This is a genomic window from Paenibacillus sp. NPDC056722, assembly GCF_042790635.1.
In the GTDB taxonomy this organism is placed as follows: Bacteria; Bacillota; Bacilli; order Paenibacillales; family Paenibacillaceae; genus Paenibacillus_AQ; species Paenibacillus_AQ agri.
On record NZ_JBHTYV010000011.1, the window covers coordinates 1 to 57,671 of the forward strand.

At 45.0% G+C, this 57,671-nt stretch carries 54 protein-coding genes and 2 pseudogenes (1 of these 56 running past the window's edge); 17 read left to right on the forward strand and 39 right to left on the reverse strand.

Annotation, left to right across the window (positions count from 1 at the left end):
- Positions 1–34: 34 nt before the first annotated feature.
- Positions 35–2,164 carry an alpha-galactosidase gene (locus ACFRAM_RS21905; RefSeq protein ID WP_379468056.1) on the forward strand — a complete coding sequence of 710 codons (2,130 nt, stop codon included), beginning with the start codon at positions 35–37 and terminating at the stop codon, positions 2,162–2,164.
- Between the two features lie 201 nt (positions 2,165–2,365).
- On the opposite strand, the gene gndA is transcribed toward ACFRAM_RS21905, so the two are convergent.
- Genes gndA through zwf form a run of 4 tightly spaced genes read right to left on the reverse strand, consistent with a single transcriptional unit; the run spans position 2,366 to position 7,415 of the window.
- Positions 2,366–3,784, reverse strand: coding sequence for an NADP-dependent phosphogluconate dehydrogenase (gndA, locus tag ACFRAM_RS21910; protein WP_379468058.1), 1,419 nt, complete (start codon positions 3,782–3,784; stop codon positions 2,366–2,368).
- Positions 3,785–3,803: 19 nt separating this feature from the next.
- Positions 3,804–5,162, reverse strand: a complete 1,359-nt coding sequence (locus ACFRAM_RS21915) for a glucose-6-phosphate isomerase (protein ID WP_379468060.1) — start codon at positions 5,160–5,162, stop codon at positions 3,804–3,806.
- Positions 5,163–5,180: 18 nt separating this feature from the next.
- On the reverse strand, positions 5,181–5,846 hold the full coding sequence (fsa, locus tag ACFRAM_RS21920) for a fructose-6-phosphate aldolase (RefSeq protein WP_066364787.1): 666 nt from the start codon (positions 5,844–5,846) through the stop codon (positions 5,181–5,183).
- A gap of 48 nt (positions 5,847–5,894) precedes the next feature.
- Positions 5,895–7,415 (reverse strand): glucose-6-phosphate dehydrogenase, encoded by a 1,521-nt coding sequence (gene zwf / locus ACFRAM_RS21925; RefSeq protein ID WP_379468062.1) that lies wholly within the window; start codon positions 7,413–7,415, stop codon positions 5,895–5,897.
- A 179-nt stretch (positions 7,416–7,594) separates the two neighbouring features.
- Here zwf and ACFRAM_RS21930 point away from each other — a divergent pair, with 179 nt between their 5' ends.
- Positions 7,595–8,473 carry a LysR family transcriptional regulator gene (locus tag ACFRAM_RS21930; RefSeq protein ID WP_379468309.1) on the forward strand — a complete coding sequence of 293 codons (879 nt, stop codon included), beginning with the start codon at positions 7,595–7,597 and terminating at the stop codon, positions 8,471–8,473.
- Between the two features lie 184 nt (positions 8,474–8,657).
- Here ACFRAM_RS21930 and ACFRAM_RS21935 read toward each other — a convergent pair whose 3' ends face one another.
- A complete protein-coding gene (locus ACFRAM_RS21935; RefSeq protein ID WP_379468064.1) occupies positions 8,658–9,356 on the reverse strand; it encodes an SDR family oxidoreductase in 699 nt (232 codons plus the stop codon).
- Positions 9,357–9,582: 226 nt separating this feature from the next.
- Here ACFRAM_RS21935 and ACFRAM_RS21940 point away from each other — a divergent pair, with 226 nt between their 5' ends.
- Together ACFRAM_RS21940 and ACFRAM_RS21945 are read left to right on the forward strand one after the other, a co-directional pair.
- Positions 9,583–10,149, forward strand: coding sequence for a TetR/AcrR family transcriptional regulator (locus ACFRAM_RS21940; protein WP_379468066.1), 567 nt, complete (start codon positions 9,583–9,585; stop codon positions 10,147–10,149).
- Positions 10,150–10,183: 34 nt separating this feature from the next.
- Positions 10,184–11,689, forward strand: coding sequence for an IMP dehydrogenase (locus ACFRAM_RS21945; RefSeq protein WP_379468068.1), 1,506 nt, complete (start codon positions 10,184–10,186; stop codon positions 11,687–11,689).
- Positions 11,690–11,799: 110 nt separating this feature from the next.
- Here the strand turns inward: ACFRAM_RS21945 and ACFRAM_RS21950 are convergent, their stop codons facing one another.
- On the reverse strand, positions 11,800–12,651 hold the full coding sequence (locus tag ACFRAM_RS21950) for an alpha/beta fold hydrolase (RefSeq protein ID WP_379468070.1): 852 nt from the start codon (positions 12,649–12,651) through the stop codon (positions 11,800–11,802).
- Positions 12,652–12,952: 301 nt separating this feature from the next.
- Between ACFRAM_RS21950 and ACFRAM_RS21955 the strand changes: the two are divergent.
- Positions 12,953–13,318 (forward strand): annotated as a pseudogene (locus ACFRAM_RS21955) (DUF4062 domain-containing protein); the annotation flags it as partial.
- A 139-nt stretch (positions 13,319–13,457) separates the two neighbouring features.
- Positions 13,458–13,733 carry a HesB/YadR/YfhF family protein gene (locus ACFRAM_RS21960; RefSeq protein ID WP_379468072.1) on the forward strand — a complete coding sequence of 92 codons (276 nt, stop codon included), beginning with the start codon at positions 13,458–13,460 and terminating at the stop codon, positions 13,731–13,733.
- A gap of 68 nt (positions 13,734–13,801) precedes the next feature.
- Here ACFRAM_RS21960 and ACFRAM_RS21965 read toward each other — a convergent pair whose 3' ends face one another.
- Positions 13,802–14,041, reverse strand: a complete 240-nt coding sequence (locus tag ACFRAM_RS21965) for a ferredoxin family protein (protein ID WP_379468074.1) — start codon at positions 14,039–14,041, stop codon at positions 13,802–13,804.
- Positions 14,042–14,257: 216 nt separating this feature from the next.
- Here ACFRAM_RS21965 and ACFRAM_RS21970 point away from each other — a divergent pair, with 216 nt between their 5' ends.
- Positions 14,258–14,908, forward strand: a complete 651-nt coding sequence (locus ACFRAM_RS21970) for a helix-turn-helix transcriptional regulator (protein WP_379468076.1) — start codon at positions 14,258–14,260, stop codon at positions 14,906–14,908.
- Positions 14,909–14,917: 9 nt separating this feature from the next.
- Positions 14,918–15,172, forward strand: a complete 255-nt coding sequence (locus ACFRAM_RS21975) for a DUF1450 domain-containing protein (RefSeq protein ID WP_066364815.1) — start codon at positions 14,918–14,920, stop codon at positions 15,170–15,172.
- A 128-nt stretch (positions 15,173–15,300) separates the two neighbouring features.
- On the opposite strand, the gene ACFRAM_RS21980 is transcribed toward ACFRAM_RS21975, so the two are convergent.
- The 3 genes and pseudogenes from ACFRAM_RS21980 to ACFRAM_RS21990 all read right to left on the reverse strand — a co-directional run.
- Positions 15,301–15,657, reverse strand: a complete 357-nt coding sequence (locus ACFRAM_RS21980) for a HesB/IscA family protein (RefSeq protein ID WP_379468078.1) — start codon at positions 15,655–15,657, stop codon at positions 15,301–15,303.
- A gap of 13 nt (positions 15,658–15,670) precedes the next feature.
- On the reverse strand, positions 15,671–16,636 hold the full coding sequence (locus ACFRAM_RS21985; protein ID WP_379468311.1) for an NAD(P)/FAD-dependent oxidoreductase: 966 nt from the start codon (positions 16,634–16,636) through the stop codon (positions 15,671–15,673).
- A gap of 687 nt (positions 16,637–17,323) precedes the next feature.
- Positions 17,324–17,446: pseudogene (locus ACFRAM_RS21990) on the reverse strand (pentapeptide repeat-containing protein); the annotation flags it as partial.
- Between the two features lie 323 nt (positions 17,447–17,769).
- Here ACFRAM_RS21990 and ACFRAM_RS21995 point away from each other — a divergent pair.
- The gene (locus tag ACFRAM_RS21995) at positions 17,770–17,868 is read left to right on the forward strand and encodes a BBE domain-containing protein (RefSeq protein ID WP_379468313.1); all 99 of its coding nucleotides are present in this window, start codon (positions 17,770–17,772) and stop codon (positions 17,866–17,868) included.
- A 243-nt stretch (positions 17,869–18,111) separates the two neighbouring features.
- On the opposite strand, the gene ACFRAM_RS22000 is transcribed toward ACFRAM_RS21995, so the two are convergent.
- The 4 genes from ACFRAM_RS22000 to ACFRAM_RS22015 all read right to left on the reverse strand — a co-directional run bounded on the left by ACFRAM_RS22000 (position 18,112) and on the right by ACFRAM_RS22015 (position 23,850).
- Positions 18,112–21,219 (reverse strand): MMPL family transporter, encoded by a 3,108-nt coding sequence (locus ACFRAM_RS22000; protein WP_379468080.1) that lies wholly within the window; start codon positions 21,217–21,219, stop codon positions 18,112–18,114.
- A gap of 19 nt (positions 21,220–21,238) precedes the next feature.
- On the reverse strand, positions 21,239–22,240 hold the full coding sequence (locus tag ACFRAM_RS22005; protein WP_379468315.1) for an NADP-dependent oxidoreductase: 1,002 nt from the start codon (positions 22,238–22,240) through the stop codon (positions 21,239–21,241).
- A gap of 228 nt (positions 22,241–22,468) precedes the next feature.
- On the reverse strand, positions 22,469–22,795 hold the full coding sequence (locus tag ACFRAM_RS22010) for an ArsR/SmtB family transcription factor (protein WP_175372357.1): 327 nt from the start codon (positions 22,793–22,795) through the stop codon (positions 22,469–22,471).
- Positions 22,796–23,493: 698 nt separating this feature from the next.
- Positions 23,494–23,850 (reverse strand): winged helix-turn-helix transcriptional regulator, encoded by a 357-nt coding sequence (locus ACFRAM_RS22015; RefSeq protein WP_379468081.1) that lies wholly within the window; start codon positions 23,848–23,850, stop codon positions 23,494–23,496.
- A gap of 171 nt (positions 23,851–24,021) precedes the next feature.
- Between ACFRAM_RS22015 and ACFRAM_RS22020 the strand changes: the two genes are divergently transcribed.
- The 3 genes from ACFRAM_RS22020 (at position 24,022) to ACFRAM_RS22030 (ending at position 26,454) form a co-directional block, all read left to right on the forward strand.
- Entirely contained in the window at positions 24,022–25,026 is a 1,005-nt protein-coding gene (locus tag ACFRAM_RS22020) for an LLM class flavin-dependent oxidoreductase (protein ID WP_379468082.1), read from the forward strand.
- Between the two features lie 24 nt (positions 25,027–25,050).
- The gene (locus ACFRAM_RS22025; RefSeq protein WP_379468083.1) at positions 25,051–25,656 is read left to right on the forward strand and encodes an NAD(P)H oxidoreductase; all 606 of its coding nucleotides are present in this window, start codon (positions 25,051–25,053) and stop codon (positions 25,654–25,656) included.
- A gap of 150 nt (positions 25,657–25,806) precedes the next feature.
- Positions 25,807–26,454, forward strand: coding sequence for an SGNH/GDSL hydrolase family protein (locus tag ACFRAM_RS22030; protein WP_379468085.1), 648 nt, complete (start codon positions 25,807–25,809; stop codon positions 26,452–26,454).
- A gap of 101 nt (positions 26,455–26,555) precedes the next feature.
- On the opposite strand, the gene ACFRAM_RS22035 is transcribed toward ACFRAM_RS22030, so the two are convergent.
- The 12 genes from ACFRAM_RS22035 to hutH form a co-directional block, all read right to left on the reverse strand.
- Positions 26,556–27,035: a DUF6530 family protein gene (locus ACFRAM_RS22035; RefSeq protein ID WP_066364853.1), complete on the reverse strand. Its 480-nt coding sequence runs from the start codon at positions 27,033–27,035 to the stop codon at positions 26,556–26,558.
- Between the two features lie 171 nt (positions 27,036–27,206).
- Positions 27,207–27,566, reverse strand: coding sequence for a GIY-YIG nuclease family protein (locus ACFRAM_RS22040; RefSeq protein ID WP_379468087.1), 360 nt, complete (start codon positions 27,564–27,566; stop codon positions 27,207–27,209).
- 289 nt (positions 27,567–27,855) lie between these two features.
- A complete protein-coding gene (locus ACFRAM_RS22045; RefSeq protein WP_379468089.1) occupies positions 27,856–28,815 on the reverse strand; it encodes a vWA domain-containing protein in 960 nt (319 codons plus the stop codon).
- Positions 28,816–28,952: 137 nt separating this feature from the next.
- Positions 28,953–30,080 carry an AAA family ATPase gene (locus ACFRAM_RS22050; RefSeq protein WP_379468091.1) on the reverse strand — a complete coding sequence of 376 codons (1,128 nt, stop codon included), beginning with the start codon at positions 30,078–30,080 and terminating at the stop codon, positions 28,953–28,955.
- A gap of 23 nt (positions 30,081–30,103) precedes the next feature.
- A complete protein-coding gene (locus tag ACFRAM_RS22055) occupies positions 30,104–31,312 on the reverse strand; it encodes an MFS transporter (protein ID WP_379468093.1) in 1,209 nt (402 codons plus the stop codon).
- A gap of 2 nt (positions 31,313–31,314) precedes the next feature.
- Complete coding sequence (locus ACFRAM_RS22060) at positions 31,315–31,794, reverse strand: DUF6530 family protein (protein WP_175372366.1); 480 nt, start codon at positions 31,792–31,794, stop codon at positions 31,315–31,317.
- 235 nt (positions 31,795–32,029) lie between these two features.
- Positions 32,030–33,157 carry an N-methyl-L-tryptophan oxidase gene (solA, locus tag ACFRAM_RS22065; RefSeq protein WP_379468096.1) on the reverse strand — a complete coding sequence of 376 codons (1,128 nt, stop codon included), beginning with the start codon at positions 33,155–33,157 and terminating at the stop codon, positions 32,030–32,032.
- 50 nt (positions 33,158–33,207) lie between these two features.
- The gene (locus ACFRAM_RS22070) at positions 33,208–33,996 is read right to left on the reverse strand and encodes an IclR family transcriptional regulator (RefSeq protein WP_379468101.1); all 789 of its coding nucleotides are present in this window, start codon (positions 33,994–33,996) and stop codon (positions 33,208–33,210) included.
- A 16-nt stretch (positions 33,997–34,012) separates the two neighbouring features.
- Positions 34,013–34,735 carry an amino acid ABC transporter ATP-binding protein gene (locus ACFRAM_RS22075; RefSeq protein WP_379468103.1) on the reverse strand — a complete coding sequence of 241 codons (723 nt, stop codon included), beginning with the start codon at positions 34,733–34,735 and terminating at the stop codon, positions 34,013–34,015.
- Positions 34,722–35,399: an amino acid ABC transporter permease gene (locus tag ACFRAM_RS22080; protein ID WP_379468105.1), complete on the reverse strand. Its 678-nt coding sequence runs from the start codon at positions 35,397–35,399 to the stop codon at positions 34,722–34,724. Before ACFRAM_RS22080 ends, ACFRAM_RS22075 begins: the two co-directional genes overlap by 14 nt.
- Positions 35,400–35,457: 58 nt before the next feature.
- Positions 35,458–36,300, reverse strand: coding sequence for a transporter substrate-binding domain-containing protein (locus tag ACFRAM_RS22085; protein WP_175372372.1), 843 nt, complete (start codon positions 36,298–36,300; stop codon positions 35,458–35,460).
- Positions 36,301–36,347: 47 nt separating this feature from the next.
- Complete coding sequence (hutH, locus tag ACFRAM_RS22090) at positions 36,348–37,961, reverse strand: histidine ammonia-lyase (protein WP_379468108.1); 1,614 nt, start codon at positions 37,959–37,961, stop codon at positions 36,348–36,350.
- A gap of 224 nt (positions 37,962–38,185) precedes the next feature.
- Between hutH and ACFRAM_RS22095 the strand changes: the two genes are divergently transcribed.
- Entirely contained in the window at positions 38,186–38,548 is a 363-nt protein-coding gene (locus ACFRAM_RS22095; protein WP_379468110.1) for a hypothetical protein, read from the forward strand.
- Between the two features lie 324 nt (positions 38,549–38,872).
- Here ACFRAM_RS22095 and ACFRAM_RS22100 read toward each other — a convergent pair whose 3' ends face one another.
- The 8 genes from ACFRAM_RS22100 to ACFRAM_RS22135 all read right to left on the reverse strand — a co-directional run bounded on the left by ACFRAM_RS22100 (position 38,873) and on the right by ACFRAM_RS22135 (position 47,983).
- A complete protein-coding gene (locus ACFRAM_RS22100) occupies positions 38,873–39,622 on the reverse strand; it encodes a gamma-glutamyl-gamma-aminobutyrate hydrolase family protein (RefSeq protein ID WP_379468112.1) in 750 nt (249 codons plus the stop codon).
- Between the two features lie 53 nt (positions 39,623–39,675).
- Complete coding sequence (opp4C, locus tag ACFRAM_RS22105) at positions 39,676–40,557, reverse strand: oligopeptide ABC transporter permease (protein WP_379468317.1); 882 nt, start codon at positions 40,555–40,557, stop codon at positions 39,676–39,678.
- A gap of 51 nt (positions 40,558–40,608) precedes the next feature.
- On the reverse strand, positions 40,609–41,559 hold the full coding sequence (locus ACFRAM_RS22110; protein ID WP_379468319.1) for an ABC transporter permease: 951 nt from the start codon (positions 41,557–41,559) through the stop codon (positions 40,609–40,611).
- A gap of 29 nt (positions 41,560–41,588) precedes the next feature.
- The gene (locus ACFRAM_RS22115) at positions 41,589–42,566 is read right to left on the reverse strand and encodes an ABC transporter ATP-binding protein (protein WP_379468114.1); all 978 of its coding nucleotides are present in this window, start codon (positions 42,564–42,566) and stop codon (positions 41,589–41,591) included.
- Positions 42,563–43,585, reverse strand: a complete 1,023-nt coding sequence (locus tag ACFRAM_RS22120; protein ID WP_379468322.1) for an ABC transporter ATP-binding protein — start codon at positions 43,583–43,585, stop codon at positions 42,563–42,565. Before ACFRAM_RS22120 ends, ACFRAM_RS22115 begins: the two co-directional genes overlap by 4 nt.
- Before the next feature lie 48 nt (positions 43,586–43,633).
- Positions 43,634–45,043 carry an amidohydrolase gene (locus tag ACFRAM_RS22125; protein WP_379468116.1) on the reverse strand — a complete coding sequence of 470 codons (1,410 nt, stop codon included), beginning with the start codon at positions 45,041–45,043 and terminating at the stop codon, positions 43,634–43,636.
- 12 nt (positions 45,044–45,055) lie between these two features.
- Positions 45,056–46,720 carry an ABC transporter substrate-binding protein gene (locus ACFRAM_RS22130; protein ID WP_379468118.1) on the reverse strand — a complete coding sequence of 555 codons (1,665 nt, stop codon included), beginning with the start codon at positions 46,718–46,720 and terminating at the stop codon, positions 45,056–45,058.
- A gap of 291 nt (positions 46,721–47,011) precedes the next feature.
- Positions 47,012–47,983, reverse strand: a complete 972-nt coding sequence (locus tag ACFRAM_RS22135) for an alpha-L-fucosidase (RefSeq protein ID WP_379468120.1) — start codon at positions 47,981–47,983, stop codon at positions 47,012–47,014.
- 242 nt (positions 47,984–48,225) lie between these two features.
- Between ACFRAM_RS22135 and ACFRAM_RS22140 the strand changes: the two genes are divergently transcribed.
- Positions 48,226–48,804 carry a TetR/AcrR family transcriptional regulator gene (locus ACFRAM_RS22140; RefSeq protein ID WP_175372380.1) on the forward strand — a complete coding sequence of 193 codons (579 nt, stop codon included), beginning with the start codon at positions 48,226–48,228 and terminating at the stop codon, positions 48,802–48,804.
- Between the two features lie 106 nt (positions 48,805–48,910).
- Here ACFRAM_RS22140 and ACFRAM_RS22145 read toward each other — a convergent pair whose 3' ends face one another.
- Entirely contained in the window at positions 48,911–49,369 is a 459-nt protein-coding gene (locus ACFRAM_RS22145; RefSeq protein WP_379468123.1) for a tautomerase family protein, read from the reverse strand.
- A gap of 247 nt (positions 49,370–49,616) precedes the next feature.
- Between ACFRAM_RS22145 and ACFRAM_RS22150 the strand changes: the two genes are divergently transcribed.
- The gene (locus ACFRAM_RS22150) at positions 49,617–50,072 is read left to right on the forward strand and encodes an Lrp/AsnC family transcriptional regulator (RefSeq protein WP_379468125.1); all 456 of its coding nucleotides are present in this window, start codon (positions 49,617–49,619) and stop codon (positions 50,070–50,072) included.
- A 100-nt stretch (positions 50,073–50,172) separates the two neighbouring features.
- Here ACFRAM_RS22150 and ACFRAM_RS22155 read toward each other — a convergent pair whose 3' ends face one another.
- The 3 genes from ACFRAM_RS22155 to ACFRAM_RS22165 all read right to left on the reverse strand — a co-directional run bounded on the left by ACFRAM_RS22155 (position 50,173) and on the right by ACFRAM_RS22165 (position 54,734).
- Positions 50,173–51,381, reverse strand: a complete 1,209-nt coding sequence (locus ACFRAM_RS22155; protein ID WP_379468128.1) for an MFS transporter — start codon at positions 51,379–51,381, stop codon at positions 50,173–50,175.
- A gap of 827 nt (positions 51,382–52,208) precedes the next feature.
- The gene (locus ACFRAM_RS22160) at positions 52,209–54,548 is read right to left on the reverse strand and encodes a M13-type metalloendopeptidase (RefSeq protein ID WP_379468130.1); all 2,340 of its coding nucleotides are present in this window, start codon (positions 54,546–54,548) and stop codon (positions 52,209–52,211) included.
- 54 nt (positions 54,549–54,602) lie between these two features.
- Positions 54,603–54,734: a hypothetical protein gene (locus tag ACFRAM_RS22165; protein ID WP_379468132.1), complete on the reverse strand. Its 132-nt coding sequence runs from the start codon at positions 54,732–54,734 to the stop codon at positions 54,603–54,605.
- Positions 54,735–54,918: 184 nt separating this feature from the next.
- On the opposite strand from ACFRAM_RS22165, the gene ACFRAM_RS22170 reads away from it, so the two are divergent.
- Positions 54,919–55,653, forward strand: a complete 735-nt coding sequence (locus ACFRAM_RS22170; RefSeq protein ID WP_379468324.1) for a response regulator transcription factor — start codon at positions 54,919–54,921, stop codon at positions 55,651–55,653.
- A complete protein-coding gene (locus ACFRAM_RS22175) occupies positions 55,650–57,386 on the forward strand; it encodes a sensor histidine kinase (protein WP_379468134.1) in 1,737 nt (578 codons plus the stop codon). Before ACFRAM_RS22170 ends, ACFRAM_RS22175 begins: the two co-directional genes overlap by 4 nt.
- Positions 57,387–57,594: 208 nt before the next feature.
- On the opposite strand, the gene ACFRAM_RS22180 is transcribed toward ACFRAM_RS22175, so the two are convergent.
- A protein-coding gene (locus ACFRAM_RS22180; protein WP_379468137.1) for a CPBP family intramembrane glutamic endopeptidase crosses the window boundary here: on the reverse strand, positions 57,595–57,671 show its 3' portion. The gene runs 736 nt beyond the window's last position; 77 of the gene's 813 nt are visible here — the last part of the coding sequence; its start codon lies off the right edge, out of view — the gene reads right to left on this strand; its stop codon occupies positions 57,595–57,597.

The following is a 57,671-nucleotide window of genomic DNA, read 5'->3' on the forward strand; positions in this document are numbered from 1 at the left end:
AGTAAATATTCACTGAAGAGAAGAGGCGATTATATTGGCATTGTTATTTGACAAAGAAACATCACGTTGGCTCCTTCAAGGAACCAACTTATCGTACGGTCTGGGCGTTCATGAGAACGGCACTTTGCAGCATCTTTACTATGGCCCTAAGCTGCCTTACCTTTCTGACCTCCCGGCTTCTGATAAATCAATCGTTCGCCATTCTTCCTTCGAGCCATCCGAAGGGATTCTTCAGCAGGAATTCCCGGCTTGGGGCGGGATGTACTATTATGAGCCTTGTTTGAAAGCGACTTTCCCGGATCAGGTACGGGACACTAAGCTGGTCTACAAAGATCATGAGATTATCCTTGGCGATGAACACGAAGAACTAATCATCGTACTGAAAGATACCGTCTATCCGCTGCTTGTGCATCTGCACTACCGTCTCTATCCAAAGCATGATATTCTCGAGCGTTATGCTGTAATTGAAAATACCGGTGAAGAAGCCATTACACTGGACCAATCTCTCTCCGCTACATGGCATGCGCCAAGAGGCGACCGTTATCGTCTGACCCATCTGGCTGGCAAATGGATCGAAGAGACCCAAATCTATCAGGACGAGATCACTCCTGGGAAGAAAACGCTGGAGAGCAGACGCGGGAATACAAGCTGTCAGGCGAACCCATGGTTTGCCATTGACCGTGGAACAGCGACCGAAGACCATGGTGATGTATGGTTCGGGGCGCTTGCATGGAGCGGCAACTGGAAAATCACAGTAGAATATAGCCCATTCAAGCTGCTGCAAGTTAGCGGCGGCGTGCATGACTTCGATTTCTCCTGGCATTTGGCTGGCGGCACGAAGTTCCAAACTCCTGCTTTTGTCGGCGGTTATACTCGCGAAGGCTTCGGCCAAGCAAGCCGCAACTTCCATCGCTATCAGCGTGAGCATGTACTGCCTAAGCCACTTTCAAAAGAATTGCGCCCTGTACTGTACAATTCATGGGAAGCAACTTACTTCGATGTTAACGAAGAAGGACAAACGAAGCTGGCGGAAAAAGCGGCTGCGATGGGCGTGGAGCTGTTTGTTATTGACGATGGCTGGTTCGGCGAGCGCAATCATGACCGTGCAGGACTCGGCGACTGGACAGTCAACCCGGAGAAATTCCCGAACGGCCTGAAGCCGCTTATCGATAAGGTCGAGGCACTGGGGATGAAATTCGGCATCTGGGTGGAGCCAGAGATGGTCAATCCGGACAGCAACCTGTACAGAACTCATCCGGATTGGGTGTATCATTTCCCTAATCGTCCACGTACCGAGAGCAGAAATCAGCTGGTACTCAATGTAGCGAACCCAGAAGTGCAGGCTTTTATTTTCGAGATGATGGACAATTTGCTGAGCGAGAACAATATCGCTTTTGTAAAATGGGATATGAACCGTTCGCTCAGCGAAGTCGGCTGGCTCGACGCGCCGCAAGAGCAGCACAAGGAAGTATGGGTGCGTCACGTACAAGGGCTGTATGACATTTTCGCTCGTCTGCGCGCCAATCATCCAAATGTTGCCTTCGAAGCTTGCTCCGGCGGTGGTGCACGGATCGATCTGGGCATTATGCAGTTGACCGATGAGGTCTGGACCAGCGACAACACCGATCCTTATGAGCGTCTCTTCATCCAAGAAGGTTACTCCCTTGCTTACAACGCGCAGTCTATGATGTGCTGGGTAGCCGACGCCGGAAAATGGATGAAGAACCGGCCAGCTTCTGTCGCGTACCGGTTCCATTCCTCGATGATGGGATCGCTTGGCATTGGCGGCAACCTGCTGAACTGGTCTGAGGAAGAGCTGGAAGAGTCCCGCAAATGGGTTGAGGTATATAAAGGTATTCGACACATCGTGCAAAAGGGTGACCAGTATCGTCTGCTTTCGCCAAGAGAAGGTAGCACGACTGCTGTGCAGTATGTAACAACGGACCAGCGTGAATCTGTGCTCTTCGCACTGATGCATCCGCAAAAATTCCAAAATCACTCCCCTCGCATTTATCTGCGCGGTCTGAAGAGTGAGGCGCTATATCAGGTTGACGGCTTTGAACAGCCTCTAAGCGGCAGCGCGCTGATGAACCGCGGGCTTGATCTGGACCTGTGGGGCGATATGTCCAGTAAGATGGTCAAGATTACGGAAATCTCCGCCTAAACATAAACCCACAAGAAGATAATCTATTAAGATCATTCTTCTTGTGGGTTATTTTTATCACTATTGATTTTGTCAGGGTCCCACAGGAAACTTATCCATGAAAAATCCCCTCTGGCGACAGTGGTTAGCACAACTTACCGTGTGCTCGTTCTTCACTGTCACCCTGAGGGGATTTTACTATTTACAACCGTCAACTATATCTTATTCGTTGTTGTCCATCCATTGGAAGTGGAAGCTTCCTTCTTTATCTACACGTTCAAAGGTATGGGCACCGAAGTAATCACGTTGCGCCTGCAGCAGGTTTGCCGGAAGTCTTTCCGTACGGTAGCTATCATAGTATGCCAACGCTGAAGTAAAGGCTGGAACCGGAATTCCGCGGGTAACAGCAACACTGATAACCTCTCTCCAAGCCTGTTGATAGTTTTGCACGATCTCAGCGAAGTATTCGTCGAGCAGCAGGTTTTTGAGTGCCGGATCACGATCATACGCATCCTTGATATTTTGCAGGAATCTTGCGCGGATGATACAGCCCCCGCGGAAAATCATCGCAATGCTGCCATAGTTGAGGTTCCAGTTGTATTCCTCGGAAGCGGCACGCATTTGGGCAAAGCCTTGCGCATACGAGGCGATTTTGCTGGCATACAATGCCTTACGAACAGCTTCAATGAATTGATCTTTATCACCAGTGAAGCCTGCTGCCGAAGGGCCGCTTAGCTTCTGGCTTGCTGCGACGCGCTCTTCCTTCATGGCAGAGATAAAGCGTGCAAATACGGATTCCGTAATGATGGACAAGGGTACGCCAAGATCCAAGGAGCTTTGGCTGGTCCATTTGCCGGTACCTTTTTGACCTGCGGAGTCCAGAATGACATCCACCATCGGTTTGCCGGTCTCAGGGTCCTTCTTAGCGAAAATATCTGCCGTAATCTCGATGAGATAGCTGTCCAGCTCGCCTTTATTCCATTCTGAGAAAATGGTGTGCAATTCTTCTGCACTCAAGTTCAGCACATCTTTTAACAAATGATACGCTTCGCCAATAAGCTGCATATCGCCGTATTCGATCCCGTTGTGTACCATCTTCACATAGTGGCCTGCACCATCTTCACCAATGTAAGTGGAACACGGATCACCGTTTACTTTAGCAGAGATTGCAGTCAGAATCGGTTCCACCAATTCATACGCACTCTTTTGTCCGCCTGGCATAATTGCAGGACCTTTCAACGCGCCTTCTTCCCCGCCGGATACGCCAGCGCCGATGAAGCGGAAGCCTTGGGCTTGCAGCTCTTTATTTCTTCTCTGAGTGTCAGGGAAATAAGCATTCCCGCCGTCGATCAGAATATCCCCTTGATCCAGGTAAGGAAGCAGTTGATTAATTGTGCTGTCTGTAGCTTCGCCTGCTTTGACCATGATCAGAATTTTGCGAGGTGTCTCCAGAGCCTGTACGAACTCTTCAACACTATACGTACCGACAAAATCTTTGCCTGGCGCTTCTGCAAGCAGCTCTTTTGTTTTGTCTGCCGAGCGGTTAAACAATGCCACAGAGAATCCTTTGCTTTCGATATTAAGTGCCAAGTTTTTCCCCATTACTGCCAAACCGATTACACCAATCTGTTGTTTTTTCATGTTCACTTCTCCCCTTATGTTACTTCTGCTCTGATGCAGAACCTGCTGATAATCGTTTGTTCAGCGCCTCTTTTTGTTCTTCAAACCCCGGTTTGCCAAGCAGGGCAAACATATTTACTTTGTACGCCTCCACACCTGGCTGATCGAACGGGTTCACGCCAAGCAGCAGACCGCTGATGCCACAGGCCTTTTCGAAGAAATACACCATTTCTCCGTAAGTGTACTCATTCAATTCATCCAGCTCGACGATAAGATTCGGTACGCCGCCGTCGACATGTGCAAGGCGTGTGCCTACTGCTGCTTTTTTGTTCACGTCATCCATGGTCATTCCAGACAGGAAATTCAAGCCGTCCAAATTATCGGCATCCTCCGGAATCGCCAGCTCGATCCGTGCCTTGTTCACCGTTACAACAGTCTCAATGAGATCACGGCGTCCTTCTTGCACATATTGACCCATAGAGTGCAGATCCGTCGTAAAATCAACGGAAGCCGGATACAATCCCTTCTGGTCTTTCCCTTCACTCTCCCCAAAGAGTTGCTTCCACCATTCAGACACATAATGCAGGGAAGGCTCAAAGTTCACTAGCAGCTCAATGGTTTTTCCTTTGCGATAGAGTGCATTGCGAACAGCCGCATATTGATAGCTCTCATTGGTTGCCAGATCAGGATTGTTATATTTCTGAGCGGCTGCTGCTGCGCCCGCCATCATCTGATCAATATCCAGTCCTGCTGCAGCAATTGGCAACAGCCCTACAGCCGTAAGCACAGAGTACCGTCCGCCTACGTCATCCGGAATGACAAACGTTTCATAACCCTCTTCATCCGCCAAGGTCTTGAGCGCACCCTTCGAGGCGTCAGTCGTTGCAAAGATACGTTGTCTAGCTTCCTCTTTACCGTATTTCTTCTCCATATAATCCCGCAGGATACGGAAAGCGATGGCAGGCTCAGTAGTTGTACCTGATTTCGAAATCACATTCAGAGAGATATCTTTGTCCTTGATCAGCTCAAGCAGATGCGACAGATACGTGGAGCTGATATTTTGTCCGGCAAAATAGACCTGTGTAGTTCCGCTCATCTGATTGTGGAACGTATGCGACAGCGATTCAATCGCGGATCTGGCTCCAAGGTAGGAGCCACCGATTCCAATTACAATCAGCGCATCAGAATGGCTGCGAATACGCTTAGCTGCTTCTTTGATGCGGGCAAATTCTGCTGTGTCATATTCCAAAGGCAGGTTCACCCAGCCCAAGAAATCTGAACCCGGCCCCTTCTTCTCATGCAACATCCGGTGAGCCGTGCCGACGAACTCACTAAAGTAATCGACTTCATGCTGGTTCATAAAAGATAGTGCGTTAGAATAATCAAATTTAATACTCATTTTGTGACTCACTCCTTCTTATTGAACAGATTTCTTCCAGTCTGCAGCAAACTTCTCCAGCCCTTGATCGGTCAACGGGTGTTTGGAAAGCTGTTCAATAACTGCAAATGGAATCGTCGCAATATGTGCGCCGGCCATCGCTACACGTGTAACGTGGTCAGGGTGACGTACAGAAGCTGCAATAATTTGAGCATCCAACTGATGAATGCGGAACAATTCGGCAATCTTCACAATCAATTGCACACCATCTTCAGAAATATCGTCCAAGCGGCCCAGGAACGGCGATACATACGTCGCACCAGCACGAGCAGCGAGCAGCGCTTGGTTCACGGTGAAGATCAGCGTAACGTTGGTTTTCACACCTTTTTTGGTGAGGTAGCGGCAAGCTTCCAGTCCTTCAAGGGTCATTGGCAGCTTAATGGTAATGTTCTTATCATTGTTATTGATCTTGATCAGTTCATTCGCTTGCGCAATCATCTCTTCAGCAGTGACCGCATCAGGGGTAACTTCTGCGGATACTGATTCGACCTCAGGCACAGTACGCAGGATCTCTGCGATACGATCTTCGAATTTTACGCCTTCTTTGGCAACCAAAGAGGGGTTAGTCGTTACGCCAGAAAGAACACCGATTTTGTAGGCCTTTTTAATATCTTCCACATTTGCTGTATCGATAAAAAATTTCATTTGAATAACCTCCGTTTTGGGTTGTAGTGTGTTAAATCGAATGCACCTTTATACCAGTGTCTTCTCTTTCAATGTCGTACTCTCTTGCTTCGCGCTATCATCAAACCACCAATGGAATCCATCCTTGGCCAATAAGGCATCCGATTCAGCCGGACCACAGCTTCCTGCGGCATACAGTTGAAGAGGAACCATGTTCTCTTCGTAGGCATCAAGAATCGGCTGTACCCACTCCCAGGACAATTCAACTTCATCCCAATGGGCGAAAAATGTAGGATCTCCCTGCAAGGCATCGTGAATCAGATTCTCATAGGCTTCGCGGCCGTCACCGCGGCCTTCCGGCAATTCTACTTGAATTGGGCTAAACTCCCCTGCAGGTTCAAAAGTTGGCCCTTTAAATTGCAGAGTAATCCCTTCACCAGGACTCATCTCAAGCACCAGCAGGTTTGGAGCTTTGCTCTTCTCAGCCGTTGCAGTCAATTGCGTAGCTTCCTCTTTGAACTCCACTACGATTCTCGTAGATTTGTCCATCATTCGTTTACCGGTGCGGATATAGAAAGGTACACCCTCCCAGTCGCTATCATTTATCTGCAATCTCGCAGCGATGAACGTATCATTCATAGACTCCGGCGAAATGCCTGGCTCTGACGTGTAACCGGCAACCGGCTTGCCTTGAATGCTGCCTTCCTTATATTGCCCCCGGATGATACCAGCAGCAGCACTGTGCTTGTGCAGCGGCTCCAGGGATTTCATTACCCGTTTCTTATGAAGATGTACCTCATTTACCTCATCGGCGCTCACCTTATCCGGAAGATGGATGGCAACCATCATGAGCAGCTGGAGCATGTGGTTCTGGAACATATCTCTGACCGCGCCGACATGATCGTAATAACCCGCTCTCTCTTCAACGCCTACCGTCTCGCTTGCCGTAATCTGTACATTGGCCACTTTCCGATTGCTCCATAGCGCCTTAATCTCCGGATTTGCTTGATGTAGCGCTTCTAGCTTCTGCACGACCGGCTTGCCCAGATAATGATCGATTCTGAAAATTTCAGATTCAGCAAAAGCAACACTTAATTTCTCATTCAATACTCTAGCGGACTTCAAATCGTGACCAAAAGGCTTCTCAATCACGAGACGCTTCCAGCCCTCATCCGAGCCAAGCCCGTTGTCCTGAATTTGAGCAGCAATGGTTTCGAAATATTCAGGTCCGACCGACAGATAAAAGAGACGATTCGGCTCAAGTCCAAGTTCCGCTTCACGATGCTCGATTAACTTCAGCAGCTTCTGATAGTCTTCTTTTTTACCGATATCCAGTGTGCAGTAACGGAAGGCTTCCAGAAAAGCTTGCAAGGCTTCCTCATCTTGAGGGGCTCTTCTAGAAAAATCCCTGAGCGACTGCTCTACATTCTTCTTAAAGGTCTCATCCGACCACTCTCTTCTTCCCAGACCAATCACCGACAATGGTAACGCCAGCTTTCGATCGATAAATAAATTAAAAAGGGCCGGGTATATTTTTCTCTTGGCTAAATCGCCTGTTGCTCCAAATAAAACAAGGGTATGTGAATCCATGTCATCTCTCCTTCCAATAGCGCCACTGCATATCTGGGATATGTCAGTGGAACCGCAACTGCACTTTGAATCATTCTGACAACTTTTAAGCAGTGGTTTCTCTTCTATAGTTCCACTATAATACTTTTAGGAGCTATACATGTAATCAATAAATTTCACAGGAGCTATAAATGGCATCTATGACTAATAATTATGAGTTATATAAAGTTTTTTATTGGGCCGCAAAGACGGGAAGTTTGACACAAGCAGCCAAAGCATTATATCTTACCCAACCCAGCGTCAGTCATGCGATTAAGCAGCTGGAGCAGAATTTCGGGATTACTCTTTTTTACCGTAACTCCAAGGGTGTCGCTCTAACTCAGGAAGGCACGATTCTGTATTCCTATATTGAGCAGTCCCAGGTGCTGATCACCATGGCCGAAGAAAAGATGGCTGCGCTGAAAAATCTGGATAATGGCGAACTGCGAATCGGCGGAAGCGATTCCTTATTCAAGCATTATTTGCTCCCTTATCTGGAAGACTTCCATAAGAACTATCCGGGGATCAAGCTGCACCTGAACCATGGAACAACGCCGGAGGTTATGACACTTTTAAAAGACGGCACGATCGACCTTGGCGTCGTCCGCCTCCCTATTGTTGATTCCCAGCTTGAAGCCAGGGAGACCATCCAACTGCAAGATTGCTTTGTCGCCGGAGCACAATATGCCATTTTAAAGGATACCGTTCTGTCCGTAGAAGTACTGCTGCAATATCCGGTGATTCTCTTCTCACGTAATAGCCGGGCACGAATGGCAATTACGGAGTTATTCCAGAGCTACGGCTATACGCTAAAGCCCGAGATTGAGGTCGGAAGTGTGGATCTGCTCATTGAGTTTGCACGCAGGGGACTTGGCATTTCCTATGTGACCAGAGAATTTGTAGCGAAGGAACTGGAGGAAGGCTCTCTGTTCGAAATCCAATTGGATATTACGCTCCCGCCAACTCATGTCGGAATCATGACCATGCGTAACATGCCGTTAACCCATGCAGCCAGCAAATTCATCAAACAGGTCAAATAACCGTCTGCACATAAAAAACTGCGCCTTAAAGCTAGTTATTCACTCTAACTTTAGGGCGCAGCTTAAGATTATTACTACTGAAACGAAACTGACAATTTGGGACTTATCGTTCTAGAAAAGGGCGCAGGTTGTTACGGAATCACAGCGTGAAAACAGCCCTGAGTCGTCTTTATGGAAATAATCCTTATTTAAATTGCGGATACAGCCCCGAGAGTTCACCCGAGAGTCCGGCCTTCACCTGTTTGCTGATATCGTCAGCAACGATCTCATAGAGTCCCGCTTCAACCCCGTCAATAGCAATCTTCGCAATATCTTTCGGATCGGCCTTGGGTGCATTAATGCCAGCAGTCATATCTGTATCCATAAAGCCGACATGCAGGCCAGCTACTCTAATGTTCTTGTCCGCCAAGCTCAGACGAAGCGCATTAGTCATTCCCCACTCGGCTGATTTCGCCGAAGAATACGCACCATCAGCTCCAATGCTAAACCAGGATAATACCGATAGAATATTCAGAATCGTACCGCCGCCATTCCCTTCAATAACTGGTGCAAAGGCGCGAATCATGGAGAGATTGCCGAAGAAATGCGTATTAAATTCCAGATTAATATCTTCGAGTGGCCCTGTCAGCAGATCTGTCTTAGTGGAAATTCCTGCGTTATTGATCAGCAGTGTCACATCTCCTGCCGCTTTTGCTGCAGCAGCCACCGACTCTGGGTTGGTAATATCAAGCTGAACCGGGATAACCCCAGGGTAATCAATTGTTTCCGGATTACGGGCACCTGCATATACCTTGGCTCCTCTGTCCAGCAGTTCCAATGCCAGCTTCTTGCCGAGTCCCCGGTTAGCACCACTGATCAGTGCGACTTGTTGTGAGATATTCATTGTAGCTTGCTCCTTTAGCATTTATTTATTTTTAATCATTGCCTGTTATTCTGAATCCATTCAATTGATGTATTATCCCTCCTTTTAAATATTGTGATCATAATATATTTTACCCATCATATTTGTCAATCCCTATATCTGAGAATATCCTGATCTCAAATTTCATTTGACATCTTTAATTATGATCAGTATAATTCTTTAAAATTTCAACGAAGGACTGACCGCCATGCCTTACCCTGAAGGACATAAAGAAAGGGTTCGCAAAGAGATTATAGAAAGTGCAGGGATTGCCTTTCGTGTAAACGGAATACAGGCTACCAGCCTTCCTATTATTATGAAAGGGGCGGGACTGACACATGGCGGATTCTATGCGCACTTCAGCAGTAAAGAGCAGTTGCTCTCAGAAGCTTGCCATCATGTTGTAAGTGAAACACTGGAGCTTCTGGGACAGATTGCCGACAAGGAAACTCACGGATACAAAATCGATGCGGTTATCGACTATTATTTAAGTACATTTCACCGGGATGATGCGAAGACAGGCTGCCTCTTCCCCATTCTCACCAGTGAAATAACGAGGTCTTCGCAAGAGATTCGCTTGATCTATAACCGTGAGCTGAACCGCTTTATTGACTTTATTGCTAATGTGTCTGGAAAAAACACATCAGCAAGCAGTGCGCTTCTTAGTACAATGGTCGGCACTCTTATGTTGGCCCGCTCGGTTGTTAATCTTAGCGAGAGTGACAAAGTTCTTGAGGCCGGTAGACAGCATGCCAAAGCCATGGTAATGAATTAAATTTACTTTTAAAACCAGAGAGGGGATTTAACAAGTGGCCTATTATTATTCAGAACCATCGCGTACATTCAGTGAGTATTTGCTTGTCCCGAACTTGACTACAAAAGACTGTACACCTGACAAAGTGGATCTAACTACGCCAATCGCCAAGTTCAAGCGTGGAGAGAAGTCGCCTCTGGAGATTAAGATTCCTTTCTCTTCTGCTGTTATGCAAGCAGTGTCCGATGACCGGCTAGCGGTTGCGCTGGCCCAAAATGGCGGGATCTCCTTCTTGTTCGGTTCCCAGTCTATCAGTAGCCAAGCGGAAATGGTGAAGAAAGTGAAGGCATTCAAAGCAGGCTTCGTCATCAGCCGCTCTAACCTCAAGCCTCAGCACACGCTTAAAGATGTACTCGAGCTTAAGGAGCTGCATGGTCACTCCACCATTGCTGTAACGGAAGATGGATCGGCAACCGGTAAATTACTAGGAATCGTTACAGCAAGAGATTACCGGATTTCGCGTGATCCGCTCGACAAGCCAGTAAGTGAATTCATGACACCATTTGAAGCATTGATCTGCGGCAAAGTCGGTATGTCCTTGAAAGAAGCCAATGACCTGATCTGGGAACACAAGCTCAATTCATTACCGCTCATCGATGACAATCAGAATCTGGTCTACCTGGTCTTCCGCAAGGACTATGACAGAAACAAGGAGTTTCCGAACGAGCTGCTGGACAGCGAAAAAAGCTATATTGTCGGCGCAGGCATTAACTCCCGCGACTATAAAGAACGGGTTCCCGCTTTGGTTGAAGCTGGCGTAGATGCGCTTGTTATAGATTCTTCAGACGGCTATACAGAGTGGCAGGCAGAGACCGTTCAATATGTAAAAGAGAACTTTGATGTCGTCATCGGTGCCGGCAACGTGGTGGATCGCGAAGGATTCCGTTACCTGGTTGGAGCCGGTGCTGATTTCATCAAGGTAGGTATTGGCGGCGGCTCCATCTGCATTACGCGCGAGCAGAAAGGTATTGGACGGGGACAAGCCTCTGCTGTACAGGAAGTTGCCCAAGCCAGAGACGAATATTACGCGGAAACTGGTATTTATGTTCCGATCTGCTCAGACGGCGGGATTGTGCATGATTACCATATTACACTTGCCCTTGCCATGGGTGCAGACTTTGTGATGCTGGGCAGATACTTTGCCCGCTTTGATGAAAGCCCTACGAAGAAAGTGAAGATTGGCGGCAACTTCGTTAAAGAGTACTGGGGAGAAGGATCGAATCGGGCACGTAACTGGGAAAGATACGATACCGGTGGCAAAACTACACTATTATTCGAAGAAGGTGTAGATTCTTATGTTCCTTATGCAGGTACCCTACGCGAAAACTTGGACAAATCACTGGGAATCATCAAATCGACCTTCTGTAATTGCGGCGCCTTATCTGTCCACGATCTGCAAGAGAAAGCACGCATTACCCTCGTATCTGCAACGAGTCTCGTAGAAGGCGGAGCGCATGATGTCATCCTGAAAGAGAACACTTCTACCTTTCATGTGGATTGATTGAGAATTGTAAAAAAGCATAATCGTTTGCTAAAAAAAGCAGAGGCTTCTATCGCTTTCACCGATAGGAGCCTCTGCTCTTTTTTTAGTTTATTTGCTTCGCTTATATCTTACTTCGAGTTACCTGACAAGAACGGCAATATCCGGAGTGTCTGCCGGATCAGAACATGACCGTATTCTGGAAGCAGCTGAATATTAGCATGAGGCAGCAGGCTGGATAGCCGGGCTGCGGTCTTTTGCGAATGAAGCATAACATCCTTTTCCCCGGCAATTAAGAGAACAGGCATGTTCAAACGACTAAGCTCCTGATCTGTGAAGATCGGTATCGTCTCTGAGCGAAAACGAAAATGGCGGGCGATAATCTTCGTATTTTGCATGGACTGTTCCGGAAGCTCCACAATACCATTTACGAGACGAGAGACTTTGTCCCTCCCCTTCTCACCCATGAGTAAGAATGGCATGGCCTTGAAAAGGAACGACACCCGCTGAGGGCCAATGCCTGAAGGCGACATCAACACCAGCTTATCCACCTTCTCCGGATGCTTCACGGCATAATTCACTGCCATCCAAGCCCCTAGAGAAATCCCGATCAGTGTTGCTTGTTCAAGATGTAATGCGCGAAGCACATCATTCATCCATTCGGCATATGCATCGTTCTTCAGCGGATGACGTATATCCTCGCTCTTCCCGGGATCACCTGGGATGTCTACAGCGTAGACTCTATAGCTTTGGGAATAGTGTGATATATCCCCCACCCACATGGTGGCATTGGAACCTGACCCATGCAACAGGATCAGTGGCGGCGACGTTATCGATCCGCTTGCGATGACATAAGTTTTTCCATAACGTGTATTCAACAATAATTCCTCATAAGGAACCGTGATCTTGTTCAGCAATTGATGATAGATCTCCAAAACAGCAGCTTTCCCTGCTTCACTTTTATATAAAGACTGTTGATCCATGATATTTCCACCCCGATTAGAGTTAGTACAGGTAGAGAACAAGCCGATTGATTTTATAATCCTATGTTGTTATCATTACCCTATGTTAATAGTAACATATGATATTTGTAATGTAAATGAAGCTAGAAAGACATTGCCCATAACTACAACTGCTCACTTAGAAGATTCAGATAGATATCTTTACCTTCCATAAGTCATTCCATTGACGAATAAAGTCATCCAATGCTACGATTTATACTAAATTTTATGAAATATAGGTGGACTATGACCAAAAAACTGCAAGTCTTCATTTCATCTACTTTCCCACTGGGAATATGAGTATGCCGGAGAACTCGGTAAGCCAAGATTTGCTTTTGTCCTTACGGATGATGCCTTAAGACAGAAGCCATACGATTTTGTCATGATGGAGAACTATCCGAAATTTCAGGCCTTTAAGGAATCCGTGGTTGAGCAAGTTCCTGTCTTTCATGTTGAATTCGGACAGCACATTCATATAGTGATTCAGGACAAGCTGCCAGAGTATGCAAGAAGAGAGGACTTGCCTGGCTGGGTATCGGGTGCAGCCATCCCGGATGTACAGAGACTATTGGACGAGAAGGCAGAATTATTGAGAGAGAATGCGAGATTACATGCTGAACTAGAGAAACACAAAAGGGAGGATCGATGAGCTATCACCTCCCATAAGGCTCTCCTTCCCCTTTTCACACATTGACAAAACGGTACCTTTTCATCATAATTTATATACATATATATTTAATATATTTAAAAATACATGAGAGAAATAATACACAAGGAGGGGCCATTACATGAAGCTTACGGTTACAAAGGCGGCAGTGCGTTGCTTTACGACGGAATGGGATTTCCAACAAGGGGATTTTATACGGATTTTCGTACGGTATAGCGGGGGCGGAGAAGATGCCTTTGCTTTTGGAATTATGAAGGCAGACCCTCAAGAAATGAGTATCAGCTATGAGTCGGGTGGAATTACCTTTTTTATGGTTGACAATGATACTTGGTATTTGGACGGGAAGGAACTGGCCATTGATAGCATTAATGATGAAATTACGTTTATCCGGAACTGAATAGGAACAGCGATAAAAAAAGGCCGGGGCATCATGCTCCGGCCTTTTTTAGTATAACGACTACCCGTTTACTTGGTTCTGAAAAACTCCGCTGTCTTATCGATATATTTTAAATAGTGCTCTGGTAAATCTTCCTCATAGAAAACAGCACTCACCGGACACTCCACTTCGCACGCGCCGCAGTCAATACATACATCAGGATTAATGAAGAATTGGTCATCTCCTTCTACGATACAATCGACAGGACACACATTCACACAATCTGCCGCCTTTTCATTAATACACGCTTCTGTTATTACAAATGGCATCTAGCTCGCTCCTCCCTGCTTTTTTATGTAATGCTACATTAAGAATATACTCCCCTTTGAATACTTTTTCAATATATATGTATAATAAGTTTAATATGTACTGTTAGTCCTTCTCTACCCCAATCATGCTTAATTAGACATACTAAACAAATTAGCATATAATATTTTGGATATAGTATTTACAAGTACACACTACGTTACGGAAGGTGATCATAGATGACTACCCCAGATGTGATACAACAGCTTCCGACTAGGGAAATCATACTCCATCTTCTTAAAACCAAAGGAGACATGAGTACCAAGGATCTCACCGATGAGCTCGGAATAACCATTATGGCGGTTCGCAGGCATATACAATCACTTGAGCGTGATAATCTTATATCTTCAAGAATGCTCCGGCAAACATTAGGCAGGCCAACCACTGTGTACCATTTAACCGAACAAGCAGGTGGGTTCTTTCCCAAGAACTATCACACACTGACTGTTGAGCTGCTGACTGAACTGGAGGAGCATTTTGGACCAGAGGCCGTTGAGAAGCTTTTTGACAGCCGCAAGAATAAATTGATTGATAAATATGGCGAGACCATGAAGGAAAAAGATATCGCTGAACGCGTAGAGACATTAGCCCATATTCAAAATGAAAATGGCTATATGGTTGAGCTGGAGAAGGTCAGCGAGGATGAATTCTTGTTGACGGAACATAATTGCCCGATCGAACATGTTGCTACCAAATTCAAAAACGTCTGCCATTGTGAATTAAAAATGTTCCAGTCTTTGCTCGGCGATGCCGAAATTAAAAGATTGGAATGCTTGGGAGATGGCGGTCAACGTTGCACGTATTCTATTAAAAAGCAAAGCTTACAGTAGGTGAATATAATGTCATTAGGACTTGTTGTAGTTGAAGTATGCACCCGTAATTCCATCGCTGCGCTTCCCTTAGAGGATTTGGAGGAAGAATTTCCTGAAGTTGCAGTTATGAGAACGGATTGTTTGACGATGTGCAATATGTGCCGGGCTGTCCCCTATGTGATGGTCGGCAATAAAAGAGTGTACGCGAAGACACAAGATCAGTGCCTTGAACTAGCTAAGGAAGCTATTGCTGAAGAGATAAAGGCTTTCTGGGAAGCATAAGCAGCTATTTCTATCGGATACTTGAAAATAAAGAGTGGAAATTAATAAGTCCCCTTAGCAGTCTTTTTAGCTTAAGGGGACTTGTCTTTTATATAAATACCTCTGGCTTCACTCACAGGATGCCATCGTTAATCACACTTCTGACTTTTGCCTCTATAAGTCGCTGTTCTAAAACTTGCGCCACAGCCGCATGTCGTTCTGGCATTAGGATTATCAATCGTAAAACCGCCAACCATGCCTTGATTTGTATAATCAATCTTAATGCCTTCCAAAAATTCGATGCTCCGTTTATCCCATGCGACGTTAAAGCTCTCATATTGCAGTACTTCATCTTCATCACTCAATTCATCGTCTAGCTTAAGACTGTAAGACAATCCGCTGCATCCGCCATCCTCAATACCTACTCGGAGAAAAAGATTGGAGCCTTCATTCTCCTGGATCATCTGTTGAATAGCCAATTGCGCTTCTTCACTAACTTCGATCATCTTAATCACTCTCCTATAATTTTAAATTACTGCTATGGCCCGGCGATAATCTCGCGGTTGGATCAATGTATACTTTGGCATTATTGACAGCGGTAGGTGCTTCACCAAAGCCCACAGCGATCAACTTCACTTTTCCTGGATAAGTGGTAATATCCCCTGCAGCGAAAATCCCCGGTATGCTTGTTTCCATACGGGTGTCGACAACAATGGAGCCTTTCTGCACGTCCAACCCCCACTCGGCAATCGGTCCAATGGAGGACACAAAACCAAAGTTAACGATAAGGGCGTCGCATGAAATGGTTAGCGTTTCCCCTGTTTTGCTCAAGTGAACTGCAATCTCCTCAATTCGCTCTTCCCCATGCAATTCGGTAATGTCTGCTGAAGTGATAACATTGACCTTGGAGGCCATCAGCTTCGTTACACTATGTTCGTGCGCCCGAAACTTGTCTCGTCTATGTATAAGAGTGACCTCTTGGGCAATCGGCTCAAGCATCAGCGCCCAATCCACTGCCGAATCTCCACCTCCATTGATGATGACGTGCTTGTTAGCAAATTGCTGGAGATCCTTCACAAAATAATACAAGTTCGTGCCTTCATACCGCTCAGCATTCAACAAATCCAAACGACGCGGCTCGAACGCTCCAACGCCTGCAGTCACAATAACAGACATGCTATAGTGAGTGGATTTATCCGTAATAATCTCAAAATGGCGTTCATCCCTCTTGATAACTTGCTGCACCTTCTCTTCCAGACAGATCTCTACAGGGAACATACTCATCTGTTCCTCTAAGTTTTGTGTGAGCTGTGCTGCCGTTGTTTTAGGAAAACCAGCAATATCATATATAAATTTCTCTGGATAAAGTGCGATCGGCTGGCCCCCCAATTGAGGCATGCTATCAATGATTTTCACACTAGCTTGACGCATCCCTGCATAAAAAGCTGCGAACATCCCTGCCGGCCCTCCGCCAATGATTGTCATGTCTGTGGTTGTTTTGGCTTCTGCTTCTGCGGCTTGTGCGGCTTGTGCGGCTTGTGCCGGTTCTATGGTTGCTGCGACTTCTGCGGTTTCTGTGGCTTCTGAGATTTCTGTGATTTCTGAGGCCTCTGCGGCTTCTGAGATTTCTGCGATTTCTGAGGCCTCTGCGACTTCTGATAGTTCCGTTTTATCGTTTAACAAGTTGTTCTCCTCTTTCTTTTACGATATTCATGATACTTTTTATATTATAATATATAAAAAGTATAAATACTACATAGACTATTTAGACTTAGGTTCTTATAACTAGTCCCCACATAGGACATTTGCTATATTGAGGACTTGAAAGATGCTCCTGATGTAGATAATCGGGGATTAACTTTAAATATTTTTACTCATATTATGTGAACTTAAGATTTAAATATAAGACCCTACGACACTAACGGGGGCAAACCCCTGAGTGACGTTGAAGCCTTCTTTCGCTGTTGCTCTAGTCTTTTTAAAGACGATAAATGGCACTCTATTCGCAAATAAGAGCATTTTTGCACCTTATATTTCTCTTTTTGAGGATAATAAGGAAAATAAGAGCATTATTGTACCTTATTTTCCGAAAAATAAGCTATATGGCGCGAACCTGAAGAATTAAGGTACAAAAATGACCTTAATCTAATCCAAACCTCTATTTCATCCAAATTAAGGTACAAAAATGCCTTTATTTACGTTTTGGAGATTCATATGTTGTGGATATGCATCTTGGAGATTCACATTTTGGAGATATGCATCTTGGAGATACGCATATTGGAGATACGCATATTGGAGATATGTATCTTGCCATTAATATCTTGGAAATTTACATTTTGGAGATTTACGTTTTAGTAATTTGCATCTTGGAGATTCTATCGTACTTTTTTTAAAAAATAATCCCCTAACGTTCAAAGCACAGCACAGTGCCAGTAGCTAGCCGAAATGAAACTCAATAAGGGAACATTGAATCCAAGAAGGCGAATATTAAATTCAATAAGAACAAATTAAATCTAGTCCAAGAAGAGTAAGCAAAAACCCGCAATACACCTTGCAACATCAAGGTTTATGCGGGTTAAACTAAATACAGTCTGAATACAGTCAAGAATGATCGGCAGATCACTAAAGATACATGTAGGAACAATTACTGTATTTTGTCTGCGATTGAGCAAGAATACGACCCAACCAACTTTTTTCGTCATACTCATAAAATTTAACCACAGACATTGTACCGTCCTAATGAAGTAGGAGGGAGCAGCGAGCCCCCGTCCACACACTACTGTACATACGGTTCCGCATATGGCGGTTAGAGTAAATTTAGCTAGTTTTATTGATTTAGCTAGCTTTATTGGTTCAGCCAGTTATTATTGATCAGTCTTTTTATTAATCAGTCTTTTTATTGATCAGTCTTTTTATTGTTCAGTCTTTTTATTGATCAGTCTTTTTATTGATCAGTTTTTTTATTGATCAGTCTTTTTCTTAAAGAATGACGCTGTAGAAAGGCTAATAAACGCTGGTAAGAACAGAGGCAGAAGCAACACGGCCAGCAAAGCCAAAGCAATAATGACTGCTGTAGCCAACTGCACCAAGGTTAATACGCCTGATGGAATCATAGCGGCAAACGTACCTGAAAGAATAAGAACCGCCGAGAGGATTACCCCACCTGTATGCTTCATGGCTTCATAGATTGCTTGACGCGGATTTCGATCCTTGTACTCCAGATATCGCATGATCAGGAAGATACTATAATCTACTCCCAAAGCGATGATCATAATGAACGAGAAGAACGGAATCGTCCATGTCAGATCCTTATGACTTGTGAAAGTACCGAAGATCCATTCTGTTGCTGCCAATGCCGTAAGATACGCCAGTACCAACGAAATGATCGCCCCAAGTGGAATCCAAAAGGAGCGCGTGATAATCACCAAGAAGATGAATATTCCAATGAGCATAATCACTGCTGTCTTCGTAAAATCTCCCGTGGACATCGTATTAAGATCCTGGTTCTGCGAGGATATTCCCCCAATCCCGTATTCAGCCTTGGCAAATTTGGACTGCTGAAGCAATTGGTCAAATCTGTCCTGAATTTGCTTTACAGTCTCCATCGCATGCGAGGAGTAAGGATCGTCCTTCAGAAGAATAGTCCACTGGGCTTCATGTCTGTCTGAAGACATATACGTATCCAACGACTTGGTGAATGCTGCTCCCGTACGCACCTCTTCTGGAATAAAGAAGGTTTCGGAGGCGCCTGTTCGTACAACTTCGTTCAAGTAATTGGTTGTGCTCGTCAATCCATCAGAGATCTTCTGCAATCCGTTTACACTATCCCCTAGCCCATTTTTCAGCTGAGGAAGGTTGCTTGCTAAATTGCTCAGTCCTTTATTTAGCTCCAATTGTCCCTTTACGATGCTGCTCATTCCTTCTGCTAGAGCAGGCATCTTCGTTGTAACCTGTTTCTGACCCGCACTGCCTTGAGCAAGTCCATCCTGCAGTTTGGCAGCACCAGCCTCCAACTGTGTAGAGCCTTGTCTGATCTTATCCTGCCCAAGCTGAATTTGCTGCATGCCCTGCTGAACAGTAACCAATTGACCGTTCACGGCATTGAACTGTTGGTTTAACTGGTTCATCCCTTGGCTTAACTTAGCCAATTGTTCAATAAGCGCTGCCGACGTACTTTTCAATACTACAAAGTCAGAGCTGTTCTTTAATTCACTATTGGACGCTTCCAAGCGTCCTATCGTATCGTTCATACTTTTGGAAGCTGCTATGATGCTATCCAGTGACTTCTTGATATTGTCATACTGTGTGTAGAGTGTATTATATCCCTCTGTAATTTTGGGGAGACCTGAGCTTATCTTGGCTGTCGACTCATTCAGTTTTACTAAATTTCCATTCAGACTGTGTAAGCCCTGTTTCAATTCCCCTGCGCCAGCCGTCCCTTTGTCCAGCCCGGCAGAAATCTTGTTCAGTGCTGTAATAGATTGATTAATTCCCTCTTGTACCTTCTTAGTCCCAGTAACCAAATCATTTACTTTACTGAATTGATCCAACGGAACAGTTGCCAGCTTATCCACTGCTCCTGATAATCCATCCTTAATCGTGCCAATTCCATCATTCGCTTTTCCAATACCTTCACTTAGCGAGGCGGATTGGTCAGTGGTATATAGTTCTTTGATTTTTTCGCCATGAGGCCGGGTCGCGCTAAATACCTTATCTACACCATCAATAGAAGTTAATTGCTCGGTAACCCTGTCGATAAAGACCAAATTGTCTGAAGAATCGAGGCTCTCTCCTGCCTTCATGACCACCGTTGTAGGGGATGCTTGTCCCGCCGGAAAATGATCATAAACTATATTAATGCCTTTGACGGACGGGTATGAATCCTGGATCTCGTCCAGCGAGTTGTAGCTCAAATGCCCGGAGTAGAAAAGAGAGATGGGCACCGCAATCACGATCGTAATGAGAATCCCCCAAATGGGGCGTTTTACAGCAAATCCTGTGATACCAGAGATCAGCTTGTTTCCGTTATGTTCACCGGCCGCTTTGGAAGGCCAGAAGCTTAGACGACCGAGAAGTCCCATAAGGATCGGTACAATCGTGAACAAGGCCAAGAGCAGGATCCCCACTCCGATGCCGACTGCTGACGCGGATTTGAACAATTGGAATTCAGCCAGTCCCAAGCTGCTAAAACCGATCAGCACCGCCACTCCGCTATATAATACGGTCCGCCCAGCGGTTTTGTAGGTATGAATAATCGCTTCCAGTGTGGATTCCTGCCGGGACAACTCTTCTTTGAACCGCATAAATAGCAAAATGATATAATCTGTGCCAATCCCGAAAAGGACCAGGATCAAGAAAATTTGTGTAAATCCGGAGAATGGAAAATTGAGCTTGTCGACTAACTGAGTTACGATACCTAACGAGATTAGAAATGTTATTCCCACGGTAACAAGCGATATGATCGGGGTCACCGGTGAGCGGAAGATTAAGATCAAGACAACGATAATGAAAACGACCGCAACACCTTCTGTTTTCTTAACACCGGCTTGGGTGGTCTTGACGAAATCCTCCATAATCAGATCAGATCCGGTTAGATAATGCTCCACCTCTACTTGTTCCAATTTGTCCATCAGAAGATTTCTGATTTCTTCTTTCGAGCGGTCGCCTATATCTACTGTAACCACAGCAAGAGCTGTAGTTCCGTCTTTAGAGCGAAGCTGCTCTTTCATATCCTCATTGTCTGGGGACAAAATGGAACGAATGCCTAAGTCCGCTTTCTGCTGCTCCAGCGTTTGAATTCCTGACCCAATCTGATCCATCTGCTTTGTATTCAGCTTATCCTTACTATGAAAAACTGCGACGACCGACATTTCATTCGCATTCTCTGCTTTTCCACTCAACTCGTGAATCAACCGTTCCGCTTGCCTCGAAGAGTATCTCTCTGGAACACCGGCCTGACCTTTTTCACGAACAAGCTGCTCCATATCCGGCATAAAATGAATTAACAAGGCTGCAGCGACAATCCAAATCGCCACAATGGGCCATTTCCATTTCAATATCAGTTTCATTTAAAGTCTCCCTTTGTGATCACTTTATTTTGACGACAACTTTTCCTTTGGCACTTCCACCCTCCAGATATTTCAAGGCTTGCGCGGCATTTTTAAAATCAAACACCTTATCAATCACCGGCTTAATGTGGCCTTCTTCAATAAATTTCTTAATGATCTTTAATTGCGCACCGCTTGGTTTCATAAAAAGAAAATGATAACTACTCTGCGTTTTCTTCTCGAGCGCGGTAAGCTTATGACTGGCGATGGATAAAAGGGTCGTCTTCAACCAGCCTAGCTGCGCTTCTTTTCCAAATCTTGCGTTAGGCAGACCGGAGACGGAAACTATTTTCCCATGTGGCTTCAGAATCTGGAATGATTTCTCCAAGGCTTCGCCGCCCAAGGTGTCATACACAGCATCGTATCCTGTGAGCAGCTCTTCAAAATTCTCTTTCTTATAATTGATAATCTGATCGGCACCCATCAATTTAACCAATTCATATCCCTTATCACTGGCTGTGGTGGCGACAAAAGCACCCATTAATTTAGCTAGTTGGATGGCAAAGGTACCTACACCGCCTGCTCCAGCATGGATCAAGATTTTCTGCCCTTTTTGCAGCTTCAAAACATCATGAAAAGCTTGATACGTCGTAAGTCCGACCAGTGGTATAGAGGCTGCTTCTACAAAATTCAGGTTCCGCGGCTTTGGTGAAATATCGTCTTGGTGAACCGCAATATATTCAGCTAATGTCCCAATTCTGCCTTTGCGCGGTCTCCCGTACACCTCATCTCCGGGTTTATAGTCTTTCACTCGGCCGCCAACTTTAGTGATCACACCTGCAAAATCATTTCCCAAAATTAAAGGCATGTCATACTTGAGCAGGAATTTTGCTTTCCCCTCTTTTACTTTAAAGTCGATAGGATTCAGGCTGGCTGCGTGAATTTCAACCAGTACATCATCTTCTCCAATCTCAGGCATAGGTCTGTCTTTCATCAACAAAGGTACATCTTTACCGTATTTCTCAATCAACATAGCTTTCATTTCTATCACTCCCATTAAGATCATTAGTTTAAACAAACGAACGGATAGTACATCAAATATTGTTTTGGCAACGGCGTTTTGCTGTATGCTATATACGCTCCCCCCTAACTAACGGTCTACTGCTTTTTATATAAAAATGATCATGACTTTCCGTTATGTCATCAGTTTATGATCATTAGTTTAAACATATGGACCTATTATGCAAGAAAAACACACTTAAATCAATAACTAATTATTAAGGTGTGCGCACTGGGTTTCAATAGCCTCAATTAATGATTTGAGTTGCTCTAATGGTTTGCGGACAGTCAGGATATAGTGATTTTCGACACTCTTTTTCTCAAAGCTAACATAGCCAGACTGCTTCAACACCTTCAAATGATGGGAAACGGCAGGTCTGGACAAATTGATATGCTCCGCTATAGTGTTAACATTAAGCCCCATTTTATGCTGTGCAAGCAGTAAAATGATTGCCTGACGCTTCTCATCTGTCAGCACATCCAGCAAAGGAATACATTCTTTAAACTGTTCCACAATATGCTCAGTCTCCTGGCACATACCGCTCCCTCCCTTTCGTTTATCCGTTTAATTACATAAACATATTATAAACATCTCTTAGATAAAATCAAGCGCAAACTTGACGTGGAAAGACGCTCACTGTTACCTTCGGAGAATATAAAATAAAAAAGAGATAATAAATTTTTCATTTAAAAAAAGTCTTCACAACAGAAAAACCAAATAAAAATGGAATGAGAGAATACCCATTGTAATTAAATAACACATTATAAAATGGCACCACTGGTACTCCGAAATAAAAGATAAGGAACGGATAGATTGTTGCTATAAAACTTATTATAAGTACAACTAATTGAGATGAATTCACTGTAACCGATTTAGGGAAACCCTTATACAAAGCAAAATAAATACCAATTAAAATCGGAATTGTTCCCCAAGGCAACAAATTGTAGGACAGATTAAATGTGTGTTTATATTTAATATCAAAGTAAAGGAAAGATCTATTCGCTAAATAGAGCAGAAGAAGAAACCCTACAGTCCAGAAAAAAGAATATGAATAGCGTTTTAGCATCAGAACACCTCCGCATCCAAAACATACGAAACCATAAAATATGGGAAAATCATATCTATAATTTACCATAAATTCCGCTTGCCGTGAAATCAACTTTGGCGACCACGGTTTTAGTATCCACTGAGAGAAACATCAAACGCCCGTTTCCCAGGAAAACAGGCGTAACGATTCAATATTCCCATTGCTCAAGCAAATCTTTATTTCCATGGATATGTTCTAAATGATTCTCCCCCCACAAACAGAAGTGATCCAAGATCGTCTTCAAACTCAAGCCGTATTCAGTAAGCTCGTATTCTACCCGAAGCGGAATTTCGTTGTACATATGACGATTAATCACTTTGTCCCGTTCCAATTCCCGCAGCTGTTTGGTTAGCATTCTTTGCGTGATTTCAGGCATTAAACTCCGTAATTCATTCGTCCGTTTCTTCCCATTGGTTAAATGATACAGGATAACCCCCTTCCACTTCCCCCCAATTACTTCCAGAGTAACCTCCACGCCAATCATATATTTCTTTTGCTTATTCATATCTAAATCCTCCTAATTTGCATCAAAATTAAATAATAATTAAAGGTTCAAAAAGCCTATAGATACCTTTTATGTTCCTATAGAACAATATAGTGCCTACTTCCTATTTTAACATCCATACTACATAATAGCATTCAGACAAGGATTAACAAATAGAAAGGAGGGCACAACTTGATTCAATTAAGTATTCTTGATCAATCGCCCGTTGCTGAACAACAAACACAAGCAGAGGCCTTGCAAAATACAATCAAGCTTGCCCAAGAAGCTGACAAACTTGGCTATACCCGATTCTGGGTATCTGAGCATCATAATACACCCAGCCTGACCGGTTCTTCTCCTGAAGTTCTCGTTTCCCACCTGGCGGCCAAGACAGAGCGGATTAGAATCGGCTCCGGCGGAATTATGCTGCCTCACTATAGCGCTTATAAAGTGGCAGAAAATTTCAATGTACTGGAAGCACTTGCTCCAGGAAGAATTGATATGGGTATCGGCAGAGCACCTGGAGGGGCACCACTATCTACGCTCGCATTGCAAGACGGCCAAGCTCGAAATAACAGCCGATTCCCCGTGCAAGTGGACGAATTACTGGCTTATACGCATGGAGAGCTGCCGGAAGGGCATCGACTCCAGGGATTACATGCCACGCCGAGATTAACAAGCCATCCGCACATTTGGATGCTAGGCTCAAGTAGCTATACTGCCAAACTTGCCGCTGAAAAAGGCCTCCCCTTTTCTTTCGCACATTTTATTAATGCTTATGACGGAAAAGCTGCGGTCAAATACTATATGGATCATTTTAGGCCCTCTCTTTATTACCCAAAGCCGAAAGTCGTCGTAAGCATACAAGCCGTGACAGCAGCGACCGATGAACAGGCAGAAGAGATTGCCCAAAGTACAGATTGGGCGGTGATCCTGATCGAATCGGGTGTGGCTCTTCAAGGTATTCCAAGTGTAGCCACTGCGAGTCAATTACCCAAGGAGCCTGGCCTTCTGGAGCGAATCCGGGAGAATAGAAATCGAATTCTGGTAGGCTCCCCAGCAACGGTCAAAGCACAACTCGAAGAACTGCAAGCCACCTATTCCGTAGACGAATTTATGCTTGTATCTTTGACGCCTGATTACGAACAAAAAATCGAAGGTTACCGGTTACTGGCTGAGGCCTTTAATCTCAACTAACTTACAAAATGGAGGAATTATATAATGAAGGTACTAGTGGTAGTAACGCATCCAAGACAAGATTCATTAACGGGAAGTGTTACGAAACAATTAATAAAGGGACTAACGGAAGCAGGGCATGAATACGAAATTGCGGATTTGTATGCCGAGGGCTTTGACCCTCTCCTTCATCCAGCAGATGAGCCGGTCTGGGACAATCCGAATAAAATATATTCGGAAGAAGTAATGCGGGAAATGAAGCGCGTCCGAAACAATGATGCCATTCTATTCGTCTTCCCATTGTGGTGGTTTGGCGTACCTGCCATGCTGAAGGGCTATATCGACCGGGTATGGAATAATGGATTTGCCTACGGACAGGATAGTGTTACAGGCGAAAGGTACCGTTTACCGGTAGAAAAAATAGGTTGGGTGTCATTAGTTGGAGGAACACAGCCGCATTTCGAGAAACACGGACATAATGTTGCAATAAATAGAGAATTGACCTACTTGGTGGATTACGTTGGAGTTAAAGAAGCAGCTGTTCACTACTTGTATGAGACCATTGAGAAATTCCCTGACGATTCCGAAAAAGAGAAAAGACATTACGACGCTATCTTAAATGAAGCTTATCGTATTGGCCAACAATTTTAACATGCTAAGTCCGTTAGAGTATTTCCTCTAACGGGCTATTTGTTTATCATTATGGCACCTCCAAGCTCCTCATTATTATAGAGACAAGTAGTTAATGTCGTTATATACTACAGATTAAGATGCGAATACCTATTATTTTTGGAGGAATGGATGATGACAACGATACTGTTCCAAGGCGATTCCATTACAGACGGATCAAGAGGCCGCAGTGATGATCCGAATCATATTTTGGGACATAGCTACGTGTATCTGATTGGTTCTAAGCTTGGTTATGATCTGGCTGAGAAACAGCCTTTAATTATCAATCGTGGAATCAGCGGCAACCGTGTTTCGGATTTATATGCTCGCTGGAATGAGGATGCCATAGCACTACAGCCTGATGTGATTAGCATTTTAATTGGGGCCAATGATGCTTGGAGATCGATGGATGGTGAACCTAGTGGAGTCACGGACCGTTTTGGTCGCGCTTACAAGATCCTTCTTGAAGAAACCAGAGACGTGCTCCCGGACACCAAATTAATTTTGCTAGAACCATTTATATTAAAAACAGGTGCAACAGAAGATCGTTGGGATCAATGGCAAGAGCGAATCCAGCTGTATCAAAAGATAACAAAGGAATTAGCAGCAGAGTTCGGTGCAATATTTGTGCCTTTGCAAGCTGCATTTAATGACGCATGCCGGCGCGCTGAAGCTGATTATTGGATTTGGGATGGCGTCCATCCAACGAGTGCCGGTCAGCAGATCATTGCAGAGCAATGGCTATCTACCGTTCAGAAGAGCAAATTAGCTCTCCTCTAATCGATGAAAATAATGAAGACCCGAAGATTACTCTTCGGGTCTTCATTACCTCATGGAGTCAGGACTCCATGATTTCCGATATACGGTGGGCAGGGGATATTTTAATATCCCATATCCTTTAATATTTTGGATAACGTACTCAGACGCTCGCCGATCATCTCATCGTCATCACTTAGCGCTTGACTGAACAGCTTAATATCTTCATTAATTCGTTCATTGTCCGTACATACCGATACCGTCATGGCATCCCCTTGCAGGCCAACCCGGTCAATCACGGGCTGCTCTGGGTCATACAAATTCTCATACCGATAGGCTTCACGAAAATGTTCCAAAGACCGGCAGATCAGAATGGACAAATCAAGAACGCGGTGCAGCGGCAGTTCTTCCGATTGTCTGGACCATTTTTCGCCGGTATATCTCCATACCTTAGCCGAAATATCGACCTTTCCTCTATCGTTCCACTGGGCCAGTCCCAGGGAAAGACCTTTCGCGTCCGTGTTACCCGCCATCCGGCCGTCAACCTTCTCATAATTCTCCGATACGACAACAGGTTTATGTTTTAACGTTGTAGGTATTTTCATTGTTTCCCTTCTTTCCTTTTACCATTTTACTAATTTACTAAACGACGGTTTCATCTTATCTTGGTTTTCATCGTTAGTCAAATCCGTCTTTGGACCAGTTTCAATGGCATCACAAAACCCGCCAATTGTTCCATTGACGGGCTTCTAACCTCATTATATCTATGAATTTATTTACTCCTTTGGAGGCTTATTGTACCCCTTGTCTCCATAGGGCTGTAGCTTCTCTAGCCACGGCTTCAAGATTTGCTTCTGTTCCCAGCGTATATCAGTGATCTGATCGGTTTGCTTCTGCTGCAGCACCTCATACGTGAACGCATCCGCTCCGAATTCTTTCCAATCCTTTTGCAACTGGGCATTTGCGAATCGCCCTTGATCCAGCTGCATCTGCAGAGTAAACCATTTGTTTTTCAAGTTGGGGTAGCTGTCGATGAAGATTTTGCCGTTGACGTTGTTTTTGATTTGGGCGACACCCATATAAATCTTAATTTGCTTGTACTCCTCAAGCAGTTCCTTACGCTTTTTCATATCCATATCTTTCTCTCCTTATCTTAGCTTTATAAATTGAACTTAAAAACTTTAGATGGGTAAATACGTCATTTCGAAAATGTTTGGACTTTCGGCCGCTGTTGTCTCCAGATTTCTTTCAATTATACCGCTACTTGCGGTTGAAATCTGCGTACAGCCTATGCTTCCGATGCGAGCTTTCCTGCGGAAAGCTTTCAGGCGGTCGCTACCGCTCCTACAGTTCCAAACCTTTCCTACACTCCTACGCCCCTTTTTTATTTTTCAGTTCAATCTATATAATCAATATTCATCGAACTTACAAATACCGGGCAATAATCCGCACCAGCTTCGCAGGAAACTCGCGTAAATTCGTAATATCCAAAAATCTTTCATTGCCATAAATCTCACTAATGACATCCTTGTCTTGACCGATAGCGGCTGCAAGGAAGGTAATGCCTTTCCGTTCATATTCCTCTATCGTTTGCTGCATGTCTGTAATGGCATACCTCCCAGTATAATTGTCCATTGCTTTGGGCTGTCCATCACTGATACTAATTAACAGCTTGGTCTGCTCTGGCGAAACGACTAACCGTTCCCCCATAATTCGAAGGGCCATTCCATCACGATTATTGCTTCGAGCCTGAATCTTCATCAGCCTGTATCGATCATTACTATCTGGTTTATCAAAGTCCGCATAAGCAAAGATCGACATTTGTTCTAACCTGGAAACATCCGCAGTATCGCCATAGATTAATACGGGTATATTGCATATTTGGCAAAATTCATAGACCGCGATTACTGCTCGCTTGGCTGCTTCGAGTCTTCCGAACGCTGCCATCGATGCGGATTCGTCCACCCTTAGAGCAACCACTAGGGAAGGGGATTCCGTTGGAGGACGTTTTTTGGAAAAATACCTGTAATCCTTATACGCCACACTGTCTGCTTGAAACTTACTACCATAGTAACGGTACCGCTCAAATTCGGAAGATGTCTCATGTTCCAGGAGCGGAAGGGTCTTGCGGGCAATTTCCTGGACAATCGGCATAAGCTCCTTGCTTAGAGTGGCATATTCCGCTTTGAGTTTCTGATCGTAATCGGGACGATGAACAATAAGCTTAACCCGCTCATGAATGGAATCTGACAACATCGCTCTTGCGGTCTGATTGAGTTTTTTACGGAATTTGCGCTCTTTTTGTTTCTCCTCTTCAGACATCGGTTCGGGGTTCGCCTGATGGTATTGCGGAGAGCCATTTTCTCCGGTATCCGTACTTCTCATGTCAGTTGAATCATCGGATACATGGGAAGAGTTCTCTTCACTATCCGCAGATTTCTTGAGTGCGATTCCCTCTTCGTCTGCCCCGCTGTCATTGTCAACCTCAGTGTCGTCGCCTGTATCTCCCCATAGCTTGATCTCTATTGCTGCGTCATCGCTAGATTTTCGTTTTTTTTTACTTCACCCGTGGTAACAGTGTCTAAGCTTGTGAGTAGACCATGTTTTTCGAGCGCTTCTTCCAAAATCTTTATTTCCTCTGCATCGGTAGTTATTTTGTAGATAACCTTATGATATAGCGATTCTTTGGCCGAAGCGCCTTCTGCAACCGCATCTGCCCAGTAAAAGAAGGAACGCATTCCAGCTACACCTTTGATGGCATTGGTCCGGGCTGTAGTATCCAAAATGATAATCGTATCTGCTAATACGCTGAGTACCCGGTCATCTTGATAACCAGTTTTGACTTTTGCCCGTTCCACCATGACTTCTTTCGTTGGCAGATTCATTTTCTCCGAGTGCTGGACTCTGTCCCGCAGCGCTTCATTGAGCGGTCTCGCCCCAGCATAACTACGATTGGTGGTAATGACCGCGATAAAGTCTGGATGTCTGTGAATGATTTCAGTGGGAAGATTAATACTTCCGTCCAGTTCTAAAGCAGAGTTGAGCGCCATGAGTACGGCTGCATCACGAATGACGTTTGGTTCCTGTATTTCTAGAAGATAGCCTTGCTGATAAGCCCTAACGATCTCTGAAGGGTAAAAACGGTACTCAACAGTTTCCCCTTCACTGTGTTCCGCAGCTATCTTCAGCAATTGCTTCATCTTTAAGCCTGCTTGCTCCTGGGTAATCTCCAATGCATTCATCAAAATTTCAGTAGCACTTTGAAACCCGTCGCTTTCATACAGAGCTTTCAGGACAGTTTGCTCTACAGGCTCCAGTTTCTCTAATTGTTCAGAAGAAATCACCGGTAATATCGCCCCAATGATATCCGATTTATCCATGTCCGCAAAACAGGTCACCTTTGTATAGGGTAGCCCAAAATTAGCGGATAACGCTTTGGCTAATTGGGTTTTGCCAGAGCCGGCATCACCTTCTAATAGAATATTGGCGATTTTCATTTCACCGCGATTCCAGTTCCGTTTCACTTCGTTACTGATACGCTGTTCCTCTTCGCCGGGCTTATGAGACATGGGCTTTTGCCATACCAGCTTTTTTTCCGCATCTGTCAATGATCTCTCAGGTGACAAATAATATTCCTCATGTTCTTGCATTGTTTATCTCTCCTTCTTGCCCGTCATGCTGTCGGGCCTGCTTCGGCTTTACTGCTCTTCTTAACAACAATAGGGAGCAGCAACAGCGCACCGAGCATCGCAAACATACCACTCACCGCAAATACTCCTATTAAGGAAAATGCATCCTTGAGATAACCAGAGATGAACATTCCAACGACCATCATCCCCATAAAAATCGGCATAATCGTTCCGGATACCCGGCCAATGAATGCTCCCTCTGTGTTCCGCACAAGAAGCGTCTGAATTCCGCCTTGGATACAAGGGTAGAACAGACCGCTGATTACGAGCAGAGCAATGGTCAGCCAAATTTGCTTGGACGCGCCCATTCCCACCGTACAGACGGCATTGACAAGCAGGCCGACTAAAAGCAATGTCTGTGGCTTAAACTTCTTGGCTATCGCAATAATAGCGGCTCCGCCTACCATCATCGCTGCCCCATTGGCCATCACGAGCCATTGCAGAAATTGTCTATCCCGTCCCAAATTCTCGATGACCAGGAAGATTTGCAGGGGCTGAGTCAATCCGGAAGCCAAACCGACTGCCGAGAACGTCATACTCAGTGTTCTTAAAGATTTATTGTCCCTGATATAGCGCAGTCCAGCCGTTAACTCCTTGATGAAGCCACCGTTATTCTCTGACTTCGGTTCCGCCTCATCACGCGGAAGGGTCGATAATATGAAGGAAGAGCCCAGGAACATCACTGCCGTCAAAATCAGAGACACGTTAATCCCAAACTTAATAAAAATAAATGTACCGATGACTGGTCCAAGCACCGTAAAGACAGCGACCAACGTTTGAGACATTGCCATCACGCCCTGCAGTTGTTCAGCAGGCACATGTCGCTTGTACAGTTTCATCGCCGAAGGCTGAGAAAATTGCGACAAGCTGGCAGAAACAAAAGACCCGATCAGAAGGGCAACCCATCCGCCGTTTATGACCGCAAGCAGCACAGCCCCAACGGACAAACCAGACAACAAGTCACTCCAGACCATCGTTCTCTTCGGCCGCCACCTGTCGGCAAAGGTTCCGCCAATCAGGCCAAATATAAAGATCGGTGCAAATTCTGCAACCGAAATCAATGATATATCCACCGGATTATTATGCGTCAGTTCGGAAACATACAGCAGGATGGCATAATTACGGATCCATATCCCCAGCTGCAGCAGCACCCGGGAGAGGATAATTGTTCGAACATAGCGATTCGCAAACATTTTTAATACCCCATATCTTCTAAAATTTTCGATAGCGCACTCAGACGCTCGCTGATCATTTCATCATCATCACTCAGTGCCTGACTGAACAGCTGAATATCTTTATTAATCTTTTCATTGGCCACATCGACCGCCACGGTCATAGCATCACCTTGCAGGGCAATACGATCGAGAACCGGCTGCTTCGGATCATATAAATGCTCATAGCGATAAGCTTCTTGAAAATGGGCCAAGGTCCGGCAGATCAAAATGGACAAATCCAGAACACGATGGAGAGGCAGTTCTTCCGATTGTCTTGACCACTTTTCTCCCGTGTATCTCCATACTTTAGCCGAAATATCGACCTTTCCCCGATCGTTCCACTGCGCCAATCCCAGGGAAAGGCCCTGCGCGTCTGTGTTTCTGGCCAATCGGCCGTCAACCTTCTCATAATTCTCCACTACAACTACAGGTTTATGCTTTAACGTTGTAGGAATTTTCATCTTGCTCCCTCTTCTCATTTACTAATTTACTAAATTACTAATTTACTGCTCAATAATATCTTGAACTTTTTTGTTCGTCAAGCCGCTTTTTAAAAATTTGGAAATCACTCCTTAGCGGAATTTGTAGCACAAAAACAAAAAAAGGTGACTTCTGATTCATTCAGAAGTCACCTTTTCACTACTTGCTCTAGTGATATTTAGCATTATATTGATGATGTTAGCCTACACGAAACTTTTAAAATCGCTTGAGTGAAAAATGAGAGAGATCTACGTCATTCTTCCCTGAAATAATCAGGTTGCTCAAGGCTTGTCCAACTGCACTGCTAAATTTGAATCCATGTCCTGAAAACCCTGCTGCAATCGCAATGTTAGGATACTTTGGATGTAAATCGATAATAAATTTTTCATCAGGAATCATCGGATACATGCAAATTTTCCCATACTTCATTTGCTGAATTTCAGGAAGATATCCATTCAAAAAATCTCTCAAATCTTCCTTATCGCCTGCTACTTCACCAAACTCTTGCATCGATTCATCCGGATTTATTTCATCTCCGCCATCATGTCGTCCTACCTTTAAGCCGCAGCCATCCGTACTTGGAAAACCGTAATAGATACCTTCTGGAGTCTCAAAGTTAAAGGCTGGAAACTGCTCATGATTATAACTATTTTCATCAGCATCAAACCAAGCAAAAGTCTTTCTTACGGCTGTAAGAGGAAGATCCAAATCGAGCATCGTCGAGAGTAGCTCCCCTGACCATGAACCTGCGGAGACAACCAACGCATCGGAGTAAAAGGTCTCTTCGTCCGTTTTAATAATTACTCTGTCATCTAGAACGGAAATATCTTGTACTCTACTATTGGTGAGAATTGTAGCACCGTGGGATTCGGCAAGCTCTTTATAAGCTTGGATACATTCCTCACTTTTCAGTATTCCCGACGCAGGTTCAAAACACCCAATATAATCGTCAGGTAAAGTGATCCCAGGCCAACGCTGATGAACTTCGTTAGAATCCATAATATCGAGTGGCAACGAATATTTTTCAGCACTAGAGATAATATTTCGCGTAAAATCGGATCCTTCCTCACCTACATTGAGGACCCCTGTTTGAAGAAACAATTGCTTTCCAGTAGCCTGTTCTAGATCAGTCCATAATTGTTGTGCTCTAAGAACAAATGGAACATATTCCTCACCCTCGGCATAAGCATGCCTGATAATTCTAGTTTCCCCGTGATGGCTACCTTTGTTATGTGGTGGGTTAAAGGAGTCTAGTAATAAGGTTTTCTTGCCACTCTTGGCTAAAAAATAACCTGCGGCCATTCCCATTGAACCTGCACCAATGATGATTACATCAAATTTCATACCCTTTAACCTCCATGCCAAAACTTAAATATTTGAATATCAATCTTCTGTCAAATTGGTTTTGGTGTCAAGGAATGACCGAGGGACGCTGAAATTGTAGCAGCTGCTTTTCTAACGGCTGACCCATATTGTATGCAAAAATCAGGTGTGAAATCCTGCGTAAAACCTAGAACGGTAAGGCTCCCTATCACCCTTCCAAAGCGGTCGAATATGGGAGCTGCAACCGCACTGACACCTTGGTCCAGTTCTTGGTGTGATTCCGAATATCCCATGCGACGGGTGATCACAAGGTCATTTAATAACTTCTGGCGATTCGCAGTTTCATGTTCAGAAGATGGCTTCGACGCAGAAGAATCCATATATCTTTCCAGCTCTTCTTGGTCAAGAAAAGCAAGAATCGCCTTCCCCGATGATCCCTTATTAATCGGACTCAAACGTCCGATCAAATGCGTGACATGGACAGCTGCAGGACTATCCACTTTGTCCAGACACTTCACCTGACGATTAGAAATAATGGATAAGGTAACCGTTTCTCTCACTTCATGAGCCAGACGTTCTAATTCGGCACGTGCAATCCGCTGGAAGTTCAATCTCCCGGACAGACGGTCCATGATGAATTGAAATATTTCCACACGCACTTCATACTTTCCATCAGGCAACTGGGAAACGAATCCCCGCCGTTGCAGCGTACGAAGAATACGGAAGGTGGTTGATTTATTGAAGCCGGAGGCAGTTGCGAGTTCAGCAACTCCCCATCCTCCATCCCGTTCAACCAGTCTCATAAGAACTTCTAATCCCTTATCCAGTGTTTGCAGTTGGTCTGTATCATTTCCTGACATAAAATTCTCCTTATCATTACAAAACTTTCGATAGGAATTCTATTGTTCTTTGATGTTTAGGATTAGAAAATACTTCCTCTGGCGTACCTTCTTCTAAAATGGCCCCTTTATCCATAAATAGAATCCGGTCGCCAACTTCTCGGGCAAAGCCCATCTCATGGGTGACAATCACCATTGTCATCCCTTCTTTAATCAAATTTTTAATGACATCGAGCACTTCCCCCACCATTTCAGGATCTAGCGCAGATGTAGGTTCATCAAATAGCAAGACTTCCGGCTCCATTGCCAAGGCTCTGGCTATAGCAATCCGCTGTTTTTGCCCCCCTGAGAGAGAAGCCGGGTAATCCTTTTCCTTACTGGACAAACCCACCCGGCTTAACAGCTCTAATCCGCGTTTATAAATATCCTGTTGAGACATCCGCTTAACATGAATAGGTGCAAGCATAATATTATTGATGACGTTATTGTGGGGGAAGAGGTTAAACTGCTGGAATACCATGCCCATTCTCTGCCTGATCTTATTGATATCTGCCTTTTTATCCGTAATATCCTGACCATCGAAAATAATCGATCCAGAGGTGGGGGCTTCCAGCAGATTCAAGCATCTCAGCAAAGTTGATTTACCCGAACCGGAGGGACCAATAATAACCGTTACTTCCCCTTTTTTAAAATGTTGATTGATGCCCGATAATACTGGAGTCTTGCCAAAGTTTTTATACAGGTCTTTAACGTGTATCACTGCTCTTAAACCTCCTTTCGATCCAGCTCATCAACCTACCCAACGAGAACGTTAGGATAAGATAAAACACGGCCGAAATGATTAACGGTTCAAGAGCAAGATAGGTGGCGCCTTGCACAATCTTGGCTGCTAATGTCAATTCTCCAACGCCAATTACAGAGGCCATTGAAGAAGCCTTTATGATATTCACAAACTCATTCCCTATAGCTGGTAAAATGTTTTTGATTGCCTGTGGCATAATGACAAGTCTCATAGCCAAGCTACGAGACATGCCCAAGCTTCTTGCCGCTTCCATTTGCCCTTTATCCACAGCCTCGATACCTGCTCTTACAATCTCAGCTATAAATGCGCTGGCATTTAAGGTAATGGCAATAACCGCCGACTGAAATGCTGAGATATCGATACCCAGCAGCATTTTACCACCCGAAAAAACAAGCAATATCTGTAATAGCAATGGAGTTCCCCGCATCAGCTCGATAAAAACCACAGCAAACGCGCTTATAGGTCTAAATCTCCCGATGCCGGATTTGGAAGCTTTCATAAAATAGATGATAAAGCCTAAAACCGTGGCTAAAATAACGGTTGCTATTGATAAGCCTATGGTGACTTTCAAACCTTCAAGAAATTTAGGAATATAGCGGTCTAGAGAACTAAAATCAAGCAATGATATGCCTCCTCTTTATGCACGTAAACCTTATCCAGGCATATTTAATTCGGACTCTCTATTCATTTTTCTGATTTTTTGCAGCCAATTCGGAAGCGGCTTGAATATATTTATCAAGATCTCCAGAATCCTGAAGTCGTTTAATGGTTTTGTTGATAGATTCACGCAAAGCATCTTCATTCTTTTTGACGACAACTCCAACTCCAGCGCTGTTTAAAGCAGAATCATCGATAACGATTCCATCAGCAATCGCAAGCTCGGGATTTGCAGCTACAGCAACTTTTGCAACAAGACCTTCACTAATAACAACATCAACCTGCTTAGCTTTTAGAGCAAGGTTTAGCGTATTCATGTTGTCCATCAGAACAAGATTCTCATTCGGGAATTGAGCTTGCATTAGCGTTTGCTCCGTAGAATTCAGCTGCACGCCGATTCTCTTTCCTTTTAGATCGTCCAGGCTTTTATATTTGTCCTTGTCCGAAGCTTGAATCAACGCAATATCTTGGGACAGATAATAAATATCCGAGAAATCAACCTGCTGCTTTCTTTCTTCTGTTGCCGATAAAGCTGAAATCAAGATGTCAGTCTGGCCAGCTTTGAGGGCTGGAATTAATGCATCCAGATCTAGTTGTTTGAACTCCACTTCCACTCCGATATCCTTGGCAATTTCTTTAGCTAAGTCAATATCAAAGCCGACTCTCTGATCTGCACCGTCAACGATGGCATGGAATCCAAATGGAGCGAATACAGCATTATTACCAACCACGATCTTACCTTTTGCCTTTATAGCCGCCAGCGCATCCTGAGTGTCGTCATTTTTATCTCCGCAAGCCGATAATACCAACACTAACGCCCCTACTAAGCTAATAAGCATCCATTGTTTGAAAACTTTCTTTTTCATAAAAATCCACTCCCTTATTAATTGTATGTTTTTGAAACATGAATCTACTAAATTAAATCTCCAATTGCGGCTTCGATTTTTTTCACAATCTCACCAGATTCAGCTAGTTTTATAGCTCCCTTAGAAAGCGAAGGCATGTATGTATCATTATCTGTGAACGGAATGGCATCTAGTAACACGTCATATGCGATTTGCGTGCCTGCCCCTAGTTTAAAATCACCCAGTACATCTCTTGTAATATAGATGGCTCTTGAGGCGAGCAAATATTCGATCCCAATAATTTTAGGAAGATTATCGATGATTTGCTTTGTCTTCCTGCATGCCCAAGGGGCCATACTTACATGATCTTCTTGATTACTTTTAGTAGACAGGGTATCTACACTGGCAGGAAAACATAATGTTTTATTCTCGGAGGCGATCGCTGCAGCTGCACATGATATAACAGGATAACCACAATTCAGACCCGCAGGTTCTCCGGCAAGCATTGGCGGCAAGCCATAGTTAAGCGTTGAATCACATAGTGCGAAAATTCGTCGTTCCGAAATATTCCCGATTTCCGCTAGACTCATAGCTAGAATATCCATGGCAAAGGCAATCGGTTCACCATGAAAATTCCCTCCGCTTAAGAAATCAAGCTCCCCTTGTTCATTCCAAAACACAAGTGGATTGTCTGTAGCTGCATTGATTTCCCGCTCCAGAATTTCTCTGACATAGTTCAGGTTATCCCTACAAGAACCATGTACTTGCGGCAGACAGCGGATGGAATATAAATCTTGAACGCGCGGCTGATACTCTGGATGCAGGACATCATGCTTAAGATGAACCTTCCTTGCATCTTCAGTCGTGCGCTCACTATCTCTGACAAGTCTTCTAATATTGCTGGCGCTATCTACTTGCCCTTTTTGCCGTCTGACAAGATGGATTCGCTCATCAAATGCCGCCAATTCTCCACGCATAGCCTCAATACTTAACGAGGCAGAAGCTTCTGCTTCTTTTACTAGCTTTGCAGCATCGAAATAATTAAGTACAGCCATCCCTGCAAACATTGTCGTTCCATTAATGAGCGCGAGTGCATCCTTTGCTTTCAGCTCGAATTTGATCGGATAGATACCCGCTCTTTTTAAAGCTTCCGGAGCAGGTAAAATCTCACCTTCATAGTAGGCTTCAGCAGCATCATACCCGATGAGAACAGAGGCCATATGAGCCAAAGGCGCCAGATCGCCGCATGCTCCAACTGAGCCTTGCACGGGAATTACAGGATGGACACCTTTATTCAGCATTTCGACCAGCCTGTCCACCACTTCAATCCTCAGCCCGGATACACCCTGACAAAAAGCATTTAATCTTACCGCCATGGTCGCTCTAACGACTTCTTCTGATGCAGGGTCGCCAACGCCCCCACAATGCGACAAAATAATATTTCTTTGGAACAAATCATTATCTTCAACCGAAATATTGAAATCTTTCAATTTACCTACGCCAGTATTAAAACCATAGATTGGGGGGGCGTCACTTCTGATCCAATTCTTCTCTATGTATTCTCTGACTTTAATAATTTCTCTTCTACTAGATTCAGCAATTCGAACCTGAACATGATGTCTGGAGATATTAACAATATCTTCAATTTTTATGTTCTCTCCATCTAGTATTACTTCGCTCATAATCGATCCCCCGTATCATGCATCCGTTTCTATAATAGAAACAGATGTTTCTTTATTTGGTTAATTTTAGTTAAGTGTAAAAGATAGACGTTTCCGTGTCAATACTTAACTTATAAGTTTAGTCGGAATTTGACTTGCAGGTTGGAATCATAAGATCATTCATAACATGACATACTGTAGTCTAGTTATGAATGATACAGTTGAATTACAAAGGAGGAGTAATCATGTCTTTTCAACTACCCACACCAATTGCAATTTACATGAATTCCCTAAATACCAATGACAATACTGTTATTGACGGTTGCATGGCAAACGACGCTCATGTTCACGATATCGGTGAAGACAAACATTTTAATGGACTTGAGGCCATCAAGAAGTGGCGCGGAGACTCCAATGACGAATTTAAGCTGAGATCCGAGGTTATAAACGTGGAAGACAAACACGGAATAGTCATTGTAACTTCCCTAACCAGCGGCAATTTCCCGGGAAGTCCCCAACTATTTTATTATTTCTTTACTGTCGCAAATAACCTGATTTCCAATATAGAAATTGTTCCAGGTGAGGAAAACGTAAACCTCGATAATTAAGCGGCATACAGAAACGAGAAGGTCTGGCGGCTTCTGAAATACCTGTCCAGACCGAAATGATGCGCAGCTCGCACTGGATACGGTCAAGCAGTGGGAAAGCAAAATAGACGTACCTCGGATGCCGTGCTCCATTCGGATCAAGGCTTCCAATATACGTCTCAAGCGTACAACACGCGATTAGAAGGATTCGGCATCGGCGTTATGGGCAGCCACTCTCGCAAAGCGACCTGCCTGGATCACCCATGCATCGAATCCTTTTTTTTCGTATTGTGTATTTACTTTTATAATTAACAGCAGAGTCGCCCGATCTCATTTACCGCAGTCTTATTCACCGTTGTTTTGTTTACTCCGATCCCTCCACGTACGGCCCTGCTCCACAAAAGCTGCAAATAGCTTCGTCATTTGACGCTCGTTAGCAGCTGCCATATTTTCAGGATGCCACTGTACCCCGATTGTAAAACTTCTCCCCGTATGCTCAACCCCTTCAATTACACCATCAGGTGACGTTGCCGTCACTTGCAATCCTACTCCGAGCTCCCGAAGTGCCTGATGATGAAGACTGTTGACCCTTACTTGACTGCTCCCAAAAATGCTAGCCAATCGACTTTCAGGTGCAAGCAAAATATCATGGGTATCTCTGCTTCGAGGAACGTCGCGCTGCACATGTTCTAGAGCTCCCTCATACTGGCTCGGCAAATCCTGATAGAGCGTACCGCCGAGGGCAACATTTAGAACTTGCACTCCGCGGCAGATGGCCAGTAGTGGTTTATCAGTATCTAGAACATAGCGAATCGCTTCCAGCTCAATCACGTCACGAATTGCCAGTGTCTGTCCAAGCTCAGGTATGGCCTCTTCGCCGTATCTGGAAGGATCGATATCCTCACCTCCCGTAAAAATCAGTCCGTCACAAAGGTCGATCAATTGTTTAACTGTTTCTATTGAAGCAAGCGGCAGAACGATGGGGAGACCACCCGCCGCTTCTACCGCAATGTGATAATCCTGATGAACGTATACTCCTTCACTATAAGCGTTCAATCTGGCTAATGTGCTTGTAATGCCGATAACAGGTTTCATGATAAACTCCTTTTACGCTCATGGTATGGGCCTTGTGTGCAAGGAACGCCAGACTACTGGCGGGTATCTAGCGCATCGCGCAGACCATCACCTACGAAATTTATAGCAAGCACAGTGAGCAGGATCATTGCCCCCGGAGGTACCCACAGCCATGGCTGATCAGTTAATACCGTCAATGATTGTGCGTCCGTAAGCATATTACCCCAGCTAGCTGTCGGGGGCTGCACCCCCATACCGAGAAAGCTAAGGCCCGCTTCACTCATAATGGCAGAAGCAATGCCAAAGGTTGCGTTCACAATGATAGGTCCAACAGCATTGGGGAAAATATGCCGGAACAATATCCTCGGCGTGCTCAGCCCTAGAGCGACGCCTGCATTAATGTAGTCAAGCTGCTTAATAGACAGTACGCTACCTCTAACAAGCCGTGCGACGCCCGGCCAGGAGAACAAGGCCAGGACGAGAATAATCGTTGTCATGTTCGAGCCTAGAATACTAATGACTACAAGAATAACCATCAGAAAGGGGAACGCCATGAACATATCTGTTATCCGCATGATCACCATATCCAGCCAGCCGCCAAAATAAGCGGACACGATTCCGATTAGTGTTCCAACGGTCACATATAGAGCTACTGTCACGAACCCGACGATAAGTGAAATTTGCGTCGCATAGATGAGACGACTCAGAACGTCGCGTCCAACCTGATCCGTCCCAAGCCAATGCTCTGCCGAAGGGGGAGCTGAGAAAACTCCCGTTACTTCTTTAGGGTCGTTCGGAGCAATCCACGGTGCCAGCAATGCCACAAGGATAAGCAACACAGTTATTACAAGCCCGGCAACGGCCAGCTTGTGCCGAATGAAGCGAGTGAATAACTGCTTTAAAAAAGCATCCTCCGTCTCCGGTTTAACGCTCTCAGCAGGGATCACTGCAGACATGGAGCCCTCATCAAGCTCATACGGAGATAATGCCAAGTCGATCACCCCTCTCTAAGTGTATTTAATACGCGGATCAGCTGCTGCATACAGTAGATCGGTAAGCAAGTTGGTCGTAAGTACAATCAGTGCCGCTACCAGGTTCAATCCCATCAGTATTGGATAATCACGGGACAATATGGATTGAATCGTCAACTGGCCGATACCTGGCCATTGGAATATTTGCTCAATAAGAATGCTGCCGCCTAACAACAGCGGAATCTCCATGCCAACTACTGTAATGATCGGGATAAGCGCATTACGCAGCGCGTGCTTATTCGTGACAATAAACGGATGCAGGCCTTTGGAATTTGCTGTACGCAGGTAGTCCATATTCATTACATCCAGCATACTTGCCCGTACATATCGCACTTTTTTCCCTGCAATAACAATACCTAGCACAAACACAGGCAGAATCATATGGGTAAAACGATCCCAGAACCCCCCTGCGCCGCCGAGTGTAACCATCCCGCCCGTGGGGAACCATTTCAATTGAACAGCAAATACATAAATCAGGCCCAAACCGAGAAAAAACTGCGGAACAGACGTACCGATAAAAGAAAGGCCTGTCATGATATAATCGAACTTCGTATTTTGCTTAACAGCACTAAGAATACCAACAGGAATGGCAATAAGCATACCGAAGATAAGCGCAGCAGAGGCCAGCAGTAAAGTTGGACCGATTCTTTCGCCGATAATCTTGGTAACGGGTGCATACGAGCTGAAAGAGTAACCTAACTGACCCTGCAGCAGATTCAGCAGCCACTTAAAATATTGCAGAATCACAGGATCATTCAGACCCAGAATCTCTTTCCTGAGCTCAAGGACTTCCTTTGGGGTATTCGGATCGATAAACATATCAACTGGATTGCCAGGCGCAAGCTTGATAATGAAATAATTAAGCACTGTAATCCCCAATAGGACGGGGATCGCAATCAGGATTCGGCGTATAATGTATTGAAAAATGGCCGACTCCTCCCTTCTCTTTCATAACTCTATTGGGCAAGAGGAAAATGACAAGCAACCGCATGCGGCTTCTCGTCTAATACCGGTTCTTCCACGCGGCATAGCTCCTGCGCATACGGACAGCGTGTATGGAATCGGCAGCCACTGGGAGGATTGGCCGGAGACGGCACATCGCCCTGGATGACGATCCGTTTGTCTGCACGCAAGGTCGGATCTGGCTTCGGATAGGCTTGAAGTAAGATTTGCGTGTAAGGATGCCTCGGACTGCGGAATAGTTCATCCTTATCACCAATCTCGACGATTTTCCCCAAATACATCACAGCCACTCGAGTGCTAATATATTTCACCGCACCGATTCCGTGAGCAATAAATAGATAGGTCAGATTCAATTCTCGTTGCAGATCGGACAAGAGATTCAGTATTTGTGCTTGAATCGATACATCCAGCGCAGATACCGGCTCGTCGCAGACGATCAGCTTAGGCTCAAATGAAATTGCCCGAGCGATCCCGATCCGCTGACGCTGACCACCGGAGAACTCGTGCGGGTACCTATTTTTATAAGCTTGTGGCAATCCGACCATATCAAGCAGTCGGTTCACACGCGCCTGTACCTGACTGCCGGTTGCTAAATTATGTGCAATATACGGCTCTGCCAAAATGTCAGCCACTCGTTGGCGTGGGTTAAGTGATGCATAAGGATCTTGGAAAATGATTTGAAGCTGCGTACGAACCTCCCTGAGTTCCTTTTGCTTCCGGTAAGTAATATCCTCATTTTCAAACAATATCCGACCTTCAAAAGGATTCTCAAGTCGTACAATCGAACGACCGAAAGACGATTTGCCACAGCCGGATTCACCAACAAGTCCGAGTGTTTCGCCTTTATGGATGCTCAGGCTAATATCGTCTACCGCCTTTACATGACCGACAGTACGTGAGAATACACCTTTTTTAATCGGATAATACGTCTTCAGCTGTTCTACTTGAAGCAGCGGAGAATCTGCGATCATAATACGCTAGCCTCCTGTTGCCGGGAATTTACAATGTCTGATAAAGGTATCGTCTGCTCCTCGACGACCCAGCATCGTACTTGATGCTCACCCGCCACACTTTTAAGCTCCGGCTGTTCCTGCCGGCAACGGTTGGTCGCTAAGGCACAACGGGTATGGAAACGGCAGCCCTCAGGCATTTTTGTGATCGAGGGCACCGTGCCGGGAATAGCCTGTAGCCGTTCATTCTCTCCATGAATACTCGGGATGGATGCCATCAATCCTTGCGTGTAGGGATGCTTCGGTTCACGGAAGAGCGTGAATACATCAGCCGATTCTACAATTTGGCCCGCATACATAACGACTACACGATCCGCCATCTCCGCTACGACACCCAGATCATGAGTGATCAGCATAATCGCTGCTTTGCTCTCTTGCTGAAGCACCTTCATCAGCTCCAAAATTTGCGCTTGGATCGTGACATCAAGTGCTGTCGTCGGTTCATCGGCAATCAGTAGCTTAGGCTTACAAGACAACGCCATAGCAATCATAATTCGCTGGCGCATCCCGCCAGAAAGCGTATGCGGATAGGTATTCATTAGATTCTTACCATGAGGTAATCCGACTTTATGCAGCATTTCAATAGCATAAGCCTTGGCCTCCCTGCGGGTAAGGCTCGTATGACACTGAATCATCTCCACAAGCTGATGTCCGATCGTCAGAACGGGATTCAGCGAGCTCATCGGCTCTTGGAAGATCATAGATATCTCCTTCCCCCTTAGGGTACGGAGCTCCTTCTCGGAATTCGCAGCTATATTCTGGCCGTTAAAGCGAATTTCCCCTTGCTTAATCCGGCCATTATTGCCGAGCAGTCTCATAATTGAAAGTGAGGTCACACTCTTTCCGCAACCAGATTCACCAACAATGCCTATCGTCTCCCCTGCTTTCAGATTGAAGCTAATATCCTGAACAGCAACTACGTCTTCTTTCCCATTCCAAAATACAGTTTGCAGCCGATCGATTTCCAATAGATTAGTGATATGATTCACCGCCCTTCTGACAAAATGAAGCCGTCCGCGTTCAACTTCTCAAATAAGAACGGGTGCATGCACATCTTGCGGGATAGCCGGAATATAGGGCTTGCCCTGTGTCGAGTTTAAAAATTCTGTTCTGGCCTTATTCAATGCCTCTCCGCCGTCTGTTAGCAGCTCGTAAGCTGCAAGGGCCAGCAGCTTGGCGGCATGGTGCATACCTTTAAGACCAATTGGCGAACCAAAAGCAGCCGTCGCTTGCCAGGTATGTACCTGTACACCAAGTGGTGCACAGGTTGTAGTAATCTGGCCCACTGGCGTAATCCAAGACACATCACCCACATCGCTAGAACCGCCACCCGTTGTCTGTGAAGTAGAGCGGTTTTCGTAGAAACCCGTTGGCAGAAGCTCGTCTGTCTTCCCCCACTCCTGATGACGTTTCTTAGCGGCTTGCAACAAATCCGGATCGAGGGTGGTTGCAAGAGCTGTCGCCAGCTCTTGATCCTCAGCTGAGAAGCTCAGCTCACCTGCGTCGTCCTGTTGCTTCACAAGCAATTGATTTAGCGACTCGTTTATATTCAAATCATAAGCACCCGCTTTAATCTCCCAAGTGACCGACGTCTCTGTCATCAGCGCACCTCCCTGGGCGATCTTGATTAGGCGCTCCAGCAGTTCGTCCACATGCTTGCGGTTGACGCCCCGGAGGTAGTACCAGACGCTTGCCTCATCGGGTACAATATTCGGTGCTTCTCCCCCATTTGTAATCGTATAATGAATACGCGATCCGTCTGGCACATGCTCACGCAAGTAATTAGCCCCAACATTGGTCAACTCGACTGCATCCAGAGCGCTGCGTCCCAAGTGCGGAACTACGCCTGCATGGGCAGCACGGCCTTTGAAGAAAAATTCAACAGAAGTAAGTGCCGATGTTCGAATGCTCCAAGCGGCATTCGAGTTCCCGGGATGCCATGTTAACGCTGCATCCAGATCATCAAAAGCACCGGCTCTCGCCATAAATGTTTTGCCGGACAAAACCTCTTCCGCTGGGCAACCATAATAACGAATCGTACCTGACAATCCTGCCTCATCCAGACTTTGCTTTAATGCGGTCACAGCTTCCACGCCTGCCGTCCCCAGCAGGTTATGGCCACATCCGTGGCCGGGTCCGCCAGGAGTGATGGGCTCACGAACCGCACTCACCTTCTGCGAAAGTCCCGGAAGCGCATCATATTCCCCAAGGATACCGAGTACTGGTCCACCCGAGCCATACTCAGCCACAAAAGCTGTTGGTACACCACCTATGCCAGAAGTAATTCGGAAACCGGCTGCCTCCAGCGTTTCTGACTGCAGCTTTGAGGCGAAAGCTTCCGCATAAGCTACCTCAGGGCGATTCCAGATGCGCAGCGCAAGCTCCTCATAAGTAGTTCTATTGGTTTCAAGCCAGTTAACCAGTTGTTTTTTACTCATGCTCTCCTCCTGCTATTTTAGATCCCATTCATTAATGTTGTTGAACATCCCAATATCGAGCGGCTTGCCGACAAGTACGTCCTTAGACACTGCTAGTAATCTTTTTTCCGAATAAACAGCCAGGGATGGCACATCTTCATGCAGGGTCTCCTGGAGCTTGTTATAAATTTCTTTGCGTTTAGCCGGGTCGGCTTCCGTTTCGCCCTTAGTGATCAGCTCATCAACCAGCGGGTTTTTATAATTCAAGAAGTTGCCCGGATTGGTACTCTTGAACAGAGTGAAGTAGGAGCTCGGCTCAATATAAAAGTCACGGGTGAAGATGGTAATGTCGTAATCACCCTTTTGCACCTTTTGGATTAGTGTAGGGAAATCAAACTTTTGCACTTGAATGTTGAGGCCAACGGCCGTCAGGTTTTGCACAAGAATATCAGCAGCCTGCTCGCGGATTTTGTTGCCTACCGGAACGAGGAATTCAATCGGCTGTTTCTTATCCCAATTGGCCTCTTCTAACAGCTGCTTTGCTTTCTCCGGGTCATAGCTATAGTTCTCAATATCCTTATTAAAGTAAGGGTGGTAGCTCGGAATACCTCCGTCAATGACCTCTCCTTGACCTTTAAGCAGCTGGTCTACAACCAAGGTGCGGTTGAGCGCATAAGCAATGGCTTGGCGTACCTTTGGATCTGCAATTTTGTTACTGTTAAAAAAGATTTCAGGGGGTACAGAAGGGTTTCCTGAAGCCAGCTCGACATTCTCGAATCCTTTGACCTTCTCATAATCTGTAATAGGGATGAGACCTACAGGTACAGAGTTCATCTGAATTTCCCCAGTTTGCAGCTGCGCGACAAGGTTGGTGGCTGGCAGCACTTTGATAAAAATTTTATCCAGCTTGGCGACATCGCGGTAATAGTCGGTATTTTTGACCACCTCAACATACTGTCCTTGGGCAAAGTTAGCGATCTTGAAAGCACCTATCGTAACTTCCGGCTTCTGGAAGTATGGGTTCGTGGAGAGCTGCTCAGGTGCTACATCCTTCAGAATATGCTCGGGTAGGAAGAACACCTTGGTACCGAAACGTTCCTTGAAAATAAGTGGATCGATTGGCGTCTTAGTTCTGACCTCGAATGTCTTGTCATCTACAATTTTCAAGCCACTGATCTCAGTCGTTCCTTCTTCCAACTTACCGGCATCGTTCAAGCCTTCGATAAAGTTCAGCTTAAAGTTGGTTTCTACCTTCGGGTTAAGGGCTGTTTTTAATGTAAAGGCAACATCAGCTGTGGTGAACGGCTGCCCATCATTCCATTTAGCCGCAGGATTCAGCTTGACGACAAAGGTTTGATTATCCGTTGTCTCCACGGAATCAGCGATCTTTGGCAGAAATTCGAATTTCTCATTAAGATCAAGAAGAGAGTCATTAATTAGTGCAATAGCATTGTCAGCAGCAGAATCGCCCTGATCATTAATTTGATTCAGCGTGACGGGTACGTTCACAATGCCTATATATACAACTTTCTCTTTCTCTTCCTTATTTGGAGAAGGTTCAGCTTCTTTAGGCTTGTCAGTAGCTGGCGCCTGCGTTGCTGAAGAAGATGTTGTATTCGTTGAGGAACCACACGCAGATAACACGAGCACAAGTGCAAGAACGATAAAGAGCATGGTTCGACGATAATGACGATTCATAGTTTTTAACCCCCTAATTTTGATTATTCCAATTTGTTTAATATGAATTGTAGCTAAATTTACCATTATTGAATCTCCACTGTCCAATAGATTTGTTCAATTAGATTATCCAAAATATTGAATCTAACTAGCGAATCAGGGGCCTTGATCATACTAAGAGGGGTTGTAGAACTAGCCTATCGTGGAATAAGAGGGTTCGAAAATAGAAAATCGCTGCCGGTTCAATGAATGAACCAAGCAGCGATTTTTTAACATCTATTTTGTTTTCAGTTCCTTAGTAAATGTGAAAGCTTATTTTCTATAAGACCAGTTGTCCGGAATCGTAGTGAGATTAGCCGGGTGATGATATCGTTCGCCGATTTCTTTAAAGCGCTGCAGAATGTTATCGTCCAGAACACCTTGCTGGTTCGGCGCACCATTAAGTAAGAATGATACATTGTGTTTGTTACATTCAACGATTTTCTCCAATGCCCAGTCAGCGGTTCTAAGCTCCATAGTGGTATCTGATGTTCTCCAGAACCAAGTCTTCGTTAATATGTTGCAGCTCGCTCCGGGACCGTTAAAAGAGTTATCCACCTCTTGCCCTGCAGCATTCTCAAAAAAGGCAATGTCCGTTTGCTCTACGCCAGACTCGCAGCCAATATTCATCAACAAGCACTGTGGTTGAAGTCCTTTGACCAAAGCGTCAATTTCCTCAAAAGGAAGATCTTCGTAGCTTGGGCCGCCCCAAGGAGCATTCCACCCATCGATGATCAGGAACGGGATTTCCCCGTAACCGGTCAGCAGTTCCTCAATTTGATTTTTAATAAACTGCTTGTCTTCAGGCGTACATTTCCTCCGGCCGATTTGGTGATGCAGATCGAGTGCGGAGAAATAAAGACCTGCTTCAATCCCTTCTTGCCTGAATGCATCAAGATACTCCTTAACTACGTCGGATTTTAGCGTCGCATTTCCCACAGAATGTTCGGTATATTTTGTCGGCCACAGGCTGAACCCTTCATGATGCTTCGCTGTCATCGCAGCAAACTTCATCCCTGCAGATTTGGCAGCCTTGGCCCATTGAGCACAGTTCAACTGAGTCGGATTCCAATCCTTAGGATCGAAAATAAATCTGCGGGGTTTATCGTTATTTTCGTGGCCATATTCCCAATCTTCCACTTCTGTATCTGCAAACTGAAATGTAGCACTATTAAAATGAATGAACATACCAAATCTTTGATTGACGAACCATTGTTGTTGCTGAACTAATCCTTGATTACTCATGAAGATTACCTCCCAATTATGATTTGTAAAAAATCGTATAATATCTACCACTCTATAGAATTCCATCCTCTGTTACAGCTAACAAAATCGACATTCTATAGTACAATTCCTACATAATTATTTGGAAGGCCTTCATGTTTCTTGATGTCTCTACTCTGTACGTTTGCATATTTGAAATGTACAATCGTTACTATAGAAGCTAATGAGCTTGGATGAGCATAGGCAAAAGAAAGGTGTTAAATATGACTCTAAACACTCGAGAACTAATGATTGAAGGTGCCATACAGCTCCTAGGACAACGAGGCGTGCATGCCACCTCATTTTCTGAAATTATGAAAGCCACCGGAGCGCCAAGAGGCTCGATTTATCATCATTTTCCTGAAGGTAAAGATCAACTGGTCAAGGAAGCTATAGATCTGGCTGGAAAACGCGCTATAAGCTATCTAAGTACCTTTGAAGGACAACCCGCTGAAATCGTAGCCGAGAAGTTCATTTCACTGTGGAGAATGTTGTTAAGCCACTCTAACTTTGAAATGGGTTGTTCTGTGCTCGCGGTCACTGTAGGATCGGACTCATCAGACTTGTTGGATGAAGCCGCAACGGTGTTCCATCAATGGGGAGACCGCTTAACAGCCATGCTATCTGCCGGTGGGCTGGACCTAGGCAAAGCAAAGGGACTGGCAAGTGTCCTCATTGCTTCCTGCGAAGGGGCTGTAGCCATTAGTAAAGCGCAAAAGTCATTCGATACCTTCGATACAGTAGCAGAGCAGCTACTGATTATGGTTAAGAGTGCATCCAGCTCACAACGGGAAACGGAATAATATCCGCTTGAAAGCAAGGTTCTTCTACCTAAAAAACTTGGCCTGTAATCTGCCATTCCGAATTGGAACATGCAGTTTTACAGGCCAAAAATTTTTTTGTGAATTTTTAATCCTTCTTGGCTTCCTGAGCCGCTTTAGCAGCAGCTGCACGAGCTGCCAATGCACTAAATTCTTCAACACCAAAAGCAGTTCCCTGCATCCCCCAACCACCTTCGGAAGCTTCTGTAAGTATCACCCAGGTATGCTTGAGCAGCGTATCATCACCAGCAATCCGCGCTACAATTTCTGTCGCTTCCTTCGTAATCTGCTTCTGCCCCTCACGATTAAGTACACCTGGTGGTGTAATAATTTGGACTCGCACATTATTCGCTGAGTTTGTATTTCCGGTATGAATATCTGTGGCTTTAAGGCGATGTATAAAAACTGCTGTATTGTCCAAATGAAATGGGCTAGGTGAAGCAACACCTTCGGCTCTAAGAATTGCATGGGCTAATGCTGTTCCTAATTCATTTTCTGCACCTGCTGGGAAAAGATTCTCTGGTGTGTACACATCGATCATTGGCATAGTGTAACTCTCCTTTTTTTAGCACGATTATGACGACCATCATAATCATATATTATGACGATCGTCATAGTCAACAGTTCCTTATCTTTGAACCTGCTTATATAATTGATTCCTCTTATTTAGACGGTTTATAATCATAATGAGTATTCCAGTAATAGCATGAGTTTCTCCTGAAAAGGGACTATCTCTCAAATGAAAATCAATTCATTTACCAATAACACCTTAATTTTAAAAGGAGGGTCTAACCATGGATCAGATTGACTTGAATATCCTGTACCACCTTCAACATCAAGCGCGAATTCCTATGACAGAGCTCGGCAAATCCGTCGGCCTGTCACAACCGGCTGTAACGGAAAGAGTGAAGCGTTTGGAGGAAAAGGGCGTCATCGAACAGTATCGTACGATTGTTTCACCCGCAAAGGTCGGGCGACAGGCCGCAGCTTACATGCTGCTTCATACAAGAGACTGTGACGGCTTTATTGAATTTTGCCGCTCCGCTCCTGAAGTCATTGAATGTCATCGGATAAGCGGAGAATACAACTACATGTTGAAAGTCGTTACTGATTCCATACAGTCACTGGAGAAATTCGGAGATAAGTGCGATAAATACGGAACTTATACCATTCTAATTGTCATGTCATCACCTATTGACCATAAATTCTTCATCTCTGAAGATACAAAAATGCTTGTCGACAAGAATTAGAAATTATAAAAAAAAAGAAATCCGGCATTCAAACCGGATTTCTTTTTTTGCTATTCATGACAATAACACTACGGCTAGTTATTTTCATAGAATTCGGCCTTCAATGTTTCATACTTCGAAATCCATGCTCTCTGGCACGCACTGTTACAAATAGAGCTAGCAAGAGCAGGATGAGCACTACCCAAGGGAAATTATGGATACCAAGGGTTCCAAGCAGGATGCCGCCAATCATACCGCCACCCCCGATGGCTATGTTCCAACTTGTTACCAGCATGGACTGAGCTACATCGGCATTTTCGCCAGCCGTTTCTGCGACCGCTGTTTGAAGTAATGTCGCTGCTCCCCCAAACGTCAGCCCCCACAATGCAATACTGAAATAAATGATCACAGGTTGACCACTGCCGATTCCCAGCAAAACAGATGCTACGGAGAAACCAGCCAGGCTGAATAAGGTAAGCATTCTCAGCCAACGGTCGATCATCGTGCCTGTTATCCAAATGCCAACAACAGAAGCAATACCAAATAAAAGAAGGATCAGGTCTACTCGCCCAGAGAGTCCTGCCAGTGCAAGAAACGGTGCAATATAGGTGTAGAGGACGTTATGCGCAAGTACCCAGAACAACACAACAAAGAGAATGGAGCGCACCCCAGGTATGAAGAACACTTCACGAAGGGGAAGCCGCTGCTGACCAACTTGCCCTGGAAAATCCGGTACCCCCTTGATTACCCAAACAATAAGCAGCAGCGATAGCAGAGATGTAATCCCAAAGACAAGTCTCCACCCTATAAAGCCCCCGGCAAATGTTCCAATGGGAACACCAAGCAGAAGCCCAAGTGGAGAACCGATCATCGCCACTGCGAGCGCCCGCCCCCTCAGAGATTCGTGAACCATACGGCGTGCATAGCCTGCTGTTATTCCCCATACCACACCTCCGGACACCCCCGCGAAGAAACGGGCAGTGAGTGTCAATATATAGTTGGAGGATAGACTTGTAATCGTGTTGAACACAAGAAAAACAACGATACACATCAGCAACAACGACCGTTTTCGCCACCCGCGCGTAGCGGTAATTAGCGGTATTGCCGCTAAGGTAGAACCTAGGGCATATAAGGTGATGAGTTGGCCGGCGAGTGCTTCTGAAATTCCCAGTCCATTGCTGATCTGGGGCAATAAACCTGCTGGAAGCGTTTCGGTTAAGATACAGATAAAACCTGTCATCGCCAAAGCCAGTAATCCCCCCAATGGAAACCGGTCAGTCGAACTATTACCCGTGCCAGGCTGTGAGGCCGAGGCCGTATTTCGGTTCATATGAATAACACCTCTAATCTATAAATTCTAACGATTTATAGTTTATAGGATTAATTCCTTGTTTTACATGTATAAGTAACTGAATATCTGTCGTTTTTATTTTAAAATCATTTATTTTTCTTGTTTATTCCTATAATTTAAAATCAACAGTACCAATAGTAACATTTGCCCCACATCTACTGTAACACCATAAAAGAAAGAGCCAACTTAACGGTTAGCCTGTCGTGTCATGAAACGATTCTTTTTTTGCCAATCTCAAATCCTCCTTCACCAGTCGTCTTAATAGTGACAAAGAGGGACACCTCCTTAACTAACCGTTTGAACAATGAAAAGGAGGCTACATCCTCAACTAACGGCATTTTTGCACCTTATTTTACTTTAAAATAGACAAATGAGGTAAATAAGGGCATTATTGTATCTTATTTTCCGAAAAAGTACCCTGGACAGGGTATTCTGGAAAATTTAAGGTACAATATTGCACTTAATCTCCACTAACCCTCAGCTGTAGAGGATTTAAGGTACAAAAATGCCGTTAATTACACTTTGATACTCCTTACCCTCCCTGCCCCAGATACTTACCGATCCTACCAAGAGAGGTCAATTGGGCGAGTGAACCAATGGTATAATGCGTCTTACTTATCTTTTCCAGCCCCTTTCTTGTACCAATATAGCGTTGTACGTAACGTTATGGGCGAGCACTCTTGCTTCAACAAAAGAGGGCCATAAGCAACAACGTCATTAGACCAGCGACAATAAAAGCGTCTTAGGCGCAAAAAAAGCTGCGAGGTTAATACCCCCGCAGCTTTCATTTTTATTCAGACCCTATTTTACCAAATTTTAATTCTGTCCTTAGGAGCTCTGTACATCTGGTCGCCTTCTTTGACGCCAAATGTCGTGTAGAAATCATCAGTGTTACCAACCACGACATTTACCCTGAATTTTACAGGCGGATTAGGATCGATGGCTAGCAGCAATGGTTCAATTTCAGGAACAACCTTCTGTCTCCACACAGTTGCCCATGATTTATAGAACTCTTCCAGATTTGCATCAGGCAATTGTTTAGCGGCTTCAAGCGCAACCTGCAGTCCGGCAATGTCGGCAATATTTTCTGGAAGTGTCCGTTGTCCGTTGATTTTTTGGCCCAGATACTCTAATTTGTTATATTGGTCAACAACAGCCTTAGTTTTGGCTTCGAATTTCTTAAAGTCTTCGGCTGTCCACCAGTTGGTCCGATTTCCAATCCCATCAAATTTGGAGCCATTGGAATCAAAGGTGTGAGAGATTTCATGCCCGATAACCGCACCTATAGCGCCGTAATTCTGGCTTGCACTTTGATTTTTATCATAGAATGGCGCCTGAAGAGCCGCAGCTGGGAATGTAATGGTGTTGGTCAGCGGTTCGGAGATCATATTCGCTGTGTTTGCTGCTATTCTCCACTCGTTCCGGTCAATGAGCTGATCAATTTTTGCAAATTTGCTTTTCGTAAGGACTGCTTGGATCGCCTGGTTGTTCTCATACAATGTCTTGCCCGCATCGACCTTAAGCGAATCATACATTTCATCCAGTTTGTCCGGATAACCAATGTGCACTTTCAAATGATCCAGTTTTTTAATCGCTTCTTTTTTCGTCTGCTCAGACATCCAGTCATTTTTCAGGAACTTATTTTTGTAAACGCCAATCATATTGTCTGCCATCTTGGAAATATCCTGCTTTGCTTGTTCTCCAAGATAAGTCTTGCCATAGTATTGTCCAGCAACCTCTTTGAAATTAGCGTTGACAATATCGTAGATCGTGTCATCCGTTACTGCCGTTTGTTCCTGGCCGGCGGCCCCTCTGCTCAATTGCGTAGATTTTGCTATCATTTCATCGGATAGTAGAGTCGCAGAGTTTAATACAAAAGTGGCGTAGGTCCAGCTTTTCATTTTCTCCCAATTTTTCTCATTAATAAACTTATCCAGATTGTTGAAATAATCCATTTTCATCAATGAGACCTTCTCTGGTGTTTTACCCGTTACATCGACGATAAATTGTTCGAGATCAATATTTTTACTATATACCTTTAGCTCTTTCAATGTTTTTGGAGTATAAAAGGATTCAACGTTACTCTGATCTTCTGCCGTCATTGTATATTGGGCAAATTCTGCTTCGAATGCTACCGCTTCACCGGCAATTCGTTCTGCTGCTTCTTTGGTTTCCCCAACACTCACCAATAGATCTGCCAGCATGTTCTTGTATAGCCCTACCATTGCTTGACCCTGAGGATTGTCAGGTGTATACATACTCTTTTCAAATTTCGGTTTAGGGGAATTGATGTACAGGATCGTTCTCGTTGCATCCTTCATATCGGACAAGATATCCAAAGTAAAGGGTAAGGAGAGACCTCGAACATAGAGATCTTTTTGATTTTTTGCAAAATCCGCCAAACTGTTTATCAATTTAATTTTTGCAATGTCACCTTTAATGGCTTCATATCCCTGTTTGTTCAGGGTTCCCCGATCAGCGGCAAGTTTATAGTACTTAATCATGTTGCCGAGCTCGTCATCTGTTTTGTCGCGTCCTTCAGCCGACATCTTTGTTATATCCTTCAACAGCTGTTTTCTTACTACAGCATCAAGGTCACTTAATCCGCCTATGATTACTTTACCTGCCGGTATTACGGTCGATGCCTTCCATTTCGCATTTACTGCTTCATAGAAGTCGTCTTGTAGTCTAGTTGCTGCAACTCCATTGGAAGGCTGCTGCTTCGAGGTAAGGCTGACCTGGCGCAGCGACTGATTCCAGGCAACTTTGTAGCCTGCTGTTTCAGCGATAAACCGGAGCGGCACATACGTTACATTCTGGATTTGCTTTGGCGCTGCATCCAGCTTGATTGCTTTTCCGTTGACAGTTGCACTCGTGCTACCTACTTTAAGGGATAACGTGAGTCCAACCTTGGTACCGCTTAAGGTACGGGTCTTGGCATCCCATTTCACTTGAACACCCAGCTTCTCCAGTAGTGGCTGTACCGGGACAAGTGTCACTCCTTTTTCAACGATCGGTGCAGACTTACTGAACTGGATTTGCTGACCATTCAGTGATACGGATAAAGCCTTTTCTGCTGCATGAACGGATGAGAGTCCAGAGGTAAGTAAGCTTAAGGATAGTATTGTAGCGCTAAGTTTTTTCATCTGCTGTAAGCTCCTTTTTATGAGTTTATATAGTAGAAAGATGTTTCAGGGAAATTAGATAATAACTGCCCTTCCACTGACAGCGACCATCATCATGTCTTGGCGGACAACTGCGTAATTGGTGCCCACGCCGATATACTCCCTTACTGGGGAACCAGTCACGATTGCGGTGGTTGTAATAATCAAGTGACTACCTCCTAAGAACAACTAGAGTGTTGTCCGTTGCTCTGAACCTATTTCTTTATTAATGCTATCCTACCAGCCCCAGTGAAACAGAGCCTAAACGAATAGATAAACATTAGCTTAAGTTTGCTGCCTCAGTTTAGGTTCTGTTAATGTGAGTAGGCTACTATGGTAAGGGGTGAAAATGATGAGAAATCTATCTGATATTAAAATCGCAATCGTCGACGACGAACCTTCGATTGTCACGATGCTGCAAATGGTGCTTCGCAGGGAAGGATTCCATCAGCTGTACGCAGCTTCCACCTGTGCAGAAGCACTCGACTTAGCGGAGCGTATAGCCCCTGACATCGTTCTACTCGACATTATGCTCCCCGACGGCAGCGGACTGGATCTCTGCTCCAAGCTCCGCGAATACGGGAATCCGCATATTTTGTTTTTGACTGCCAAGGCTTCCGATCTCGATGTTCTGCGCGGCTTTGCCATGGGCGGGGACGATTATATTACGAAACCATTCAATCCCCTCGAAGTGACCGCGAGAATTCAGGCACGCATACGCCGTTTGGAGCAGGAAGCTCCCATAGCAAATCCAGTGAAGCGACCTGATTCAGGGGTTTACCGGTTCGGCCGCTTCACCGTCAACGAGGCGGAAGGCGAGCTGATCGTGGAGGGACAGCCCGTTCCTTGTCCCGCACAGGTCTTCCAGCTGTTGCTGCACTTCTGTAAGTTTCCCGGGGTGGTATTCTCCAAAACACAGCTCTACGACAAGGTTTGGGGAATCAACGGACAGGGCGACGATTCCACCGTGATGGTGCATATCCGGCGCATCCGGGAGCGGATTGAGATTGATCCCGGCAATCCTAAGCTTTTGCTTACCGTACGTGGGCTCGGCTACAAACTGGTAAAGGAATCGCAGGAGCGATGAAGATCCAACAACGTATGGCTTTTCACTTCACATACCAACTGATCTTTTATGCCCTGGTAATTCTCGCCCTCTCTTTGGCTGCCAGCGTCCTGTTCTACCAGAACATAACGAATAATGATTTACGACGAAACTTTCCGGATGGCGCTTTGCAGCTTATTGCCCAAGAAGCAACTTCTAAGAACGGTGCGATTCAGCTCTCCCCCGAGTGGGACAAGCTCATCACGGAGAAAGGAATGTGGCTGCAGGTTGTCAATGCTGAAGGAGAAGTAATCTACAACGTCAATAGCGTTTCGCATCCATCACTACCGGTCTCTTACTCCACCGCCGGACTGCTGGATATCCAAGAAACACGCACGATTGGGACGTATGCCGTACACACTCAGTTAAATTTTGCTTCTAACGGGCCGCTGCTGTACATACTGGGCTACCATAGTTCTGAACTTGATCAGCTCATGTCCTGGTTCAATGCCTATGGGCAACAGGGAAAGGTGCGAAGCGACACGCTTCCTCTCCTGGAGCAGCAGCTGCGCGAGACTGGCTCCTACCTGCAGGTAATCGACCTTGAGAGCCATATTGTACAAGGCATCGGCGATAAAGCTTACGAACAGAAAGCTTATCGTCCGCTAGATCTTCTGACGATCCAGCAATCACCGAGCTACTATGACACGAATATTGTCACTCATCGAGACGAGCGGAGTGGCATGAAATGGATTCTCTATACAACCAATACAGCAGGAAAACCATTGAAGCACCCTGTGTATGATTCGGCAACGCATAACCTCACCTGGTTTGCAGGTCTTGTCCTGCTCTTGGCGGTGACCATCTCCATCTGGCATGGTAATCGCTACGGTCAGCCGCTGATTTTGTTCGCAGGCTGGTTCGAACGGATGGGACGAGGACAATACAACGAGGTGCTGACCGCCAAGGATAAGCGCAAAATATTTCGCCGCAACGGCACGATACGAATTCGTTACAGACTCTATAAAGAAGTGATAGAATCCTTCTATCGAATGGCCGATCAATTGGCTCAAACTGAGAAGGAACGAGAACGGCTGGAAAAGACGCAATCGGAGTGGATGTCAGGGATCTCGCATGATCTGCGTACGCCCCTCGCTACGATTCAAGGTTATGGTTATATGCTGGAGAGTTTGCCTGAATGGAGTAACGAGGATATGCGGACTATGGGCACGACAATTCGGGAAAAGGGAGAGTATATGCTTGAGCTGATCTCCGACTTTTCTATGATTCATCAGCTTAAACAGGGAGATTCGATCATGGAGCTTCGCGAAATGGATCTGGATGAGTTGATACGCTGCTCTGTACTGAAGTACGTGAACGACGCCATCATGTCGGAATATCAGTTTCACTACGTTGGGGATGAGCTTCCCCTACTGGTAAAGGCAGATGAGATTTGGCTACAGCGGCTGATGGATAACCTGCTGTCCAACGTCGTGAAGCATAACCCGCCAGGCGTGGTCGTTACCGTCTCCATCCGTAAAGTGGACAACAAGGCATGCATACGGGTAATCGATAATGGCAAAGGGATGGACGAGGAGACGCTCCATCATTTGTTCAAACGCTATTACCGGGGAACCAATACTGAAGAGAAGACGGAAGGCACCGGGCTCGGGATGAGCATCGCCAAAACCATCGTGGAAGCGCATGGCGGAGAAATCCTTGTTCAATCCAAAGTGTGGCAAGGTACGAAAATTGAGATTTGGTTGCCCTGCTAAGCGAAAACCGGTAAGGCCTGACTCCTTTCCATCCTAGTGAGAGGGCAATCATCGTCATTAGATCAGCAAAAATAAAAGCGTTTGTGTTGCAAAAAAGCTGCGAGGTTAATAACCCGCAGCTTTCCTTTTTAAGCATATTCTATTTTAGCAGAGAGTAATTCTGTTCTATGGGGCAATGTGCATTTTATCGTCTTCTTTCACAGATGAATCAGGCGACGGGTCTTGACACGCTTTGGGCGCTATCGCGCCCTCTTTCGCGGCGGAGGATAATCGGAACCGTAATCG

Excerpts from the sequence above, each read along its gene's own strand:
- ACFRAM_RS22025 (WP_379468083.1), top strand. The coding sequence starts at position 25,051 with ATGAAGGTACTAGTGGTAGTAACGCATCCAAGACAAGATTCATTAACG.
- ACFRAM_RS22175 (WP_379468134.1), top strand. The coding sequence starts at position 55,650 with ATGAAGATCCAACAACGTATGGCTTTTCACTTCACATACCAACTGATC.
- ACFRAM_RS22055 (WP_379468093.1), bottom strand. The coding sequence starts at position 31,312 with ATGTTTGCGAATCGCTATGTTCGAACAATTATCCTCTCCCGGGTGCTG.
- ACFRAM_RS22060 (WP_175372366.1), bottom strand. The coding sequence starts at position 31,794 with ATGAAAATTCCTACAACGTTAAAGCATAAACCTGTAGTTGTAGTGGAG.
- fsa (WP_066364787.1), bottom strand. The coding sequence starts at position 5,846 with ATGAAATTTTTTATCGATACAGCAAATGTGGAAGATATTAAAAAGGCC.
- ACFRAM_RS21940 (WP_379468066.1), top strand. The coding sequence starts at position 9,583 with ATGCCTTACCCTGAAGGACATAAAGAAAGGGTTCGCAAAGAGATTATA.
- ACFRAM_RS22040 (WP_379468087.1), bottom strand. The coding sequence starts at position 27,566 with ATGGATATGAAAAAGCGTAAGGAACTGCTTGAGGAGTACAAGCAAATT.
- gndA (WP_379468058.1), bottom strand. The coding sequence starts at position 3,784 with ATGAAAAAACAACAGATTGGTGTAATCGGTTTGGCAGTAATGGGGAAA.
- ACFRAM_RS22130 (WP_379468118.1), bottom strand. The coding sequence starts at position 46,720 with ATGAATCGTCATTATCGTCGAACCATGCTCTTTATCGTTCTTGCACTT.
- ACFRAM_RS22030 (WP_379468085.1), top strand. The coding sequence starts at position 25,807 with ATGATGACAACGATACTGTTCCAAGGCGATTCCATTACAGACGGATCA.
- ACFRAM_RS21975 (WP_066364815.1), top strand. The coding sequence starts at position 14,918 with ATGTCATTAGGACTTGTTGTAGTTGAAGTATGCACCCGTAATTCCATC.
- hutH (WP_379468108.1), bottom strand. The coding sequence starts at position 37,961 with ATGAGCGAAGTAATACTAGATGGAGAGAACATAAAAATTGAAGATATT.
- ACFRAM_RS21960 (WP_379468072.1), top strand. The coding sequence starts at position 13,458 with ATGAAGCTTACGGTTACAAAGGCGGCAGTGCGTTGCTTTACGACGGAA.
- ACFRAM_RS22010 (WP_175372357.1), bottom strand. The coding sequence starts at position 22,795 with ATGTGCCAGGAGACTGAGCATATTGTGGAACAGTTTAAAGAATGTATT.
- ACFRAM_RS21985 (WP_379468311.1), bottom strand. The coding sequence starts at position 16,636 with ATGACAATCATTGGCGGAGGGCCGGCAGGGATGTTCGCAGCTTTTTAT.
- ACFRAM_RS22155 (WP_379468128.1), bottom strand. The coding sequence starts at position 51,381 with ATGAACCGAAATACGGCCTCGGCCTCACAGCCTGGCACGGGTAATAGT.
- ACFRAM_RS22085 (WP_175372372.1), bottom strand. The coding sequence starts at position 36,300 with ATGAAAAAGAAAGTTTTCAAACAATGGATGCTTATTAGCTTAGTAGGG.
- ACFRAM_RS21930 (WP_379468309.1), top strand. The coding sequence starts at position 7,595 with ATGACTAATAATTATGAGTTATATAAAGTTTTTTATTGGGCCGCAAAG.
- ACFRAM_RS22045 (WP_379468089.1), bottom strand. The coding sequence starts at position 28,815 with ATGAGAAGTACGGATACCGGAGAAAATGGCTCTCCGCAATACCATCAG.
- ACFRAM_RS21965 (WP_379468074.1), bottom strand. The coding sequence starts at position 14,041 with ATGCCATTTGTAATAACAGAAGCGTGTATTAATGAAAAGGCGGCAGAT.
- ACFRAM_RS22170 (WP_379468324.1), top strand. The coding sequence starts at position 54,919 with ATGAGAAATCTATCTGATATTAAAATCGCAATCGTCGACGACGAACCT.
- ACFRAM_RS22160 (WP_379468130.1), bottom strand. The coding sequence starts at position 54,548 with ATGAAAAAACTTAGCGCTACAATACTATCCTTAAGCTTACTTACCTCT.
- ACFRAM_RS22035 (WP_066364853.1), bottom strand. The coding sequence starts at position 27,035 with ATGAAAATACCTACAACGTTAAAACATAAACCTGTTGTCGTATCGGAG.
- ACFRAM_RS22125 (WP_379468116.1), bottom strand. The coding sequence starts at position 45,043 with ATGAGTAAAAAACAACTGGTTAACTGGCTTGAAACCAATAGAACTACT.
- ACFRAM_RS22005 (WP_379468315.1), bottom strand. The coding sequence starts at position 22,240 with ATGAAAGCTATGTTGATTGAGAAATACGGTAAAGATGTACCTTTGTTG.
- ACFRAM_RS22135 (WP_379468120.1), bottom strand. The coding sequence starts at position 47,983 with ATGAGTAATCAAGGATTAGTTCAGCAACAACAATGGTTCGTCAATCAA.
- ACFRAM_RS22000 (WP_379468080.1), bottom strand. The coding sequence starts at position 21,219 with ATGAAACTGATATTGAAATGGAAATGGCCCATTGTGGCGATTTGGATT.
- solA (WP_379468096.1), bottom strand. The coding sequence starts at position 33,157 with ATGAAATTTGATGTAATCATCATTGGTGCAGGTTCAATGGGAATGGCC.
- ACFRAM_RS21935 (WP_379468064.1), bottom strand. The coding sequence starts at position 9,356 with ATGAATATCTCACAACAAGTCGCACTGATCAGTGGTGCTAACCGGGGA.
- ACFRAM_RS22115 (WP_379468114.1), bottom strand. The coding sequence starts at position 42,566 with ATGATCGCAGATTCTCCGCTGCTTCAAGTAGAACAGCTGAAGACGTAT.
- ACFRAM_RS21950 (WP_379468070.1), bottom strand. The coding sequence starts at position 12,651 with ATGGATCAACAGTCTTTATATAAAAGTGAAGCAGGGAAAGCTGCTGTT.
- ACFRAM_RS22070 (WP_379468101.1), bottom strand. The coding sequence starts at position 33,996 with ATGTCAGGAAATGATACAGACCAACTGCAAACACTGGATAAGGGATTA.
- ACFRAM_RS21970 (WP_379468076.1), top strand. The coding sequence starts at position 14,258 with ATGACTACCCCAGATGTGATACAACAGCTTCCGACTAGGGAAATCATA.
- ACFRAM_RS22140 (WP_175372380.1), top strand. The coding sequence starts at position 48,226 with ATGACTCTAAACACTCGAGAACTAATGATTGAAGGTGCCATACAGCTC.
- ACFRAM_RS21915 (WP_379468060.1), bottom strand. The coding sequence starts at position 5,162 with ATGAGTATTAAATTTGATTATTCTAACGCACTATCTTTTATGAACCAG.
- ACFRAM_RS22150 (WP_379468125.1), top strand. The coding sequence starts at position 49,617 with ATGGATCAGATTGACTTGAATATCCTGTACCACCTTCAACATCAAGCG.
- ACFRAM_RS22095 (WP_379468110.1), top strand. The coding sequence starts at position 38,186 with ATGTCTTTTCAACTACCCACACCAATTGCAATTTACATGAATTCCCTA.
- zwf (WP_379468062.1), bottom strand. The coding sequence starts at position 7,415 with ATGGATTCACATACCCTTGTTTTATTTGGAGCAACAGGCGATTTAGCC.
- ACFRAM_RS22145 (WP_379468123.1), bottom strand. The coding sequence starts at position 49,369 with ATGCCAATGATCGATGTGTACACACCAGAGAATCTTTTCCCAGCAGGT.
- ACFRAM_RS22050 (WP_379468091.1), bottom strand. The coding sequence starts at position 30,080 with ATGCAAGAACATGAGGAATATTATTTGTCACCTGAGAGATCATTGACA.
- ACFRAM_RS22100 (WP_379468112.1), bottom strand. The coding sequence starts at position 39,622 with ATGAAACCTGTTATCGGCATTACAAGCACATTAGCCAGATTGAACGCT.
- opp4C (WP_379468317.1), bottom strand. The coding sequence starts at position 40,557 with ATGTCTGCAGTGATCCCTGCTGAGAGCGTTAAACCGGAGACGGAGGAT.
- ACFRAM_RS22015 (WP_379468081.1), bottom strand. The coding sequence starts at position 23,850 with ATGAATAAGCAAAAGAAATATATGATTGGCGTGGAGGTTACTCTGGAA.
- ACFRAM_RS21980 (WP_379468078.1), bottom strand. The coding sequence starts at position 15,657 with ATGATCGAAGTTAGTGAAGAAGCGCAATTGGCTATTCAACAGATGATC.